General features: G+C 66.6%; 50 protein-coding genes (1 of these 50 running past the window's edge). 26 read left to right on the forward strand and 24 right to left on the reverse strand.

The features are described 5' to 3' along the window. Window positions 1-108 precede the first annotated feature (108 nt). Window positions 109-1,227 carry an LPS export ABC transporter permease LptF gene (gene lptF, locus GVL12_RS05735; protein ID WP_159911771.1) on the reverse strand — a complete coding sequence of 373 codons (1,119 nt, stop codon included), beginning with the start codon at window positions 1,225-1,227 and terminating at the stop codon, window positions 109-111. Between the two features lie 23 nt (window positions 1,228-1,250). Here lptF and GVL12_RS05740 point away from each other — a divergent pair, with 23 nt between their 5' ends. From GVL12_RS05740 to GVL12_RS05750, 3 genes are read left to right on the forward strand one after another with little or no spacing between them, the layout of a single operon-like run. After that, complete coding sequence (locus tag GVL12_RS05740) at window positions 1,251-2,846, forward strand: leucyl aminopeptidase (protein WP_159911773.1); 1,596 nt, start codon at window positions 1,251-1,253, stop codon at window positions 2,844-2,846. Window positions 2,847-2,866: 20 nt separating this feature from the next. After that, window positions 2,867-3,301: a DNA polymerase III subunit chi gene (locus GVL12_RS05745; RefSeq protein ID WP_159911775.1), complete on the forward strand. Its 435-nt coding sequence runs from the start codon at window positions 2,867-2,869 to the stop codon at window positions 3,299-3,301. Further along, entirely contained in the window at window positions 3,301-3,846 is a 546-nt protein-coding gene (locus tag GVL12_RS05750) for a hypothetical protein (protein WP_159911777.1), read from the forward strand. Before GVL12_RS05745 ends, GVL12_RS05750 begins: the two co-directional genes overlap by 1 nt. A gap of 36 nt (window positions 3,847-3,882) precedes the next feature. Here GVL12_RS05750 and GVL12_RS05755 read toward each other — a convergent pair whose 3' ends face one another. The 3 genes from GVL12_RS05755 to GVL12_RS05765 all read right to left on the reverse strand — a co-directional run bounded on the left by GVL12_RS05755 (window position 3,883) and on the right by GVL12_RS05765 (window position 5,845). Next, a complete protein-coding gene (locus GVL12_RS05755; RefSeq protein WP_159911779.1) occupies window positions 3,883-4,890 on the reverse strand; it encodes a D-2-hydroxyacid dehydrogenase family protein in 1,008 nt (335 codons plus the stop codon). A 314-nt stretch (window positions 4,891-5,204) separates the two neighbouring features. Beyond that, window positions 5,205-5,561, reverse strand: coding sequence for a hypothetical protein (locus GVL12_RS05760; protein WP_200843521.1), 357 nt, complete (start codon window positions 5,559-5,561; stop codon window positions 5,205-5,207). 56 nt (window positions 5,562-5,617) lie between these two features. Beyond that, window positions 5,618-5,845 carry a hypothetical protein gene (locus tag GVL12_RS05765; RefSeq protein ID WP_159911781.1) on the reverse strand — a complete coding sequence of 76 codons (228 nt, stop codon included), beginning with the start codon at window positions 5,843-5,845 and terminating at the stop codon, window positions 5,618-5,620. Window positions 5,846-6,239: 394 nt separating this feature from the next. On the opposite strand from GVL12_RS05765, the gene GVL12_RS05770 reads away from it, so the two are divergent. Both GVL12_RS05770 and cyoE read left to right on the forward strand, forming a co-directional pair. Further along, window positions 6,240-7,406: a heme A synthase gene (locus GVL12_RS05770; RefSeq protein WP_159911783.1), complete on the forward strand. Its 1,167-nt coding sequence runs from the start codon at window positions 6,240-6,242 to the stop codon at window positions 7,404-7,406. Then, window positions 7,403-8,299 (forward strand): heme o synthase, encoded by an 897-nt coding sequence (gene cyoE, locus GVL12_RS05775; protein ID WP_159911785.1) that lies wholly within the window; start codon window positions 7,403-7,405, stop codon window positions 8,297-8,299. The genes GVL12_RS05770 and cyoE overlap by 4 nt, the downstream gene beginning before the upstream one ends. 109 nt (window positions 8,300-8,408) lie before the next feature. On the opposite strand, the gene GVL12_RS05780 is transcribed toward cyoE, so the two are convergent. From GVL12_RS05780 to cyoA, 7 genes are all read right to left on the reverse strand, one after another. Further along, the gene (locus tag GVL12_RS05780) at window positions 8,409-8,942 is read right to left on the reverse strand and encodes a response regulator transcription factor (protein ID WP_159911787.1); all 534 of its coding nucleotides are present in this window, start codon (window positions 8,940-8,942) and stop codon (window positions 8,409-8,411) included. Next, on the reverse strand, window positions 8,914-10,245 hold the full coding sequence (locus GVL12_RS05785; protein ID WP_200843522.1) for an ATP-binding protein: 1,332 nt from the start codon (window positions 10,243-10,245) through the stop codon (window positions 8,914-8,916). The genes GVL12_RS05780 and GVL12_RS05785 overlap by 29 nt, the downstream gene beginning before the upstream one ends. A gap of 36 nt (window positions 10,246-10,281) precedes the next feature. Further along, a complete protein-coding gene (locus GVL12_RS05790) occupies window positions 10,282-11,124 on the reverse strand; it encodes an SURF1 family protein (protein ID WP_200843523.1) in 843 nt (280 codons plus the stop codon). Continuing rightward, on the reverse strand, window positions 11,121-11,528 hold the full coding sequence (gene cyoD, locus GVL12_RS05795) for a cytochrome o ubiquinol oxidase subunit IV (protein WP_159911789.1): 408 nt from the start codon (window positions 11,526-11,528) through the stop codon (window positions 11,121-11,123). Before cyoD ends, GVL12_RS05790 begins: the two co-directional genes overlap by 4 nt. Beyond that, window positions 11,528-12,160, reverse strand: coding sequence for a cytochrome o ubiquinol oxidase subunit III (cyoC, locus tag GVL12_RS05800; RefSeq protein WP_159911791.1), 633 nt, complete (start codon window positions 12,158-12,160; stop codon window positions 11,528-11,530). The genes cyoD and cyoC overlap by 1 nt, the downstream gene beginning before the upstream one ends. Beyond that, a complete protein-coding gene (cyoB, locus tag GVL12_RS05805) occupies window positions 12,153-14,120 on the reverse strand; it encodes a cytochrome o ubiquinol oxidase subunit I (RefSeq protein WP_200843546.1) in 1,968 nt (655 codons plus the stop codon). Before cyoB ends, cyoC begins: the two co-directional genes overlap by 8 nt. Window positions 14,121-14,213: 93 nt before the next feature. Further along, entirely contained in the window at window positions 14,214-15,260 is a 1,047-nt protein-coding gene (gene cyoA / locus GVL12_RS05810; protein ID WP_159911795.1) for a ubiquinol oxidase subunit II, read from the reverse strand. 324 nt (window positions 15,261-15,584) lie between these two features. On the opposite strand from cyoA, the gene GVL12_RS05815 reads away from it, so the two are divergent. From GVL12_RS05815 to GVL12_RS05830, 4 genes are all read left to right on the forward strand, one after another. Beyond that, window positions 15,585-16,922, forward strand: coding sequence for an MFS transporter (locus GVL12_RS05815; protein WP_159911797.1), 1,338 nt, complete (start codon window positions 15,585-15,587; stop codon window positions 16,920-16,922). Between the two features lie 306 nt (window positions 16,923-17,228). Continuing rightward, window positions 17,229-19,853, forward strand: coding sequence for an alanine--tRNA ligase (alaS, locus tag GVL12_RS05820; protein ID WP_159911799.1), 2,625 nt, complete (start codon window positions 17,229-17,231; stop codon window positions 19,851-19,853). Between the two features lie 95 nt (window positions 19,854-19,948). Continuing rightward, window positions 19,949-20,854, forward strand: coding sequence for a LysR family transcriptional regulator (locus GVL12_RS05825; RefSeq protein ID WP_159911801.1), 906 nt, complete (start codon window positions 19,949-19,951; stop codon window positions 20,852-20,854). A 205-nt stretch (window positions 20,855-21,059) separates the two neighbouring features. Beyond that, entirely contained in the window at window positions 21,060-22,178 is a 1,119-nt protein-coding gene (locus GVL12_RS05830) for an NADH:flavin oxidoreductase/NADH oxidase (RefSeq protein WP_159911803.1), read from the forward strand. Between the two features lie 107 nt (window positions 22,179-22,285). Here GVL12_RS05830 and trmB read toward each other — a convergent pair whose 3' ends face one another. From trmB to GVL12_RS05850, 4 genes are all read right to left on the reverse strand, one after another. Beyond that, window positions 22,286-22,957: a tRNA (guanosine(46)-N7)-methyltransferase TrmB gene (gene trmB / locus GVL12_RS05835; RefSeq protein ID WP_235033813.1), complete on the reverse strand. Its 672-nt coding sequence runs from the start codon at window positions 22,955-22,957 to the stop codon at window positions 22,286-22,288. 77 nt (window positions 22,958-23,034) lie between these two features. Continuing rightward, window positions 23,035-24,012 carry a tRNA glutamyl-Q(34) synthetase GluQRS gene (gluQRS, locus tag GVL12_RS05840; RefSeq protein WP_159911807.1) on the reverse strand — a complete coding sequence of 326 codons (978 nt, stop codon included), beginning with the start codon at window positions 24,010-24,012 and terminating at the stop codon, window positions 23,035-23,037. Further along, window positions 24,009-25,127 (reverse strand): NAD(P)/FAD-dependent oxidoreductase, encoded by a 1,119-nt coding sequence (locus tag GVL12_RS05845; protein WP_159911809.1) that lies wholly within the window; start codon window positions 25,125-25,127, stop codon window positions 24,009-24,011. Before GVL12_RS05845 ends, gluQRS begins: the two co-directional genes overlap by 4 nt. 95 nt (window positions 25,128-25,222) lie before the next feature. Continuing rightward, complete coding sequence (locus GVL12_RS05850; protein WP_159911811.1) at window positions 25,223-26,161, reverse strand: LysR family transcriptional regulator; 939 nt, start codon at window positions 26,159-26,161, stop codon at window positions 25,223-25,225. Window positions 26,162-26,436: 275 nt separating this feature from the next. On the opposite strand from GVL12_RS05850, the gene GVL12_RS05855 reads away from it, so the two are divergent. Beyond that, window positions 26,437-26,862: a DoxX family protein gene (locus GVL12_RS05855; protein WP_159911813.1), complete on the forward strand. Its 426-nt coding sequence runs from the start codon at window positions 26,437-26,439 to the stop codon at window positions 26,860-26,862. 35 nt (window positions 26,863-26,897) lie between these two features. Here the strand turns inward: GVL12_RS05855 and GVL12_RS05860 are convergent, their stop codons facing one another. From GVL12_RS05860 to GVL12_RS05875, 4 genes are read right to left on the reverse strand one after another with little or no spacing between them, the layout of a single operon-like run. Further along, a complete protein-coding gene (locus tag GVL12_RS05860; RefSeq protein ID WP_159911815.1) occupies window positions 26,898-27,659 on the reverse strand; it encodes a sulfurtransferase in 762 nt (253 codons plus the stop codon). Between the two features lie 40 nt (window positions 27,660-27,699). Then, window positions 27,700-28,548, reverse strand: coding sequence for a MinD/ParA family protein (locus GVL12_RS05865; RefSeq protein WP_159911817.1), 849 nt, complete (start codon window positions 28,546-28,548; stop codon window positions 27,700-27,702). 10 nt (window positions 28,549-28,558) lie between these two features. Next, on the reverse strand, window positions 28,559-29,350 hold the full coding sequence (locus GVL12_RS05870) for a GGDEF domain-containing protein (protein ID WP_159911819.1): 792 nt from the start codon (window positions 29,348-29,350) through the stop codon (window positions 28,559-28,561). Window positions 29,351-29,366: 16 nt separating this feature from the next. Further along, window positions 29,367-31,073 (reverse strand): SulP family inorganic anion transporter, encoded by a 1,707-nt coding sequence (locus tag GVL12_RS05875; RefSeq protein WP_200843524.1) that lies wholly within the window; start codon window positions 31,071-31,073, stop codon window positions 29,367-29,369. Between the two features lie 156 nt (window positions 31,074-31,229). Between GVL12_RS05875 and GVL12_RS05880 the strand changes: the two genes are divergently transcribed. The 4 genes from GVL12_RS05880 to GVL12_RS05895 all read left to right on the forward strand — a co-directional run bounded on the left by GVL12_RS05880 (window position 31,230) and on the right by GVL12_RS05895 (window position 34,229). After that, window positions 31,230-31,703 (forward strand): BON domain-containing protein, encoded by a 474-nt coding sequence (locus GVL12_RS05880; protein WP_159911823.1) that lies wholly within the window; start codon window positions 31,230-31,232, stop codon window positions 31,701-31,703. A 129-nt stretch (window positions 31,704-31,832) separates the two neighbouring features. Continuing rightward, on the forward strand, window positions 31,833-33,062 hold the full coding sequence (locus GVL12_RS05885; RefSeq protein ID WP_159911825.1) for a PLP-dependent transferase: 1,230 nt from the start codon (window positions 31,833-31,835) through the stop codon (window positions 33,060-33,062). Between the two features lie 118 nt (window positions 33,063-33,180). Further along, window positions 33,181-33,981 (forward strand): DUF2189 domain-containing protein, encoded by an 801-nt coding sequence (locus GVL12_RS05890; protein ID WP_200843525.1) that lies wholly within the window; start codon window positions 33,181-33,183, stop codon window positions 33,979-33,981. A 56-nt stretch (window positions 33,982-34,037) separates the two neighbouring features. Next, window positions 34,038-34,229, forward strand: a complete 192-nt coding sequence (locus GVL12_RS05895; RefSeq protein ID WP_159911827.1) for a hypothetical protein — start codon at window positions 34,038-34,040, stop codon at window positions 34,227-34,229. 13 nt (window positions 34,230-34,242) lie between these two features. Here the strand turns inward: GVL12_RS05895 and GVL12_RS05900 are convergent, their stop codons facing one another. Further along, window positions 34,243-34,905: an arylesterase gene (locus GVL12_RS05900; RefSeq protein ID WP_159911829.1), complete on the reverse strand. Its 663-nt coding sequence runs from the start codon at window positions 34,903-34,905 to the stop codon at window positions 34,243-34,245. Between the two features lie 20 nt (window positions 34,906-34,925). On the opposite strand from GVL12_RS05900, the gene GVL12_RS05905 reads away from it, so the two are divergent. The 7 genes from GVL12_RS05905 to GVL12_RS05935 all read left to right on the forward strand — a co-directional run bounded on the left by GVL12_RS05905 (window position 34,926) and on the right by GVL12_RS05935 (window position 46,755). Next, window positions 34,926-35,609 carry an ABC transporter ATP-binding protein gene (locus GVL12_RS05905; RefSeq protein WP_159911831.1) on the forward strand — a complete coding sequence of 228 codons (684 nt, stop codon included), beginning with the start codon at window positions 34,926-34,928 and terminating at the stop codon, window positions 35,607-35,609. 281 nt (window positions 35,610-35,890) lie between these two features. After that, the gene (locus tag GVL12_RS05910; protein ID WP_159911833.1) at window positions 35,891-38,383 is read left to right on the forward strand and encodes a bifunctional diguanylate cyclase/phosphodiesterase; all 2,493 of its coding nucleotides are present in this window, start codon (window positions 35,891-35,893) and stop codon (window positions 38,381-38,383) included. Beyond that, complete coding sequence (locus tag GVL12_RS05915; protein WP_159911835.1) at window positions 38,376-38,708, forward strand: YnfA family protein; 333 nt, start codon at window positions 38,376-38,378, stop codon at window positions 38,706-38,708. Before GVL12_RS05910 ends, GVL12_RS05915 begins: the two co-directional genes overlap by 8 nt. A gap of 59 nt (window positions 38,709-38,767) precedes the next feature. Beyond that, window positions 38,768-42,307 (forward strand): chromosome segregation protein SMC, encoded by a 3,540-nt coding sequence (gene smc / locus GVL12_RS05920; RefSeq protein ID WP_159911837.1) that lies wholly within the window; start codon window positions 38,768-38,770, stop codon window positions 42,305-42,307. 21 nt (window positions 42,308-42,328) lie between these two features. After that, a complete protein-coding gene (locus GVL12_RS05925) occupies window positions 42,329-43,543 on the forward strand; it encodes a cell division protein FtsZ (protein WP_159911839.1) in 1,215 nt (404 codons plus the stop codon). 192 nt (window positions 43,544-43,735) lie between these two features. Further along, window positions 43,736-45,898 (forward strand): NAD-dependent DNA ligase LigA, encoded by a 2,163-nt coding sequence (gene ligA / locus GVL12_RS05930; protein ID WP_159911841.1) that lies wholly within the window; start codon window positions 43,736-43,738, stop codon window positions 45,896-45,898. Between the two features lie 50 nt (window positions 45,899-45,948). Next, the gene (locus tag GVL12_RS05935; RefSeq protein WP_159911843.1) at window positions 45,949-46,755 is read left to right on the forward strand and encodes an SOS response-associated peptidase; all 807 of its coding nucleotides are present in this window, start codon (window positions 45,949-45,951) and stop codon (window positions 46,753-46,755) included. A gap of 59 nt (window positions 46,756-46,814) precedes the next feature. On the opposite strand, the gene GVL12_RS05940 is transcribed toward GVL12_RS05935, so the two are convergent. Further along, window positions 46,815-49,532: a chemotaxis protein CheW gene (locus GVL12_RS05940; protein ID WP_159911845.1), complete on the reverse strand. Its 2,718-nt coding sequence runs from the start codon at window positions 49,530-49,532 to the stop codon at window positions 46,815-46,817. Between the two features lie 604 nt (window positions 49,533-50,136). Here GVL12_RS05940 and GVL12_RS05945 point away from each other — a divergent pair. After that, window positions 50,137-51,477, forward strand: a complete 1,341-nt coding sequence (locus GVL12_RS05945) for an IS110 family transposase (protein WP_159911847.1) — start codon at window positions 50,137-50,139, stop codon at window positions 51,475-51,477. A gap of 289 nt (window positions 51,478-51,766) precedes the next feature. Here the strand turns inward: GVL12_RS05945 and GVL12_RS05950 are convergent, their stop codons facing one another. Together GVL12_RS05950 and GVL12_RS05955 are read right to left on the reverse strand one after the other, a co-directional pair. Next, entirely contained in the window at window positions 51,767-52,318 is a 552-nt protein-coding gene (locus GVL12_RS05950; RefSeq protein WP_159911849.1) for an NUDIX hydrolase, read from the reverse strand. A 106-nt stretch (window positions 52,319-52,424) separates the two neighbouring features. Then, window positions 52,425-53,120, reverse strand: coding sequence for a fumarylacetoacetate hydrolase family protein (locus GVL12_RS05955; protein ID WP_159911851.1), 696 nt, complete (start codon window positions 53,118-53,120; stop codon window positions 52,425-52,427). 393 nt (window positions 53,121-53,513) lie between these two features. Here GVL12_RS05955 and GVL12_RS05960 point away from each other — a divergent pair, with 393 nt between their 5' ends. The 3 genes from GVL12_RS05960 (at window position 53,514) to GVL12_RS05970 (ending at window position 56,615) form a co-directional block, all read left to right on the forward strand. Further along, window positions 53,514-54,701: a Fic family protein gene (locus GVL12_RS05960; RefSeq protein ID WP_200843526.1), complete on the forward strand. Its 1,188-nt coding sequence runs from the start codon at window positions 53,514-53,516 to the stop codon at window positions 54,699-54,701. A gap of 388 nt (window positions 54,702-55,089) precedes the next feature. Continuing rightward, the gene (maiA, locus tag GVL12_RS05965; protein ID WP_159911855.1) at window positions 55,090-55,755 is read left to right on the forward strand and encodes a maleylacetoacetate isomerase; all 666 of its coding nucleotides are present in this window, start codon (window positions 55,090-55,092) and stop codon (window positions 55,753-55,755) included. Continuing rightward, window positions 55,752-56,615 carry a polyphenol oxidase family protein gene (locus GVL12_RS05970; protein WP_159911857.1) on the forward strand — a complete coding sequence of 288 codons (864 nt, stop codon included), beginning with the start codon at window positions 55,752-55,754 and terminating at the stop codon, window positions 56,613-56,615. The genes maiA and GVL12_RS05970 overlap by 4 nt, the downstream gene beginning before the upstream one ends. Here GVL12_RS05970 and GVL12_RS05975 read toward each other — a convergent pair. After that, window positions 56,526-56,873, reverse strand: a complete 348-nt coding sequence (locus GVL12_RS05975) for a hypothetical protein (protein WP_159911859.1) — start codon at window positions 56,871-56,873, stop codon at window positions 56,526-56,528. The genes GVL12_RS05970 and GVL12_RS05975 overlap by 90 nt on opposite strands. A gap of 146 nt (window positions 56,874-57,019) precedes the next feature. On the opposite strand from GVL12_RS05975, the gene GVL12_RS05980 reads away from it, so the two are divergent. Then, a protein-coding gene (locus GVL12_RS05980) for an alpha/beta hydrolase (protein ID WP_159911861.1) crosses the window boundary here: on the forward strand, window positions 57,020-57,131 show its 5' portion. 1,613 nt of this gene lie beyond the right edge of the window; only the first 112 of its 1,725 coding nucleotides appear in the window; its start codon is at window positions 57,020-57,022; its stop codon lies off the right edge, out of view.

Consider the following 57,131-nt stretch of genomic DNA (forward strand, 5'->3'; position numbering starts at 1 on the left):
GGAAGCATTCGCTGGTGCGTCTGAACGACCTGTTATCGACGCAGCGGGTTGGGTACCGCTTTCCCTGGTCAATCTGGCTTGATTCCTTTCAGTTCCAAGCCCCGTCTTTTAGGGCGGGGTAATTGACTGCAGGGCTTTCTTGCGGCGGTTGGCCCACAGCGAGCGTATCGACCAGCGGTGGTGGCGCGCGAGCAGCACGCCCAAAGCGCACGCCAGCGTGCCGCCGTGCAGCATTGCCAGAAAGGCGAGGGCGCCTATGCGGCCCGCGCCGACCCAGCTTTGCCCCAGGGTCATGAGGTTGTAGTAGACGATGAATGCGAACAGCGCAATCATCAGGCTGGAGCTGCTGCCCGCGCGCGGGTTGACGCTGGCCACGGCCAGGCCCAGCACGATGAAGTTCAGCGCCGCCAGCGGCAGTCCGAGGCGCCAGCCCATTTCGGCCTGGTAGGCCGGCAGCGGGCTGCTCCACAGCGCATGGGTGTACTGGCTGCGCGCCGATGCATCTTCCTCGGCGCTTGAAATGCCGTCGCCCAGCAGCAGGCCGTATTCCTTGAATTCGCTGATCTTCACGCCCGGGGTGCTGGTCTGCGTTTCCACGCGCTGGCCGTCGCTCAGGATGACCGTGCGCTGGCCGTTCTCTACGACCAGGCGCGCGCTGCGCGCCGAGGTCACGGACTCGGCATGCGGCTCGTTGGTGACGATGAAGACATTGCTCGCGGCCTGGGCGCCGGGCGTGTCCTTGTCGATGAAGAACACGCGCGAGCCGTCGGACGATTCCTGGAATTCACCGGGCGCGATGCGGTCGATGTCGCTGCGCTGCGAGTACTGCGTCTTGAGCTGCTGCACCTGCTGGTTGGACCAGGGCCAGACCAGCGTGGCCAGCACCGCGATCACGGCCACGACCGGCCAGGCAAAGCGCAGCAGCGGCGGCAGAAAAGACACCAGCCCGCGTCCGCTGGCGAACCAGATGACCATTTCGCTGTCCCGGTACATGCGCGACAGAGACCCCACGACGGACACGAACAGGCTCAGCCCCAGAATGGTGGGCAATTGGCCCAATACCGTGAAGCCCATCACCATGATCACATCGGACGGATTGACATTGCCGCGCGATGCCTGGCCCAACGTGCGAATCAGCATCATGGTCATGACGACAGTGACCAGCACCACCAAGGTGGCGCCAAAGCTGCGGGCCAGCTCCTTGCGTATGGATGAATCGAATAACATTGGCTGAAAGGAAAACGCCGATTATGAACTTTGATCTCAAGGCACTGACCATCGCGGCTGCCGCCAACGAAAAATGTGACCTGCTGGTGCTGCTCGTTGCCGAGCCCACGCCCGCTGCGTCCGACCCCCTGTCCTCGCTCGTGGCCCTGGCCCTCAAGCATGGCGATCTGCAGACCGAGGCCGGCAAATCATTGTCGCTCTACCACCTGCCCGCCATTGCCGCGCGCCGTGTGCTGCTCGTGGGCGCGGGCGATGGCTCGGCCAAGGCGGTGCGCAAGGCCCTGGCCGCCGTCGGCCCGGCATTGAGCGCGCCCGCGCTCAAGCGCGCTGTAGTGTGCTTCAGTTTCGATGTCCCTGCGCAGGCGCTGACTGCTGGCGTGCAGGCGCTGGCCGACGCGACCTATGTGTTCGCCACCACCAAGCCTTCGGCCAAGCCCTGCAGCCTGGAAAAAGTGGTGTTTGGCGTGTCGTCGAAAGCCGCGCTGCAGCCGGCATTCGACTGCGGCGTGGCGCTGGCCCTGGGCCAGGGCACGACGCGCGAATGGGCCAATCGCCCGGCCAACCATGCGACGCCCACGAAGCTCGCCGAGGCTGCCAAGGCGCTGGCCAAGCTGCCCGGCATCGAGTGCAAGATCCACGGCCCGGCCGAAGTCGAAAAACTGGGCATGGGCGCTTTTCTCGCCGTGGCCCAGGGCTCGAACGAGCCTTTGCGCCTGATCGAGCTGCATTACCAGGGCGGCGCCAAGGGCGAGGCTCCCGTGGCGCTGGTCGGCAAGGGCATCACTTTCGACACCGGCGGCATTTCGCTCAAGCCCGCGGCCGAAATGGACGAGATGAAGTTCGACATGGGCGGCGCGGCCAGCGTGCTGGGCGTGTTCCGTGCGCTTGCCGAGCTGCGCCCGGCGATCAATGTCGTGGGCCTGATTCCGGCCTGCGAGAACATGCCTGATGGCCGCGCGGTCAAGCCCGGCGACGTCGTGACCAGCATGAGCGGCCAGACCATCGAAGTGCTCAATACCGACGCCGAAGGCCGTCTGGTGCTGTGCGATGCGCTGACCTATGTCGCGCGCTTCAAGCCACGCGCCGTGGTCGACATCGCGACGCTGACCGGCGCCTGCGTGGTCGCGCTCGGCGGGCTGCGCAGCGGCCTGTTCTCGAACAACGAAGACCTGGCCCAGGCGCTGCAGAACGCGGGCGACGCGGCCCAGGACCTGTGCTGGCGCATGCCGCTCGACGACGAGTACGCCGAAGGCCTCAAGAGCAATTTCGCCGACATGGGCAACGTCGCGGGCCGCGCGGGCGGCGCCGTGACGGCCGCGAAGTTCCTGCAGCGCTTTGTGGGCGACATGGCCTGGGCGCACCTGGACATAGCGGGCACGGCCTGGAAGGGCGGCGCGGCCAAGGGCTCGACCGGCCGGCCCGTGGGCCTGCTGGTGCACTATCTGCTCGAAGCGGCCAGGACTGCCCCGGTGGCCGAGAAGGCGCACAAAGCGGTGAAGGCCGCCAAGCCCGCGAAGGCGGCCAAGGTGCCGGCATCGGCCGACACCACGGCGGCCGTTGCCAAGACGATCGCACCCGCTGCCGGTGCGCCCGATGCCGCGACCGATACGCTGCTTTGAGTGACGGCAGCGCCGCAGCCATGACCGAAGTCGCCTTTCATTTCAACGCGCCGGACAAGCTGGCCTACGTCTGCCGGTTCGTGCGCAAGGCCTTGCGCAACGATGCGCGCGTGGTCGTGACCGGGCCGCCGGCGGTCACGCAGGCGTTGTCGCAGATGCTCTGGAAGCTTTCGCCGCCCGACTTCCTGGCCCACGCCTGCGAAGGCGACGACGCGCAGGTATTTGCAGCGTCGCCCGTGGTGCTGGTCCAGGACGAGCGCTGCGCGCCGCACCAGGACGTGCTGCTCAACCTCTGGGACAGCGTGCCGGCGCACTTTGCGCCATTCGCACGCGTGGTCGAGGTGGTGAGCCTGCATGACGAGCAGGACCGGGCCCAGGCCCGCCTGCGCTGGAAACACTACGCGGGGCTGGGCCTGAACATCGTGCGCCATGATCTGGTGCTCAAGGGAGCGTGATGGACCTGCAGCCCAAGGCGCCGCCGCGCTATGTGCCCACCTTGACCGATGTGGTCCAGGACCCGGCTTCTGATTCTGTGCCGGCATCACCGCCGCAGCCTGAGCAGGCTGCGCCGCCCGAGTCGCTGGAGGTGTGGGCTTCGCCCGCGCCTTTCGGGCCCGCAGTGCCGGAGCCGGAGCTGGCGTCTTCGCCGTCTCCCGCGACCGGGCCGTCGGCCCGGTTTCCGCTTGCCGAGGCGGTGCTGCCCAGCCTGGCCGAGCAGGAGTCTGAACCTGAGCCCGGCATCGCGTTGGACGCTGCCGCCTGGGCCCAGGTTCAGATGCAGGCCGAGGAGCGACTGGTGCAGCGTCTGCTCGAGCGCGTGGAGCGCGTGCTGGACCAGCGCCTGCGCGAGTCCATCGCCCAGGTGGTGCAGGAGCAGACGCGTTCCGTGACGCTGCGCCTGCAGGAGGAGCTCGAATCGGTGGTGCGCCAGACGGTGCAGGAGGCGCTGGCCCAGGAGCGCGAGCCCGAGGGCCGGGCCGGGGCGTTCAGGCCGCGTTAGGGGCGTGCGCAGAGGCCGTGGCCGCTGCGCGCGTGGTCAGCGCCCGACCAGTTGGTAGTCGGGGTTCACGATCTGCGTGGGCGTGCCATGGATGAAGTTCACCACGTTCTCGAAGGCCGCACCGAAGTACAGCTCATAGCTGTCCTGCTCCACATAGCCCAGGTGCGGCGTGCAGATGCAGTTTTCCATGCGCAGCAGCGCATGGCCCTGCAAGATGGGCTCGCTTTCGAACACATCGATCGCGGCCATGCCGGGGCGCCCGCGCTGCAAGGCGGCGACCAGGGCATCGGCTTCGATCAGTTCGGCGCGCGAAGTGTTGACCAGCAGGGCCGTGGGCTTCATCAGCGACAGGTCGTTCAGACCTATCATGTGCTCGGTGGCTTCGTTCAGGCGCAGGTGCAGGCTCAGCACGTCGCACTGCGCGAAGAACTCCTCGCGCGTCGTTGCCGTCTGGTAGCCATCGGCCAGGGCCTCGGCACGCGAAGCGTCGCGCCCCCAGATGCGCACGTTCATGCCGAACGCCCGGCCATAACCGGCGACGATACGGCCCACGCGGCCGTAGCCCCAGATGCCCAGGGTTCTGCCGCGCAGCACATTGCCTAGCCCGAAGTTCGGCGGCATGGATGCGGCCTTGAAGCCCGACTGCTGCCAGGCGCCATGCTTGAGGTTGGCGATGTACTGGGGCAGGCGGCGCATCGCGGCCATGATCAGCGCCCAGGTCAGCTCCGCGGGAGCGACCGGCGAGCTCACGCCTTCGGCGATCGCAATGCCGTGATCGGTGCAGGCCTTGACGTCGATGTGCGCGCCCACCCGGCCGGTCTGGGCGATCAGCTTGAGCCGCGGCAGTTTCTCTATCAGCTGCCGGGTGATCGCGGTGCGGTCGCGTATCAGCACGATGATGTCGGCATCGCGCAGTCGCACGGACAGCTGGCCCAGGCCTTTGACGTTGTTGGTGTAGACCTTGGCGTTGAGCGCGTCCAGGCGCGAAGCGCAATGCAGCTTGCGTACAGCGTCTTGGTAGTCGTCCAAAATGACAATGTTCATGACGGGCTCCCAGCTCATGGGCTTTGGGTAGGTAAATGCAACGCAAGCCTGTGCCTGTGCGTGGCAGGCCTGCCTGGAGCAAAAAAGAGGACTGGAGGAACGTGTTGCCCGCTCGCGCCATGCTCACGGCAGGCAGGCCTCAGAACGTGTTCACGATCTCAGATACACCATTGTCCAGCATGCACAAACGAGGATGAGGCGGCGATGCGCGGCGTACAGCGCGAATACCTGGTTCGTTTGTTACAGACTGCCGTTATATGTATCAAGACGTATGTGATGCAAGGAATATACGCTTCAACGCCCGGTGAATTCCATCAGGGCGCGGTGCCGTACTGGCTGCGGAACGCGGCTTCGAGGTCGGCGCAGTCCTTGGGTGTCAGGTCGGCGCGTTTGCGGTCTTCGGGCGCGCGCGCAACTTCCTTGTTGCAGACCTTGATGGCTTCGCGTGCGACCCACTGGTCGCTGCTTTCGGGTGTGGACAGCAGCGAGCCGACGAGCATCAGCACGGCAAACGCGCCGACGGGCAGACCGATGAGCCAGGGAACCAGCCGGTTGCGTGGCGGGGGCGTGGCGCCGCCGGCAGAGGCCGGGGGTGTTTTTCCGCACTGGGCGCAGGGCGAGGTGCTATCGGTCAGCGTATGACCACAGAAGGGGCATGAAAAGGTGGGCATGGGCCATTATCGGCGGTGGTGGGCGGCACGCGCATCTTGCGGCTGGCGCGCCGCCGTCAGCTGGCCGACTGCGCATTCTTGCGGCGGTTGGTCCAGGAGTCGACGATCAGCCGCTGGCCCATCTCGTTGGCACAGCGCAGGTGCAGCAGGATGCTGCCGCCCTTGCCGTCATAGCGCACGCCCGAAGTGAGCAGCGGCTGGCCGCAGGAGAAGCAGGCAAAGCCGTGTTCGTGGTCTTGCAGGGGAAGGTCGGGGATACAGGTGATGTCAGCGATGAAGGTCATGCGCTGCTTATCGGCCGCGCCAGCGCTTACTGTAGGACAGGCGTGGCCGGAAAGTGTGCGCCCGGGCTGGCATGCCTGCCCGAGGTCTGCTCGCCCGCGCAGTGGCGAGCCCATCATCCATAGGGTCACTTGCCGCCGCGCTGTGCCGCTGCACGGGCGCCGATAGAATTGGCCCGGGACAATGCGCCGCGGTCTGCCCGCCAGACCGGTCTGTCAGCGGCCATCGGGCTTGTACGCGCAAGTTTTCCGGTCCCGGCCCTGGCACCACGCTCGCACCCTTGCAGCGTGGTTTTATCCATTTTGAGTGTTCAGATATTTCAGACAATTTTGAAATTACCATCTCCAGACGGTGGTCCTGCGGGACGCTGTCCGGCGCACACGATAAGAGCGAGTGATGACTAGCCAGCCCCTTTACGATTTGCAACCCCTGCTGCATCTGATGCTGATCGGCGCGGTGATCGCGCTCGCACCCCTGGCGTGGGTCTGGTTTCGCAATCGCCAGCACGGTCCGGCCGAGCGGCTGCTTGCGCTCAGCGTTTTCACGCTGTTCCTGACGTTCGACCTGGTGATGTTCGGTGCGTTCACGCGGCTCACGGACTCGGGCCTGGGCTGCCCCGACTGGCCGGGCTGCTACGGCAACGCGAGCCCGCTGGGCGCGCACCTTGAAATCAGCGCGGCGCAGCTGGCCATGCCCACCGGGCCCGTGACCCATGGCAAGGCCTGGGTGGAAATGATCCACCGCTACCTGGCCACCGGGGTGGGCGTGCTGATCATCGCGCTGGCACTGATGAGCTGGCGTCTGGCGCGCAGTACGCCGCTGTCCGCAGGGCGCAGCCCCTGGTGGCCCACGGCCAGCCTGGTCTGGGTCTGCATCCAGGGCGCGTTCGGCGCGCTGACCGTGACCGAAAAACTGTTTCCCGCGATCGTGACGCTGCATCTGCTGGGCGGCACGGTGCTGCTGGCGCTGCTGTGCGTGCCCGCGGTGGCCCATGGCCTGGCGGTGCAGGGTCGCCAGCCCGAAGCCATCGCGCCCTGGCTGCGCCGGGCGCTGGTCGCGGGCCTGGCGCTGCTGACACTGCAGGTGGCGCTGGGTGGCTGGGTCAGCACCAACTATGCGGTGCTGGCCTGCACGACGTTCCCGACCTGCCAGGGCAGCTGGTGGCCGGCAATGAATTTTGCCCAGGCCTTCGAGATCTGGCGACCGCTGGGCATGCTGAAGGACGGCAACCACCTCGATTTCGAGGCCTTGACTGCCATCCATTACCTGCACCGCCTCGCCGCCTATGTCGTGGTGCTGGCGCTGCTCGCGCTGCTGCTCGCGCTGCGCCGCGCCCAGGCGCTGGCGCGCCAGCGCCGCTGGCTGGGCGGCCTGCTGGCGCTGCAGGTGATGACCGGATTGTCGAACGTTCTTTTTGACTGGCCCCTGATTGCCGCCGTGCTGCACACCGGAGGCGCCGCGGCGCTGGTGGGCGTACTGGTCTGGAGTCTTGCGACCAGCACTTCCCGCGCGGACATGGATCAGCGCCGACCCCCTTCCAAGAAAGCCATCGTTCGCGCATGACCACCGACACCCTGTCCTCCGCTTCACGGATTGCCCAGTTCCATGCCCTGACCAAGCCCCGGGTGGTGCAGCTGATCGTCTTCTGCGCGCTGATCGGCATGGTGCTGGCCGTTCCCGGCTGGCCTTCGGGCGCGCAGTGGCTGCAGATGGCGGTGTCCTGCGCCGGTATCTGGCTGGTCGCTGCCGCGGCCGCGGCTTTCAACTGCCTGGTCGAAAAGCACATCGACGCGCGCATGCAGCGCACGTCGTGGCGGCCCACGGCGCGCGGCGAGCTCTCGAGCATGCAGGCGCTGGTGTTCTCGGCTGCGCTGTGCAGCCTGGGCGCGGCCATCCTGTTCATCGGCACCAATCCGCTGACGATGTGGCTCACGCTCGCGACCTTCGTCGGCTATGCGGTGATCTACACCGTGGTGCTCAAGCCGCGCACGCCGCAGAACATCGTGATCGGCGGCGCCTCGGGCGCGATGCCGCCGGTGCTGGGCTGGGCGGCAATGACCGGCCAGGTCGGGCCCGAAGCGCTGATCCTGTTCCTGATCATCTTCCTGTGGACGCCGCCGCACTTCTGGGCGCTGGCGCTGTACCGCGTCGAGGACTATCGCAAGTCGGGCCTGCCCATGCTGCCCGTGACGCATGGCAGCGAATACACGCGGCTGCAGATCCTGCTCTACACGCTGGTGCTGTTCGTGGCCTGCCTGCTGCCGTTCATCTACGGCATGAGCTCGTGGCTCTACCTGTTCGCGGCCGTGGTGCTGGGCGCGGGCTTTTGCGCCTACGCCTGGCGCCTGCGCCGCGCCTATTCCGATGCGCTGGCCTGGCGCACGTTCAAGTTCTCGCTGGTGCACCTGAGCCTGCTGTTCGCGGCGCTGCTCATTGACCACTACCTGTTTATGTAAGGGCCGCAACAGGCTTCGGTCGTCCACGCGTTCGCTCCACCCGAAGCCCGTAAAACTGGCGCGCCCCAGCCCAGGGGAAGCGGCGTTAGCCGCACAGGGGGTGTTTCTTTTATTTGACCTGCCGCTTCTCCAGCTTGCGCGCCAGCGTGCGTCTGTGCATGCCCAGGCGGCGCGCGGCCTCGGAGATGTTGAAGTCGCTCTCGGCCAGCGTTTCGTGGATATGTTCCCACTCGAGCGTCTTGATCGAGCTGGTCTGCTGGGTCAGCTCGACTTCGGTGTCGCCGGCAATGCGCCCGAACGCGGCTTCGATGTCGTCGGTGTTCGACGGCTTGGCCAGGTAGTGGCAGGCGCCGAGCTTGACGGCTTCCACCGCCGTGGCGATGCTCGCATAGCCCGTGAGCACGACGATCAGCGCCTGCGGGTTGTGCTCGTGCAGCATCTGGATGCAGTTGAGCCCCGACGTATTGCCCGCGAGCTTCAAGTCCATCACCGCATAGCCGGGACGGTGCTCCTGCAGCAGCAGCCTGACTTCATCGGCGCTGGCCGCGCGCAGCACCTGGTAGCCGCGCCGCTCGAACGAGCGCGCGAGGGTGCGCGCGAACGCGGCGTCGTCTTCAACCAGCAGCAGCAGGCGTGTGTCCATGGTCTGTATCTCCTAAGGTGATGGACGAGAGCGGAAACTGGATCCGCACTTCGGCGCCGCCGTCGTCGCGGTTGCGCGCCGACGCCGTGCCCTCGAGCGAGCGCGCGACGTTCGTCACCAGGAACAGGCCCACGCCGCGTCCCGCGCGATCCGTCTTGTTCGATTGCTGGTACTTGCCGAAGTTGCGCAGTATTTCGGGCGCGAAGCCCGTGCCGCGGTCGAGCACCGTGATCACCAGCAGATCGCCCTCGCGGCGCAGGCGCAGCTCGACTTCGTCGGCCGATGCCTCGATGGCGTTGTCGAGCACATTGCAGATCATCTGCTGCAGCGCGGTGTCGGAGATGATCGCCATGTCCTGGGCAATGCCGTTGTGGTAGCGAAAGCGCCCCGGGTGGTGGCTCGACTGCCACTGCGCGATCAGCCGGTCCATGAAGCGAAACAGCGTCGTCGGCTTGGGCGCGTCGGCGCGCGCTTCGCCGGCCGACAGCAGCACGTTGGTGACAATGCTCTTGCAGCGCAGCAGTTGCTGCTGCATTTCATCGAGGTCCTGCAGCAGCTCGGGGTGGCGGGCAATTTCGGGAATGCGCTGCCAGTCGCCGAGAATCACCGACATGGTCGCCAGCGGCGTGCCCAGCTCGTGCGCGGCGCCGGTGGCGAGCAGGCCCATGCGCACGATATGTTCCTCTTCGCTGGCGCGCTGGCGCATGTCGGCCAGGCGCGAGTCGCGCCGGCGCAGGTTGCCGACGATGCGCGTGAGGAAGATTACCAGCAGCACCGTGGTCAGCGCAAAGCAGGTCAGCAGGCCGATCACATAGAGGTTGTTGTCCGGCTGCACGGCCAGGGGCCGCGACGAGCCGGCCAGGTCGATGACGCACAGCGTGGTGATGGCCGCGATGACCCAGGTATAGGCGGGCGACAGCAGCACCGCGCTCAGGATGGCCTGCAGCAGGAACAGGTAGATGAACGGGTTGCTCGCGCCGCCGCTGAGGTATAGCTGCACCGAGAGCGCGGCGACGTCGGCCAGCAGTGCGCAGAACAACCCTAGGCTTGTGACATTGCGCCGGCGCCATTTGAACCAGTAGAGGTAGCCGAGGTTGGTGACGATCAGCGCCATCAGCACGGCCGTCATTTCGGGCAGCGGCAGCGGAATGCCCAGGCCGTAGTGCACGACGGCGATGGTGATCACCTGGCCCATCACGGCAAGCCAGCGCAGCTGTATCAACAGCTGCATGTTCTTGCGTTCGGTGGTGAGGTCGACCTGGGACAGCGGGTCCGGGGAGCGAGGGCGAAGGGAGCGATTCACCGCAGCGATTTTGCAGCAAGCGGCGAATCGGCCGGCCTACAAGGTCTTGTGCGCGGGCGCGGCCTGGCGCTTTTCCCAGCGCACCACGACGATGGCGGCGACCAGCACCATCAAGGCCATGCCATACCAGGTCAGGGCATAGACCAGGTGGCTGTTGTGGAAGGCGATCACCGTCATGCCCGGGCGCGGCCAGGTCGAATGGGCGACAGGGATCCCGGGGCTGTCCATGCCGGCGCTGTCCCTGGCACGGGCGAGGTCGGGGCGGCCTTCGTCGATGAAGTAGGGCGCTGCCTTGTCCAGGCCCTGGGCCGCGGCGATGGCCGCGACGTCGCGCGAATACCAGCGTTGCTGCCGGGCATCGTTGTCGCGCAGAAAGCCGCCGCCGGGCTCGGTCATGCGCAGCAGGCCGGTGATGGTCTGCTGCGCCGATTCGGACGCCGGCGCGCCGCTTTCAGGCAGCCAGGTCTGACGCTCGCTCGTGGGCACGAAGCCGCGGTTGATCAGCGTCTGGCTGCCATCGGCGGCCTGCAGCGGCGTGAGCACCCAGAAGCCCGAGCCCAGTTCCGTCGCGGCCTGTGCCAGCACGGTCTTGTGCTGCAGAAAGCGTCCGGACACCGTGACCGGCAGGTATTCATGCTGCTGTGCGTTGACCTGCGGCCATTGCGCGGGCGTGGGCACCGCCACGGGGGCGGCACGCACGCGCTCGGTGACGCGTTCGATCAGCGCGAGCTTCCAGGCGCGGCGCTGCAGCTGCCAGCTGCCCAGGCCGAGGAAGGCAACGAACAAGGCCATGCCCAGCAGTGCGAGCATGGCCTTGAGCAGTACCGAACGCGGGCGTGCTGGCCCGGCGTTCGACGCGTGGGGACGGGCAGAGGTCAAGACTGCGGAGCGCTGATGGCCAGCGGCTCGTCGTGGTGCGGCATCATGTTGGCGTTCATGTGGTACATGACCCAGAGCGTTCCCGACAGCGCGATCACGACGAAGATCACGGTGAAGATCGTCGACAGCAGGGTCCAGCCGGCCTCGACCTTGCTGTTCATGTGCAGGAAGTAGTACATGTGGACCAGGATCTGGATGATCGCGAACGCGCCCAGCACCATCACGGCGGGGGTGCGGCCTTCGATGACCTTGGCCATGATCAGCCAGAACGGAATCGCCGTCAGGATGACCGACAGCACGAAGCCCGTCATGTAGCCGGAGAAGGTGCTGTGCGGGCCCGCGTCATGGTGGTGGTCATCATGCGCGTCGTGCGCGTGGCCGGCGTGGATGTCGTGTGCGCTCATTACAGCACTCCCATCAGGTAGACAAAGGTGAAGACGCCGATCCAGACCACGTCCAGAAAGTGCCAGAACATCGACAGGCACATCAGGCGGCGGTTGTTCTCGTGCGTCAGGCCGTGCTTGTTGATCTGCAGCATCAGCACGACCAGCCAGATCAGGCCGAAGGTCACGTGCAGGCCGTGCGTGCCCACCAGCGTGAAGAACGACGACAGGAAGGCGCTGCGGCCCGGGCCCGCGCCCTGGTGCAGCAGGTGCGAGAACTCATAGAGTTCCAGCGCCAGGAAGCACAGGCCGAGCACGCCGGTGATGGCCAGCCAGCCCAGCGTGGCCTGGATCTTGCCCTGCTGCTTCTTGAGCATGGCGAAGCCGAAGGTGATCGACGACAGCAGCAGGAAGGCCGTGTTCATCGCCACCAGCGGCAGGTCGAACAGATCGGCGCCGGTCGGGCCGGCGGCGTAGTTGCGGCCCAGCACGCCATAGGTGGCGAACAGTGCAGCGAAGATGAGGCAATCGCTCATCAGGTAGAGCCAGAAGCCCAGGGCCGTGCCATTGGCCGGGTGGGGTTCCTCGGCCAGATGGTAGTCGCGCGGTTCAATGGCGCCTGCGGCGCCGGCGTTCATGCGGAGTTCAGACATTGCGAGCAAGCAGTTCGGTGCGGGCGTCTTCAGTCGCAGCAACTTCGGATGCTGGAATGTAGAAGTCGCGCTTGTAGTTGAAGGTATGGATGATGGAGATCAGCACCACGGCGGCAAACGACAGGCCTGCCACCAGCCACATGTGCCAGATCATCGCGAAGCCGAACAGCGTCGCGACCATGGCGATCACAAAGCCGGCGCCGGTGTTCTTGGGCATGTGCAGGGCCTTGAAGCCCGCGAGCGGACGCTGGTAGCCGTGCTTCTTCATGTCCCACCAGGCGTCGATTTCGTAGACCTTGGGCGTCATCGCGAAGTTGTAGTCAGGTGTCGGCGAAGCCGTCGACCATTCCAGCGTACGGCCATCCCATGGGTCGCCGGTCAGGTCGCGCAGGGCCACGCGGTCGCGGAAGCTGACCCACAGTTGCATCAGGAAGGCGGCAATGCCCGCGGCGACGATCAGCACGCCGACGAACGAGATGTACAGCCAGATGTTGTAGGAGGCGTCCTCGAACACGTTGACGCGGCGCGTCGCGCCCATCAGGCCCAGCACGTACAGCGGCGTGAAGGTGACCCAGAAGCCGACCAGCCAGCACCAGAAGCAGACCTTGCCCCAGAACTCATCGAGCGTGAAGCCGAATGCCTTGGGGAACCAGTAGTTGATCGCGGCGAACAGGCCGAACACCACGCCGCCGATGATCACGTTGTGGAAGTGGGCGATCAGGAACAGGCTGTTGTGCAGCACGAAGTCGGCAGGGGGCACGGCCAGCAGCACGCCGGTCATGCCGCCGACGGCGAAGGTGGCCATGAAGCCCACGGTCCACATCATGGGCACGGTGAAGCGGATGCGGCCCTTGTACATGGTGAACAGCCAGTTGAAGATCTTCGCCCCGGTAGGGATGGAGATGATCATCGTGGTGATGCCGAAGAACGAGTTCACGCTCGCGCCCGAGCCCATGGTGAAGAAGTGGTGCAGCCAGACCAGGTAGGACAGGATGGTGATCGCGACCGTGGCATACACCATCGAGGTGTAGCCGAACAGGCGCTTGCGGCTGAACGTGGCGGTGATTTCCGAGAACACGCCGAAGGCCGGCAGGATCAGGATGTACACCTCGGGGTGGCCCCAGATCCAGATCAGGTTCACGTACAGCATGGCGTTGCCGCCCATGTCGTTGGTGAAGAAGTGCGTGCCCGCGTAGCGGTCCAGCGACAGCAGCAGCAGCGTGGCCGTGAGCACGGGGAACGAGGCCACGATCAGCGCGTTGGTGCACAGCGACGTCCAGACGAACACCGGCATCTTCATCAGCGTCATGCCAGGCGCGCGCATCTTGATGATGGTCACCAGCAGGTTGATGCCGGACAGCGTGGTGCCGACCCCGGCGATCTGCAGCGACCAGATGTAGTAGTCCAGTCCCACGCCCTCGGGGTTGTGGCCGAGGTTGGACAGCGCCAGCCAGCCCGACGTCGAGAACTCGCCGATGAACAGCGACACCATCACCAGGATGGCACCGGCGGTGGTCATCCAGAAGCTGAAGTTGTTCAGGAACGGGAAGGCCACGTCGCGCGCGCCGATCTGCAGCGGCACGATGTAGTTCATCAGGCCCGTGACCAATGCCATGGCCACGAAGAAGATCATGATGGTGCCGTGGGCCGTGAAGATCTGGTCGTAGTGGTGCGGCGGCAGGAAGCCCAGGCCGTCGACCGTGGCCATGGCCTGTTGCGCGCGCATCATCAGCGCATCGGCGAAGCCGCGCAGCAGCATCACGATGCCCAGGATCATGTACATGATCCCGATCTTCTTGTGGTCGATGCTGCAGATCCAGTCGCGCCACAGCGGACCCCAGAGCTTGAAGCGGGTCAACAGGGCGAGCACCGCGAGGCCGCCGAGCACCACGGCCACGAAGGTGGCGAGAAGAATCGGATCGTGCAGCGGTATCGATTCCCAGCTCAACCGTCCGAAGATCAGTTGGGCTGCATCAAATTGGTCAGACATAAAGGGTCTCTTGTGAGGCGGACAGCAGGCCAGGCGGGGCCGGCCTGCTGTCCGCCGAATTGCTTATTGCTGGATAACGGCTTCGGAGGCCACGCCGGCTTCCAGGGCGGCCGTGATTTTCGCGGCGTCTTCGGTCGTGCAGATGTCGCCCGACAGGTTCAGGCCCTTGGCGCGCATATACGACTCGCCGCCGGCCTTGTCGATGGCCATCATGGTGTGCATGCACATCTGGCCTTCCTCGACGCAGCGGTTCAGGACCGTGTGGTAGAGCTTGGGGTCGACATTGCCGAAGCGTTCGACCGGGTTGCGCTCGCTGGGCTTGACCAGTTCGAGGTAGCTTGCGCGGTCCAGCGTCTGGCCTTCGGTCTTGGCCTTGGCGATCCACTCGGCGAAGCCTTCGTCGCTCAGGCCGTGGAACTTGAACGTCATGCCCGAGAAGCCCGCGCCGCTGTAGTGCGAGGACATGCCCTTGTAGACGCCTTCCTTGTTGATCACCGCATTGAGTTCGGTCTGCATGCCGGGCATGGCATAGATCATGCCGGCCAGGTCAGGCACGTAGAACGCGTTCATCGTGGTGGTCGACGTCAGCTTGAAGTGGATGGGACGGTCCACGGGCGCGGCGAGTTCGTTGACCGTGGCAATGCCTTGCTCGGGGTAGAAGAACAGCCATTTCCAGTCCATGGCCACGACTTCCACGGTCAGCGGCGTGACGTTCTCCGCCAGCGGGCGCTGGGCATCGATGCGGTCGAGGGGACGGTAGGGGTCGAGCTTGTGGGTGCTGATCCAGGTGATCGCACCAAGGATGATCACGATGATCAGTGGCGCCGTCCAGATCACCAGTTCGAGCTTGGTCGAATGGTGGAAGTCGGGATCGTACTCGGCTTCGGTATTCGACTGGCGGTACTTCCAGGCGAAGAAGAACGTCAGCAGAATCACCGGGACGATGATGATCAGCATCAGCAAGGTGGCCAGCATGACCAGATCACCTTGCTGCGCGGCGATATCGCCTGCGGGGTTGAGAACTACGGCATTGCTGCAGCCGCTCAGGGCGGCGACGAGCGCAGTAGCTGTGAGCCACGCAGGCCCACGGATTTCCTTGGATTGAAGCATGTCATGGGCGCGCCAGAAGCGCGCTTAGGTGTAAACGTGAGATTGGAACCAGCGTAAATGTAATAAAAAGGAGCGAAATGTCGATTGGACATTTTGTCCCACGTCACTGCGTGGGTGTATTGCGCCATTCTTGGTAGATCAGCGGATTTCGATGTAGGCGGGTAGGCCGAACCGATGTCGGTCGGCGGCAGACCCTCCCGGGAGAGAGGGCTGGCAGCAGTCGGGTTGTAGTTATTGGCTGACGCGCGCAGGCGCCGAAGCCGTACCGGGCCAGGCTGTTGACCAGCGTAGAAAGAGCGAGTCAATTGAATGGGAGGCATCTCTATGAGCGCAACCGGTTACACAGCATTGTCCGCAGGAGGGCGAGAAAGCCCTCAAGCACTGTCCCGTGCGGATACGGACGAGGAGGTCAGCCCTGGTGATATCGCGGTGGGCGTGATCATTGGCCGGTCTTCGGAATATTTCGATTTCTTTGTGTTCGGCATCGCCTGCGTGCTGGTCTTCCCCGCATTGCTGTTTCCCTCCTATACGCGCCTTGACGGCACGCTGGCGTCGTTCGCGATCTTTTCGCTGGCCTTCATCGCACGGCCGTTCGGCACGGCCATCTCCATGGCGGTGCAGCGGCGCTGGGGGCGCGCAACCAAGCTGACCCTGGCGCTGTTCCTGCTCGGCACCTGCACCGTGGGCATGGCCTTCCTGCCCGGCTACCAGAGCCTGGGTGTCTGGGCCATCGTGCTGTTTGCCGCGCTGCGCATAGGCCAGGGGCTGGCGCTTGGCGGTTCCTGGGACGGTCTGCCGTCGCTGCTGGCGATTTCCGCGCCGCGCGAGCGCCGGGGCTGGTTCTCCATGCTCGGCCAGCTTGGCGCGCCCGTGGGCTTCTTCATGGCCGCGGGCCTGTTCGCCTATGTCTACGACCATACGACCTCGGAAGAATTCCTGGCCTGGGGTTGGCGCTATCCGTTCTTCGTCGCCTTCGCGATCAACGTCGTGGCGCTGTTCGCGCGCCTGCGGCTGGTCGTGGGGCAGTCGTTCTCGCACCTGCTGCACCAGAACGAACTCGAGCCGGTCAAGGCCTCGGAAGTGGTCGGCACCGAAGGCCGCAACGTGGTCATCGGCGCGTTCGCGGCGCTGGCCAGCTTCGCGCTGTTCCACCTCGTGACCATCTTCCCGCTGTCCTATATCGAGCTGTATTCCGATCAGCCCGTGGGCGACGTGCTGCGGGTGCAGATGCTGGGCGCGGCCGCCGCGTGCGTGGCGATGGTGGCTTCGGGCTGGCTCGCGGACCGGTTCGGGCGGCGCAACACGCTGGGTACGATGGCCGCGCTGATCTGCGTGTTCAGCTTTGTCGGCCCCTGGATGCTGGGCAATGGCCAGAGCGGCAACAACGGCTTCCTGATCATCGGCTTCATCCTGCTGGGCCTGTCCTACGGCCAGGCTTCGGGCACGGTCACGGCGAACTTCACGCCGCGCTACCGCTACACGGGCGCGGCGCTGTCGGCCGACATGGCCTGGCTGGTCGGCGCGGCCTTCGCGCCGCTGGTCGCGCTCGCGGTGTCGGCAAGCTTCGGCCTGTTCGGCCTGGGCATCTACCTGCTGTCGGGCGGCATCTGCACGCTGGCGGCGCTGGCCATCAATCGGGCGATTGAAGCCCGAGACAGCTAAAGCACCCCCTGAGGCGCTTCGCGCCTTCCCCTCTCAACCTTCGGTGGAGGGGGGCGCCCGGCCAGGGGTGCCCGGCGAGGGGCGCCCGGCTAGGGACAGCAGCCTCGCTGCGGGGCGGCCCTTGCTCGCTGCTCCTGAGCTGGTGCACGCCAGTATCTAGGAGGGCGACAGGGCTCTTTTTGGCGCTACCTGGGGCTGCCGCCAAAACCACGCCGCACAAATCTATAATGGAAGATTGTCCCGCTGTACGGCGGCGCGCCTTTTCATGCGAGCGTGCAGGCGCTGCGCACTTCCAAACCATACGCCATGAGCCAACCCACTTTTTCCGTTGCCGAAATCAGGAAGTCGTTCCTGGACTTCTTCGCCTCCAAGGGCCACACCATCGTGCCGTCGAGCTCGCTGGTGCCGGGCAACGACCCGACGCTGATGTTCACCAATTCGGGCATGGTGCAGTTCAAGGACGTGTTCCTGGGCACGGACAAGCGCCCCTACACGCGCGCCACCTCGGTGCAGGCCTGCCTGCGCGCCGGCGGCAAGCACAATGACCTCGAGAACGTGGGCTATACGGCCCGCCACCACACCTTCTTCGAGATGCTGGGCAACTGGTCGTTCGGCGACTACTTCAAGCGCGAATCGCTCAAGTGGGCCTGGGAGCTGCTGACCGAAGTCTACAAGCTGCCCAAGGAGCGCCTGCTCGCGACCGTGTATGCCGAGGACGACGAGGCCTACGACATCTGGACCCAGGAAATCGGCCTGCCGCCCGAGCGCGTGATCCGCATCGGCGACAACAAGGGCGGCCGCTACAAGTCCGACAATTTCTGGATGATGGCCGACACCGGCCCCTGCGGCCCCTGCTCGGAAATCTTCTACGACCACGGCGACCACATTGCCGGCGGCCCTCCGGGCAGCCCCGATGAAGACGGCGACCGTTTCATCGAAATCTGGAACAACGTGTTCATGCAGTTCGACATGGACGAGCAGGGCCGCGTGACCCCGCTGCCCGCGCCCTGCGTGGACACCGGCATGGGCCTGGAGCGCCTGGCCGCCATCTTGCAGCATGTGCACAGCAACTACGAGATCGACCTGTTCGCGGCGCTGATCAAGGCCGCGGGCCGTGAAACCCACATCACCGACCTGAGCACGCCTTCGCTCAAGGTGATCGCCGACCATATCCGCGCCACCTCCTTCCTGGTCAGCGATGGCGTGATTCCGTCGAACGAAGGCCGCGGCTACGTGCAGCGGCGCATCGTGCGCCGCGCGATCCGCCACGGCTACAAGCTGGGCCAGAAGACGCCGTTCTTCCACAAGCTGGTCAAGGACCTGGTGGCCGTGATGGGCGACGCCTATCCCCAGCTGCGCGAACAGGAAGTGCGCATCACCGAAGTACTCAAGGCCGAGGAAGAGCGCTTCTTCGAGACCCTGGCCAACGGCATGGAAATTCTCGACAGCGCCCTGGCAGGCGACGTCAAGGTGCTGCCCGGCGACGTGGCGTTCAAGCTGCACGACACCTATGGCTTCCCGCTCGACCTGTCGAACGACGTGGCGCGCGAGCGCGGCCTGAGCGTCGATGAAGCCGGTTTCCGCGCGGCAATGGAAGAGCAGAAGAACAAGGCGCGCGCCGCCGGCAAGTTCAAGATGGACCGCGCGCTCGAATACGCCGGCGCAGCCAATGCCTTCACCGGCTACGCCCAGCTCGCGGCCCCGGCCAAGGTGCTGGCGCTGTACGCCGACGGCACCAGCGTGCAGTCCCTCGCGGCCGGCCAGAATGGCGTGGTGGTGCTGGACAGCACGCCGTTCTATGCCGAGTCGGGCGGCCAGGTCGGTGACGAAGGCGTGATCCGCGCCGACGGCGTGCGCTTTGCGGTGCAGGACACCCTCAAGATCAAGGCCGATGTGTTCGGCCACCACGGCACGCTGGAAACCGGCAGCCTCAAGGTGGGCGATGCGGTGTCGGCCGAAGTCAATACCGAAGTGCGCGCCGCGACCATGCGCAACCACTCGGTCACGCACATCATGCACAAGGCCTTGCACGAAGTGCTCGGCGACCATGTGCAGCAAAAGGGTAGTCTGGTCAACGCCGACCGCACGCGCTTTGACTTCACGCACAACGCGCCGGTCACCGACGCGCAGATCCGCGAGATCGAGCGCCGCGTGAACGCCGAAATCCTGGCCAACAGCGACACCCAGGCCCGGGTGATGGACATCGAAAGCGCGCAGAAGACCGGCGCGACCATGCTGTTCGGCGAGAAGTATGGCGAGACCGTGCGCGTGCTGGACATCGGCAGCAGCCGGGAACTGTGCGGCGGCACGCATGTGCAGCGCACCGGCGACATCGGCCTGTTCAAGGTCGTGGGCGAAAGCGGCGTGGCCGCGGGCGTGCGCCGCATCGAGGCCGTGACGGGTGCCAATGCGCTGGCCTATCTGCAGTCGCTCGAAGACACCGTGGGCCAGGCCGCAGCCGCGTTCAAGGCCCCGGCCACCGAGCTCAACGGCCGCATAGTCCAGGCGCTCGAGCAGATCAAGGCGCTGGAAAAGGAAATCGCCGCGCTCAAGGGCAAGCTGGCGTCGAGCCAGGGCGACGAACTGCTGGCCCAGGCCGTCGACATCAAGGGCGTGAAGCTGCTTGCGGCGCGCCTCGAAGGCGCCGATGCCAAGACCTTGCGCGAGACCATGGACAAGCTCAAGGACAAGCTGGGCAGCGCGGTGATCGTGCTGGCCGCGGTCGACGGCGACAAGGTGCAACTGGCCGCTGGCGTGACCAAGGACTGCACGGCGAAGCTCAAGGCGGGCGAGCTGGTCAACCATGTGGCGCTGCAGGTCGGCGGCAAGGGCGGCGGCAAGCCCGACATGGCCATGGCCGGTGGCACGGACGCCGCGGCGCTGCCCGCGGCGCTCGCTTCGGTCCAGGCCTGGGTGAGCGAACGTCTTTGATGGTGTCTGGCCGGATGGCTCCGGCCAGCCTGGCGGCGCTCCTGTCGATGACTGCGATATAAACCAAGCTGGTTTGTTTCGAGGTGGCGACAGGAATGAAAGATATCAGGAGCATGGACCTCAACCTGCTCAAGGCGTTCGACGCCTTGCTGGACGAGTGCAACGTGACCCGGGCTGCCGCGCGCCTGGGGCTGACCCAGCCGGCGATGAGCGGCATGCTCACCCGCCTGCGCGAGAGCTTTGGCGACCCGCTGTTCGCGCGTGCCCAGCGCGGCATGGTGCCCACGCAGCGCGCGCTGGACCTGGGCCTGCCCATCAAGCAGGTGCTGGCCGGGATCGACGCGCTGCTGCAGCCACCGGTGTTCGACCCCACCACGGCGCGGCTGACCTTCACCATCGCCGCGACGGACTACGCATTGCGCGCGATCGCCGTGCCGTTTCTGGCAGCGCTCAAGCCGCTGGCGCCGCACATCCGCGTGGCGCTGGTCCCGGTCAGGAACGGGCAGGTGCAGACCCAGCTTGAACGTGGCCAGATCGGCCTGGCCTTGCTGAGCCCGGAAAACACGCCGCCGGACCTGCATGCGCGCGAGCTGTTCAAGGAGCGCTACGTCTGCGTGCTGCGCGAAGGCCATCCCGCGGCGACGGGCCGAAAACTGACGCTCAAGCAGTTCTGCGCGCTGGACCATGCACTGGCATCCTACGACGGCGGCGGCTTTCACGGCGTGACCGATGAAGCGCTGGAGAAGCTGGGCAGGCAGCGCCAGGTCACGGTGTCGGTCAAGTCCTTTCTGATCCTGCCGGACATTCTGCGCGCCAGCGACATGGTGGCCATCCTGCCCAGCCGCCTGGTCAAGGGCATGCAGGGACTGGTCATTTCCGAGCCTCCGCTCGAGGTGCCGGGATTCACCAAGACCGCCGTCTGGCACGAGCGCACCCACCACGACCCCGCGCACCGCTGGCTGCGCGAGCTGCTGGTCAAGTCCTGCGCCGCCACGCACTGACTGCCGCACCATCGCCGCTGATATAGCGCCAGGTGATGCAGATCATAAATTTATAGAATTTGATTTATTTCAGGGTGCCACCATTTTTTGCAGTGGCCACGGAGCGTTTGTCGTTTCTGCGGCCGTTTGCGTCGCCACGCCCCGCTGCGGATTTTCCGCGGCGCGGGCCTGTCCCTTTGTCTTTTTCGCTTCCCAGAAGATCAGCATGTCCGCATTGTTCTCCCCATTCACCCTCAAGGATGTCACGCTGCGCAACCGCATTGCCGTGCCGCCCATGTGCCAGTACAGCGCCGTCGATGGTTTCACCACTGACTGGCACCAGACGCATTACGCGTCGATCGCGCGCGGCGGCGCAGGGCTGGTGATCGTCGAGGCCACGGGCGTGTCACCCGAAGGCCGCATCACCCCGGACTGCCTGGGCCTGTGGAACGACGCCCAGGCCGAAGGCCTGGCGCGCATCGCGGCCTCGATCAAGTCCGCGGGCGCCGTGCCCGGTATCCAGATCGCTCATGCGGGCCGCAAGGCCGGCGCCAACCGGCCCTGGGATGGCGACGACCACATCGCCGCAGGCGATGCCCGCGCCTGGCAGCCTGTCGCGCCGTCGGCCATCGCTTTCGGTGGCGGCCTGTCGCGCGTGCCGGCGGAAATGACGCTGGCCGACATCGTGCGCGTCAAGGCCGATTTCGTGGCCGCCGCGCGCCGTGCGCGCGACGCGGGCTTCGAGTGGCTGGAGCTGCACTTTGCCCACGGCTACCTCGCGCAGAGCTTCTTTTCGGCGCATTCGAACCAGCGCACCGACGCCTACGGCGGCAGCTTCGACAACCGCGCGCGCTTTGTGCTCGAGACGCTCGCGGCGGTGCGCGAAGTCTGGCCGCAGAACCTGCCGCTCACGGCGCGTTTCGGCGTGATCGAGTACGACGGCAAGGACGAGCAAACGCTGGCCGAGTCGATAGCGCTGGTCAAGAAGATGCGCGCAGGTGGCCTGGACCTGCTCAACGTCAGCGTCAACTTCGTGATTCCCGACGTGCAGATTCCCTGGGGCACGCCGGCCTTTCTGGCGCCCATCGCCCAGCGCGTGAGCCGTGAAGCCGGCCTGCCGGTCGCCTCGAGCTGGGGCATCGACGACGCGCAGATCGCCGAGCGCGCGGTTGCCGAGCAGCAAATGGCGCTGGTGATGATTGGCCGCGCTATGCTGGCCAATCCCCACTATCCCTATGTGCTGGCACAGGCGCTCAAGCAGGAGCGCCCTGACTGGACGCTGCCCGCGCCGTATGCGCATTGGCTGGAGCGCTATCGCGGCGCGGGTAAGAAGTCCGTGCAGTGAGGATGCGCATGCCGGGCTGAAAGCCGCGGTGCGCAGGTAGCCTGCTGCAGGCGCACCTGGCCAGATAGCGCCTGCTTCGCCCAGGCGGCGAAGCCGCTCAGGGGCGCTTATTTCCGGCGAAAGACCAGGTCCCAGACGCCATGGCCCAGCTTGATGCCGCGGTTCTCGAACTTGGTCAGCGGTCGGTAGTCGGGCTGGGGCGCATAGCCTTGGGCCGTGTTGGCCAGCATGGGCTCGGCCGACAGCACTTCAAGCATCTGCACGGCATAGGGCTCCCAGTCGGTCGCGCAGTGCAGGTAGCCGCCGGGCTTGAGGCGCGCGGCGAGCTTGGCGATCAGCGGAGCCTGGACCAGCCGGCGCTTGTTGTGCTTCTTCTTGTGCCAGGGGTCGGGAAAGAAGATGTGCACGCCGTCGATGCTGGCTTCGGGCAGCATGTTGTCTATGACTTCCACGGCGTCATGCCGCAGGATGCGGATGTTCTTGATGTCCTGCTCGCTGATGCGCTTGAGCAGCGCGCCCACGCCGGGTTCGTGCACTTCGCAGCACAGGAAGTTGTCATCGGGGCGCACGCGCGCAATGTGGGCCGTGGCCTCGCCCATGCCGAAGCCGATTTCGAGAATCAGCGGTGCCGTGCGGCCATAGGCGGCGGGCGCGTCCAGCGGCGCGGCCTGGTAGTCCAGCAGGAACTGCGGCCCGACTTCGGCAAAGGCCTTGGCCTGGCCGGTCGTCGTGCGGCCGGCGCGCAGCACATAGCTTTTGATGGTTTTGGGATAGGCCACGCCGGCGGGGGTATTGCCGGGCGTAGCGTCTTGGGGGGCGTCGGGGCCGGGAGCGGCCGCATGGGTTTGGTGTTCAGTCACAGGGCGTGATTGTAATTAGCTCGCCAGGCTTGAACCCACAGGGCCAATGCATCGGCCAGGGATTTGTGGGTGCAATCGGCCACGGGCAGGCCCAGCGCGGCCGCGGCGGCGGCCAGGGCGGCGCGGCAGGCCTGGGGCGTGGACGTGTCGATGGAGCGCGCGCCATGCTGCTTGGACAGCTTCTCGCCATCGGCGCGGCGCACCAGCGGGGTGTGCAGATACACGGGCGTGGCCAGGCCCAGCGCCTGCTGCAGCAGCATCTGGCGCGGCGTGTTGTCGGTCAGGTCTTCACCGCGCACGACATGGCTGATCTGCTGCAGGCCGTCATCGACGACCACGGCCAGCTGGTAGGCCCAGAGGCCATCGGCGCGGCGCAGCACGAAGTCGCCCACGCTGTGAACGAGGTCCTGGGACTGCGCGCCGAGCCGGCGGTCCTGCCACAGCAGGCTGCCATCGGCCGCGTCCCAGGCGGGCGCTGCCTGGCCGTCGAAGGGCAGCGCCTGGCGCGCCGCTTTTTCGGTGGCAAAGCGCCAGGCGCGCGCCGGCCGGCCCTGCAGGCCCGCGCGGCAGGTGCCGGGGTAGGGCCGTTCGACATGCCGCTGGCGTTCCATGCCCAGCCGTTCCCAGGCCATTTCGATGTCGCGCCGCGTACAGGCACAGGCATAGGCGAGCCGGCGGGCCAGCAACTGCTGCAAGGCCTGCTCATAGAAGCTGCAGCGCCGGGATTGCCAGACCGGCGTTTCGTCGGGCCGCAGGCCGCAGGCGGCGAGCTGCTGCAGGATCAGGTCGTCGGCGCCGGCCATGCAGCGCGGCGGGTCGATGTCTTCGATGCGCACCAGCCAGCGCCCCTGGTGCGCGCGCGCGTCTAGCCAGCTGGCCAGCGCCGCAACCAGCGAGCCCGCATGCAGCGGGCCCGTGGGAGAGGGCGCAAAGCGCCCTGCATAAGAAGAAGTCGGAGTCTGCAGACGCGTCATGCCACTTTCAACGCCAGCTCCAGGCCGGAGACGAACGCGTCTTCCACGCGCGCGCCCAGGCACCAGTCGCCGCAGACGCCGAGGCTGGTCTTGCGGTTCCAGAGGAAGGGGTGGCCCAGCGTGCTCATGGTCTGCGCATGCGGCCAGAAGCGGCTGCTGACGTGGCTGGGCGTGGCATGGATGCCGGTGATTTCGGCGAAGGCTTTTTGCAGCTTGGCCTGGATGCGCGGGCCGTCATCGTTGCGGTGTTCCTGCGACCAGGCGGGGCTGGCCTGCACGGTCCAGCGCTCCATTGAGGAGCGCCCCGGCTTGGAGGATTCGCGCGCGAGCCAGGCGACGCGGTGGTGGGTGCTGCGCGCCGCATTCCAGTGGGGGCCCAGCGTGGTCAGCCCGGGCTGCTGCGCCTGGGCAAAAGTCAGGTGCAGCGTCCAGCAGGGCGCGATGTCGATTTCGCCCAGCGCCTGGCAATGCAGGTCGGCCAGGCCCGTGGGCTCGAGCAGGGCGCGCGCCAGGGGCGCGGGCAGGGCCAGCAGCACGGTGTCGAAGCCCGCATGCACGGTCTGTTCGGTCGCGTCGAGCGCATTCTCGGTCTGCAGCTGCCAGCGCGTGGGGTCGAGCCGGTCGCGTTCGAGCGCGGTGACGCGGCACTGCGTGAGCAACTGGCCCGCATCGGCGAGCGGCTGGGCCCAGGCGGCGGGCAGGCTTTGCATATGGGGCGTGGCGACCCAGTGGGACTCGCGCGGCGGCGGCACGGCGGTGGCGATGCGCCCGGCGCTGTCGAGCACGCGTATGGTGGTGGCGCTCCAGGGGCGGCACAGCTTGGGGGACAGCGCCAGCACCTGTTCGAAGCGCGGATCGCGCACGGTGAAATACTGGGCGCCGGAGTCGAAGCTGCCATGCGATGTCGAATGAACGGCCATGCGGCCGCCGACTTGCGAGCCCTGCTCGAATACCTTGACCTGATGACCGGCCTGCACCAGCGTGCGGGCGCAGGCCAGGCCCGCGATGCCCGCGCCGATCACGGCGATGACCTGCGGTCGGTGGCGGGCGCGGCGCGGGTGCTGCGCGGCGGTGGGGACGGGGGCTGGGGTGCGGAGCGTGCGCGTAGCAGTCATGTCAAGCCTTTCGGAAAACAGGGAGGCGAATTCTGCGGTCTCGCTGAGCCTCCACCGTGGACTGACTCTACACCCTTCGCGGGGGGGCGCAGGGCTCAAAGTTCCTGATGGTTTTCCAGCAAAGCCGCGCGTGTGGTCGGGTGGGCCAGCTTTTCAAGCCACCACTGGAGTGCGCGCCCGGGGCTCGCATGGCCCGACGTGGTCCAGGCATAGTGGGCGCGCAGCGTGCGCGCGGGACGCACGACGGAGCGCACCACCAGCCGCCCGCTGGCCGCATGTTCATGGACCATGCCCTGGGGCAGGAAGCCGTAGCCCAGGCCGCGCAGCATGGCTTCGACCTTGGCGGCCATGCTGTCCACGGTGAGCACCTGCTGGCCGCCGAGCAGGCCTATGCTGGTCGTGTCGCGCAAGGCGGAGTCGGCGACGGCGACCACGCGGTGCTGCAGCAGCGTGTCGTCGCTGATCGGCTCGGTCATCTGCGCCAGCGGGTGGTGGGGCGCGACGGCCAGGCAGAAGACCAGCTCGCCGAGTTCCTGCAGCTGTATGCCCGCGACATTGCTCGCGTTCACGGCAACGCCTATGGCCAGGTCGGCGCGTCCCGAACTCAGCACTTCGAGCGTTCCGCTCAATATGCCGTCACGCAGCTTGAGCCGCGTGGGTGGAGCAAGCGCATAGAAGGCCTCGACCAGATCGAACAGCGGCCCGCGCGCGAGCGCGCCGTCGGCCACGATGGTCAGCTGCGGCTCCCAGCCCGTGGCCACGCGGCGCACGCGGTGCGCGACGCTGTCGATGTCCTGCAGCAGGCGCGCGCCTTCGCGCAGCAGCTCCAGGCCTGCCTCGGTCGGTTGCGCCTGGCGCGAGCGCCGGTCGAACAGCAGCACGTCGAGCGCCTCTTCGATGTGGCGCACGCGGTAGGTGAGCGCGCTGGGCACCAGGCCCAGCGAACGCGCGGCGGCGGCGAAGCTGCCGGTGTCGGCAATCACCTGCAGCATTGCCAGGCTGTCGGGAGTCAGTGCGTCGCGGGGATTGGACATGGAGGGGCCGGGGTGTTCAAAGAATTTGAATGATGCCATCAATCCGGCTGCACCAGCGTCCAAGCCTGCGAGGCCCCGGGGAAAAGAGTGCGGCCCGCGGCGCGCGAGCTATCAATGGAACAAAGCTGACAGGCGCCGACGCGGCGCGTCACGACAATGAGGTCCATCGGATACGCGCGGCGGGCGATCGCGCCCCAGCGCCGCTGTCCGAATCGCGCGGCATGCAGCGGAATCCTCCGCTTCGACGCACACCGGGTGTTCTAGGAGGTATCGCTATGTGGACTTCGCTGCAAAATCCGCTGGCCCTCGCAGGTCGTATCCTGCTGGCCCTGCTGTTCATTCCCGCTGGCGTGGGCAAGCTCACGGGCTTTGCGGGGACCGTGGCCTACACTGCATCCGCGGGCCTGCCCATGCCGCAGGTCGCGGTGGCGCTGGCCCTGCTGGTGGAGATCGTCGCCGGCCTGGCGCTGCTGCTGGGCTGGCAGACGCGCTGGGCGGCGCTGGCCCTGGCCCTGTTCACGCTGGCCGCAAGCTTCTTTTTTCACAATTTCTGGAGCATGCCCGCGGAGCAGGCCGGGATGCAGCAGATGCTGTTCTACAAGAACCTCGCGGTGATGGGGGGCTTGCTGGCATTCGCGGCGTTTGGCGCGGGCGGGCTGAGCATAGACGCGCGCCGCTCCCTTTCACCCGCAGTACGCTAGAGCGGCCGAGCCGGCCAGGCGATGCGCTGGGGTTGCTATCCCGCCGAAGGGGGCAGCTCGCTGGTCGGCACGGTGTCCAGCGCCGGGTCGAGCACGCGGCGCTCGTCGAATACAAAGCAGCCGCCGCGGTAATGCGCGCCGTCGGTCTCCTCGAAATATTTGAGGATGCCGCCCTCGAGCTGGTAGACATGCTCGAGGCCTTGTTCGCGCATCAGGATCGCGGCTTTTTCGCAGCGTATGCCGCCCGTGCAGTAGCTGACCACGGTCTTGCCTTCGAGCTCGGCCTGGTGGGACTGCAATGCGGCGGGAAACTCCGTGAACTTGGCGATGCGCCAGTCAATGGCCGACTCGAACGCGCCGGCGTCGACCTCGAAGTCGTTGCGGGTGTCTAGCGTGACCACGGGCCGGCCTGCGTCGTCATGGCCTTGTTCAAGCCACTGGCGCAGCCGTGCGGGGCTGACCGAAGGCGCGCGGCCATGGGCCGGCTTGATGGCAGGATGGTCCATGCGGATGATCTCGCGCTTGACCTTGACCAGCATCTTGCGAAACGGCACATCGCTGGACCAGCTTTCCTTGGGCGCGAGGTCGGCGAAGCGTTCATCGGCGCGCAGCGCATCGACGAAGCCGTGCACTTGCGCGGGCGGGCCGGCGAGAAAGAAATTGATGCCTTCCTCGGCCAGCAGGATGGTGCCCTTGAGTTCGGCGGCCAGTGCGCGCGCCAGCAAGGTCTCGCGCAGCGCCTGCGCGTCGGGCAATGCCACGAACTTGTAGCAGGAAATATTGAGAATGTCAGTCACGGTAAACGCCTGGAATCAGGCCGTTGCGATGCGCGGTCGTTCAGACCGTCAGCATCGATTTGATCTTGTTGGCCAATTGTGCAACGGACAGCGCAGCCGCACAGCCCGGAGTGGCTTGCAGCAGCAACTGCCGGCGCATGACCGAGTCGCGCACCGCCGGGTCGGCGGGAATGTCGCCCATGTGGATCAGCCGCAGGGGCTGGCCTTCGGCCGTGGTCACGAAGCGGTTGAGCACCTGCTGCAATTGCCCGGTGATCGCGCGGCCATCGCCGGCGCGCACCGCCTGGTTGATGATCAGGCGCATGTGCTGGCGCTTTTGCTGGGTGGCGAGCACCTTGATCGCCGCATAGGCGTCGGTCAGCGAAGTCGGTTCGGGCGTGGCGACGATCATCACTTCGTCGGCCATGGAGACGGAAAACAGCACCACGTCGGAAATGCCCGCGCCGGTATCGAGCAGCACGATGTCGAAGCGCGGCGCCATGGCCTCGACGACCTGCAGGAACTTGGCGCGGATTTCGGGCGTGAGGTGCGAGTATTCGACCATGCCCGAGCCGGCGAGCAGCACCGAGAAGCCGCCGGGGCCGGCGAGCAGCGCATCTTCGAGCGCGGCCTTGCCGGTGAACACGTCATGCAGCGTGATCTTGGGAAACAGGTTCAGCACCACGTCGAGGTTGGCCAGCCCCAGGTCGGCGTCGAGCACCAGGACCCTGAGGCCGTGGCGCGTCAATGCGGCCGCCAGATTGGCCGAGACAAAAGTCTTGCCTACACCGCCCTTGCCGCTGGTGATGGCAATGATCTTGGCCCGATGCTGCGGGCGCGTGCGCACCGCTTCGCCCATCGGCGTGGTCGTGGGAATGGCGGGGTGGGAGGGCAGCACGGCTTCGCTCATCGCACTGCTTTCAACGGCCTGCGTCCGGCGTGTCCGTGGGGTCGGCCTGGATCACGTTCGATTGATCTGCTTCATTCGCATGAAGATACATGGACAGGGGGCCAAACAACATGCTTTTTTCTTCTGCACTCACGGTGCTGTCGGGTTGCTCTTCGATGCAGATACGGTTTCGGCCAGCGGATTTTGCCTGATAGAGCTGGTTGTCCGCGCGTTCGATCCACAGTTGCGTGGTGCTGCGGATCCATTGCAGGGCATAGGCGCCGCCAATGCTCACGGAGACATTCAGGTCCAGGGCCGGCGAGACGCGGATCGTGGTCGACTCGACCGCTTCGCGTATGCGCTCGGCGATGGAGCGGCCAAATGCTGCCTGGCACGAGGGCAGCACGATGGCGAATTCCTCGCCGCCGTAGCGCGCCAGGGTGTCCATGGGGCGCACGCAGCCGAGCAGCGTGCGGGCCACGGATTGCAGGACGATGTCGCCCGCGATGTGGCCATGGGTGTCGTTGATTTTCTTGAAATGGTCGATGTCGAGCATGAGCAGCAGTGCGGCTTCGCCCGACCGGGCCATGCGGTCGATTTCGCGCTCGAGCACGGTGCGAAAGTGACGGCGGTTGGCCAGGCCCGTCAGTGGATCGCGCAAGGAAAGGTCGCACAGACCATCAATCACTGCCTGAAGGTAGCGAGTGGGCGTCTCGTTGGGCAGCACCAGACTCGGCGCACCAGCCTGGGTTACCAGGCTGTGGGCCGTAGACAGGCGCAGGTCGCGCAGGAAGACAGATTGATAGGTCGCAGAACCAGTCACAAATTGCAAATCAGTGTTACGAGAGTGTATCAGCCCGCAGTGGTGTCTGCGGGGTTCGGAGATTGTGCAGCGCAGTCAACGCGAGCAGTGCTTCGGCGTCGGTGCGGTACAGCGCCAGATCGGTGCCGGCCTCCAGCGCACCGGCGCGCCGCAGGCTGTTTTCCACCGGCAGCTTGAGTCCACTGACGTGCAGTGTGCCACCACGCAGGCGCAGCAGTCCACGGATTCGCCGGAAAGTCTCTATCCCCGTGATGTCGATGCGGTTGATGGGCTGGGCCAGCAGGCACAGATGGCGCAGTTCCGGGTGGGCGCCCAGGTGATCGACGGTGCGCTGCTCCAGCGCGCGGGCCGACGCGAAATCGAGCTCGGCATCCATGCGCAGCACGAACACGCCCGGGGCCAGCGCGGGCAGCTGCCACAGGTGGCGGTCGCGCAGGCTGCCGTCGGCGTGCAGGCCCACTTCGATGATGCGCGGATGCAGGCGCTGGTAGAGGAAGTGGCACAGGCCCATCACGATGCCGGCGAGCACGCCCCAGTACAGGCGCGGCGCGGTGGCCAGCGTGAGCGCGCAGGTGGCCAGGCCTATGCTCGCTTCGGTGCGCGAAATGCGCCACAGGCGGAACATGGTCCGGGGCTTGATCAGGTTGAGCACGGCCGTGACGACGATCGCGGCCAGCGCCGACTGCGGCACATGGTAGAGCACCGGCGTGAGCCACAGCAGCACGATGAACACGAAGCCGATCGCAAACACCGTGGCCCAGCCGGTGCGCGCGCCGGCCATCAGGTTCACGGCCGAACGCGAGAAGGAGGCGCTGGTCGCGAAGCTGCCACACAGCCCGGCGCTGATCTTGGCCATGCCCTGGGCCAGCAGGTCCTGGTTTTCATTCCAGCGCGTGCCCGCGTTCTGGTGCTCGGCCTGGGCGCTCGAAGCCGTCTCGAGAAAGCTCACCAGGGAAATCACCAGCACCGGCATGATCAGCGCCGCGAACTCGCTGCTGTCGAGCCACTGCGGCCAATGCAGCGAGGGCAGGCCCGCGGGCAGCGTGCCGACCACGGCGCCGCCGCTGTCGGCAAAACCCAGGGCCCAGCTCAGCACGCCCGCGAGGCCGGCGACGACCATGGCCGCAGGAAAGCCCGCGCGCCAGCGCTTGAGCACCAGCAGCAGCACCACGCCGCCCAGGCCTATGGCCGCGGCGCGCAGATCGAAATGGTGCAGCGAGGGGCTGTAGAAAAATGCATTCCAGGTCGTGCGCAAACCGAGCAGCGCGGGCAGCTGGGACGCCAGGATCAGCAGCCCCGCGGCCTGGGTGAATCCATTGAGCACGGGCGAAGTCACGAGATTGAGCAGCCAGCCCGCGCGCAAGGCGCCGAGCGCGCATTGCAGCAGGCCGGACAGCAGCGCGATCCAGACCGCCAGGTTGACCCAGTGGGCACTGCCCGGCTCGGCCATCCCTAGCAGCGAAGCCCCGATGAGCAGGCTGGTCAGCGCGGTCGGGCCCACGCCCAGGCGCGGCGACGCGCTCCACAGCACGGCGATCAGCGCGGGAATCAGCGAGGCATAGATTCCGGTCACCAGCGGCATGCCCGCGAGTGCCGCATAGGCGACGCCCTGGGGCAGCAGCATCAGACCGACGGTCAGGCCGGCCCAGAATTCTCCGAGCAGCAACGCGGACGTGGGGCGGGGCCAGGCGAGAAACGGGAACCAGCGGGCAAGTTGAAGCATGACCCGCATTGTGCGACAGCGCGATGGCTGGTGCGGGCTAGGGAGGCTGTCCTACGCCTGCGTCGGCTGCTTCCCACGGGGCGGCATGCGCTGCCCGGTTTACATTTTCCTCACGAACAACACGCAGGGCATGCCTTGCCACAAGGGGAAACCAATATGATCCAGCCACACCAACGCATTCTTTCGATTCTGGCAGTCAGCGCTCTGGCGCTGGGCTTGGCCGCCTGCGGCAAGAAAGATGACCAGACCGCGGGCCAGCAACTCGACTCCGCGGTGGCCCGCACCGAGCAAGCCGCGAGCGACGCGCAGCTGCGTGCCGAAGAAGCGGCGAAGTCGGCCGGCACCCGGATTGAAGAAGGCGCGGCCAGGATGGGCGAGGCGGCCAGCAACGCTGCAAGCAGTGCGCTGGACGTCGCCGGCGACGCCACCACCACCGCCGAAATCAAGGCCGAACTGGTCAAGGACTCGGAACTGAGCGCGCTGCAGATCAATGTCGACACCCAGGGCGGCACCGTCACGCTCAACGGCACGGCGCCCAGCGACACCGCCAAGGCCCGCGCCGAGGACATCGCCAAGGCCGTCAAGGGCGTGGTCGCGGTCAACAACCTGCTGACCGTACAGCCCCAGTAAGTCACTGTACCGGGCGCGGCCAAGCCGTGCCCCGGCACGCGGGCATTCGGACCCTGTCCGTGGTTGCCACCGCCGAGCCGGTGGCTTTCTTGCGTTGGAAACCTGTTGGCGGGGCGCTACCATTGCCCCATGAACCAAGCCGCATACGATCTGACGACCGAACTGGTCCACCATTCCTATCAGCCGCCGGCCGACTTCGTGTCGTTGCTGCCCGCAGTGCACAAGGCTTCGACGGTGGTGTTCCCCAACGTCGCCGCCATGCGCGAACGCCGCTGGCTCGACAAGAGCAGCTATACCTATGGCCTGCACGGCACGCCCACGACCTACCAGCTCGAAGAGCGGCTGTGCACGCTCGAAGGCGGCAAGCAATGCCTGCTCGTGCCCAGCGGTCTCGCGGCGATTGCCTGTGTCTCGCTGTCGCTGCTCAAGGCCGGCGATGAAGTGCTGATTCCCGACAACGCCTACGGCCCGAACAAGTCGCTGGCCGAGGCCGAGCTGGTGCAATGGGGCATCACCCACGCGTATTACGACCCCATGAATCTGACCGATCTGGCGGCGCGCATCACCGAGCGCACGCGCCTGGTCTGGCTCGAAGCGCCGGGCTCGGTGAGCATGGAGTTTCCCGACCTGGCCGCGATGGTCGCGCTGTGCCGCGAGCGCGGCGTGATCTCGGCACTGGACAACACCTGGGGCGCGGGCCTGGCTTTCAGGCCTTTCGATCTCGACGGCGACGGCAGCCAGCGGCTGGGCGTCGATGTGTCCGTGCATGCGCTGACCAAGTACCCCAGCGGCGGCGGCGACGTGCTGATGGGCAGCGTGATGACCGTCAACCAGGCCCTGCACCTGCGCCTGAAGCTCACGCATATGCGGCTCGGTTTCGGCGTCTCGGGCAACGACAGCGAAACCGTGCTGCGCGCGCTGCCCAGCATCGCGCTGCGCTACCGCGCCCACGATGAAAGCGCGCGCGAACTCGCGCGCTGGCTGCAGCAGCAACCAGCGGTGGCGCAGGTGCTGCATCCGGCGCTGCCCGATTCGCCGGGCCATGCGCATTGGCGCAAATTGTGCGGCGCGGCCCATGCCGGCCAGGGCGCGGCAGCAGGCCTGTTCAGCGTGGTCATCGACCCGCGCCACAGCCAGGCGCAGGTCGATGTGCTGTGCGACAGCCTGCGGCTGTTCAAGCTCGGCTACAGCTGGGGCGGCCCGACCAGCCTGGTCGTGCCCTACGAGATCGGGACCATGCGCGCGCGGCCCTTGCCGCAACTGCAGCCGGGCACCGTGGTGCGCTTCAACATCGGGCTCGAAGCGCTCGAGGATTTGCGCGCCGATCTGGCGCAGGCGCTGGCCAAGGCATTCGGCTGATGCGTCCCTGTCATCTTGGTGATTGTCTGGATGGCAGGCGCGCGCCGGCGCGCTAAGGTGGTGCCGGTGCGCGCCGCGGTCCGCCGGGCCGGGCGTGCCTGCCGAAGGACGCATTGCCGTGGACATTTCGCCCGTACCGGTTCCCGCCGTGGCTTCAGGCCCCGAGCTTCGCCCGCTGCGCTGGGGTGATCCCTTTCGCTGGCTGGCGCTGGGCTGGCGGGATGTGCGCGCCGCGCCCGGCATTGCCTTGTTCTACGGCAGCTGCTTCTGGGCCATGGCGCTGCTCATGGGCTGGCTGTTTCGCTCGCGCCCCGAATATGTGATGTCGCTGGCCAGCGGCTGCCTGCTGCTCGGGCCGTTTCTGGCCATGGGCCTGTATGACGCCAGCCGCCGTCTGGAGGCGGGGCAAAGGCCTGCGCTGGGGGCTTCGGTCATGGCCTGGGACGCGCATATTCCCAGCATGGCGATGCTGGTGCTGGTGCTGGTCGTGCTCGAACTGCTCTGGGGCCGCGCGTCGATGGTGGTGTTCGCGGTGTTCTTCAATACCGGCATGCCCACGAGCGCCGGCGTGGTGCAGGCGGTGTTCAGTCTCGGGAACTGGGAGTTCCTGGCCGCGTACCTGCTGGTGGGAGGGGCATTTGCGACCATAGCGTTTGCGGGCATGGTCGTGGCGTTGCCGATGATCCTGGACCGCGACACCGACGCGCTGACGGCCTGCATCACCAGCGTGCGCGTGGTCGCCGCCCACACCGGCGTGCTGCTGCTCTGGGGCGTGCTGATCACGCTGCTGGTGGGCCTGAGTCTTTGGTGGACCTGGGGAGCGGGCCTGATGCTGATAGGGCCTTTGCTGGGCTGCGCGAGCTGGCACGCCTATCGGCACGCCGTGGCGCCCGTGCCGTCAACGCCACCCCAAGCCTGAACCGCAGCCCGATGGCTGGTACAGTAGGCGCAGCTTCAAATCAACGAAAGAGAACATTGGCAACACCCAACTACGGATACGAAAAACGGCAACGCGAGCTCGCCAAAAAGCAAAAGAAGCAGGAAAAAGAGCGCTCCAAGGAACAACGCAAGAGCGATGTGCCCGAGCATTCGGGCGCGACCTATGTCGCTCCCGGCAATGATCCTGCGCCGGCCGCGGATGTGCCGCCGCCCAGCGCTGGCAACTGATCCGCGCGGCCGCTCAGCGCAGCAAGGGCTGCAGGTGCGGCCAGACGTTCTCCAGCATGCGCGGATGCGCGGCGGCTGTGGGATGGATGCGGTCGGCCTGGAACCAGTTGACCGCGTCGGGCGCATCGGCAATGCCCGCGAGCAGGAACGGCAGCAAGGCCGCCTTGTTCTGCCTGGCGACGTCTGGGAACACGGCCGCGAAATCGCGGCCATAGGCGCTGCCATAGTTGGGCGGCACCTGCATGCCCAGTAGCAGCACCTTGGCGCCGCCTGCCTGGCTGGCGCGCGTCATGGCCTGCAGGTTGTCGCGCGTGCCGGACAAGGGCAGGCCGCGCAGTGCATCGTTGGCGCCGAGCTCGATCACCACCACCGTCGGCCGGTGTTGCTGCAGCAGACTGCCAAGCCGGGCGCGGCCACCCGCGCTGGTGTCGCCGCTGACGCTGGCATTCACCACGCGCACCTGCGGCATGCTTTTCGCCAGTCTTTGCTGCAGCAGCGCCACCCACCCCTGGCCCCGGGCCAGGCCGTATTCGGCGCTCAACGAGTCACCGACCACCAGGACCACAGGTTGTGGGGCGGGCGTGGCGGGCGCCGCGATGCCCGTGGCGCAGGCCGCCACAGCCAGCGCCGTCAACAGCCAGCGCCGCGAGGCGCTGGTGGATGGTTTCAATTTCATGGTATCCATTTCAGTTTGATATGCCCGCATCTCTTGTACCCCCTCTGCTCGAAATCGAACACCTTTCCAAGTCGGTCACGGATTCCACGGGGTCACTCGACATTCTGCGGGATATTCATGCGCGCTTCGAGCGTGCGGAAACCGTGGCCATTGTCGGCGCGTCGGGCTCGGGCAAAAGCACGCTGCTGTCGATTCTGGCAGGGCTCGATACCCCGACGTCAGGCACGGTCCGCCTCGAAGGCCAGGACCTGTTCGCCCTGAACGAAGACGACCGTGCGGCGCTGCGCGCGCAAAAGCTCGGTTTCGTGTTCCAGAGCTTCCAGCTGCTGGGCAATCTGACGGCGCTGGAAAACGTGATGCTGCCGCTCGAGCTGGCGGGACACGGCGATGCGCGCCAGCGCGCGCGGGAAATGCTCGAGCGCGTGGGCCTGGGCCAGCGCCAGGGGCATTACCCGCGGCTGCTGTCGGGCGGAGAGCAGCAGCGCGTGGCGCTGGCGCGGGCCTTCGTCGTGCAGCCGGCCGTGCTGCTCGCCGACGAACCCACGGGCAGCCTGGACTTCGCGACCGGCGAAACCATCATGCAGCTGATGTTCGATCTGAACCGGGAGCGCGGCACCACGCTGGTGCTGGTCACGCATGACCGCGCGATTGCCGCGCGCTGCGACCGCTGCCTGACCGTGGAGGCCGGCCGTCTGCTGGCCTAGCCCGTTCTGCGCCTGCCGACCGGCGGGCGACCATGTAACAGCAGCGGGCAAGCCCGGCGTCTGACTTGGAGCATGCCAAAAAACAGCTATGCTCGACGAGCTATCGGATTCATAGCTTCCCCGGAGCGGATTCCTGGATGGCTCAAGGCTTCAACATGATGTCAGCGCTTCTTCATCCGTTCGCCCTGAGCCTGTCTGAGGGCCTCTCTGGAGATTTGAAATTTACCCTAATCGTTTGACGTTGTGAGCCCTCGGGATTCCCACGGCGCGCTTATGTCCTCATGACCCTTCACGTTCCAGGCCTGTCGAAAAAGCATCGCATTTTTGTGCCGGGCTTGGCGGTGTTCGTCTTGGGAGCGTCGCTCAGCGGCTGGCTCGGCGTTGCCTTGATGCGCGCGCCGCACGAGGCCGCAGCCGTCAGCGCGGCCACGCCGGGGGCGGGGCTGGCGCCCAGGAATGAAGACCTGCGTACCGCGCCCGTGCTGGCGCCCGGCGCGTCGACGGACGCCGTGGTGCTGCGGGCCGCGGCAACGCCGGTGCGGCACCTGTTGCCCTGGCTGGTGATACTGGGCGGTGCGCTGGTGTCGCTGCTGCTCGCGGTCGCGACCGTCTGGCATATGCGCCGCCGGCGCTATGCCTGGGCGCAGGAGCGTGCGCTGGCCACCGCGCGCCACAGCGACCAGCGTATCCAGGCGCTGTTCAACCAGGCCGCCGTGGGCGTGGTCCAGATCGACGCGGAGACCGGCGCGTTCGAGCAGGTCAACGAACGCTACGCGAGCATCCTGGGCCTGCCCATCGAGGCCTTGCAGGAGCGCAAGTTCAGCGAGTTCATCCATCCCAGCGACCGCGCCCAGCATTTTTCGCTGATGCAGCGGCTGGGCCGCGGAGAAATACAGGAATACCAGTTCGAGCTGCGGCTGATCCGCAGCAACGCAGCCATCATCTGGGTCGAGGAAACCGCTTCCTCGATAGGCCGGGGCATGCGCGGCCAGTTGCTGAACCTCGGGGTGGTGCAGGATGTGACCGAGCGCCGCCGCCTCGAGCAGCACCACCGCGAAAATGAAGAGCGCCTGCGCGCGGTCCTGCAGCGCCTGCCCGTGGGCCTGGCCATCGTCAACGAAGCCGATGAAATCGTCTACCGCAACGACCGTTTCGTGTTCACCTGCGGCTACACCGAGCAGGACGCGGTGACCGTCGACGACTGGTGGGCCCTGGCCTATCCCGATGCCGACCTGCGCGCCAAGGCCTGCGAGCAATTGCGCGTGGCCAAGATGCGGGCCCGCGCGCTTGACGGCAGCATTGTGCACTCCGAATACCACATCGTCTGCCGCGACGGCACGACGCGCACGGTGGAAATCGGCGGGGTCGCGATGGACGGGCAGTACCTGATCACGCTCGAAGACCTGAGCCAGCGCAAGGCCGCCGAGGAGGAGATCCGCTACCTCGCGTTCTATGACCTGCTGACCCAGCTGCCCAACCGCCGGCTGCTGCTCGACCGGCTGCAGCAGGCGCTGGGCGCGGGCGCGCGCCGCCAGCGCTCGGGAGCGCTGCTGATGCTCGACGTCGACAATTTCAAGACCTTGAACGAAACCCGTGGCCACGACCAGGGCGATGCGCTGCTGCGCCAGGTCGCGACCCGGCTGCGCGAGACCGTCGACGTGACGCATACCGTCGGGCGCCAGGGCGGCGACGAATTCGTCGTGGTGCTCGAAGACCTGGGCGAGGACCCGGTGCAGGCGGCGGCCGTGGCGCAGGAAGTCGGCCAGGCCATCCTGCAGGCCTTGCGCCAGCCCTATGTGCTCGACGACGGCGAGGAGTGCCACGCGACCGTGAGCATGGGGGCGACGATTTTCCAGGGCCTGAACGACACCGTCGACGAACTGCTGCGCCGCGCCGACCTGGCCATGTACCAGGCCAAGAAGGCCGGTCGCGACACCCTGCAGTTCTTTGACCCGCGCATGCAGCAGGTGGTGCGCGAGCGCGCCACGCTCGAGCAGGACCTGCGCACCGGCCTGGCCCAGCAGCAGTTCGAGCTGTTCTACCAGCCGCAGGTCGAAGACGGGCGCGTCATCGGCGCCGAAGGGCTGCTGCGCTGGCGCCATCCGGGGCAGGGCTTCGTCTCGCCCGCGAACTTCATTCCGCTCGCGGAAGAAAGCGGACTGATCGTGCCGCTGGGCGAGTGGGTGCTCAACACCGCCTGCGCGCAGCTGGCCCGCTGGTCGCACGACCCGGCAATGGCCTCGCTGGTGGTGGCGGTCAATGTCAGCCCGCGCCAGTTCCACCAGGCGCAGTTCGTCGACCAGGTGCTCGCCGCGCTGGCGATCAACGGCGCGCCGCCGTCGCGCCTCAAGCTCGAACTTACCGAGGGGCTGCTGCTGACCGACATCGATGACACCATCGACAAGATGGTGCAGCTCAAGCAGCATGGCGTGGGCTTCTCGCTCGATGACTTCGGCACCGGCTACTCTTCGCTGGCCTATCTCAAGCGCCTGCCGCTGGACCAGCTCAAGATCGACCAGAGCTTCGTGCGCGACGTGCTCACCGACCCGAACGACGCGGCCATCGCCAAGACCATCGTCGCGCTGGGCACGAGCCTGGGCCTGCGCGTCATTGCCGAGGGCGTGGAAACCGAAGCCCAGCGCCTGTTCCTGCTCGACCACGGCTGCCACGCCTGGCAGGGCTACCTGCTGAGCCCGCCCGTACCGGTGGGTGCGTTCGAGACGCTGGTGCATGCCCAGCAGGCGCTCAGCGCCGCCCTGGGTCCAGATGCCTGAAATCAAGACTTTCCTACTGTTTGCAGCGACTGCCGTTGCCGAGATCGTGGGCTGCTACCTGCCGTGGCTGTGGCTGCGCCAGGGCCACAGCGCCTGGCTGCTGCTGCCCGCGGCCGCGAGCCTGGCCGTTTTTGTCTGGCTGCTGTCGCTGCATCCCGACGCTTCGGGCCGGGTCTACGCGGCCTATGGCGGCGTCTATGTGGCGATGGCGCTGGCCTGGCTCTGGCTCGTGGACGGCGTCGAGCCCACGCGCTGGGACCTGGTTGGCGCGGGCGTTGCGCTGGCCGGCATGGCGATCATCGCCTTCGCGCCGCGCGCGGGCTGAAGTCCCGGGCGCGCGCGGTATCATGCGGGCCTGTTCCACGAAGATGCAGCTACACGCCCGTGCGCCTTAATTCGATCAAGCTTTCAGGCTTCAAGTCCTTCGCCGAGCCCACCAACTTCCTGCTGCCCGGGCAGCTGGTCGGGGTGGTCGGGCCGAACGGCTGCGGCAAATCGAACATCATGGATGCGGTGCGCTGGGTGCTGGGAGAAAGCAAGGCCAGCGAATTGCGCGGCGAGTCCATGCAGGACGTGATCTTCAACGGCACCACGCACCGCAAGCCCGCGAGCCGCGCCAGCGTCGAGCTGGTGTTCGACAACAGCGACCACCGCGCGGGCGGCCAGTGGGGCCAGTACGGCGAGATTGCGGTCAAGCGCGTGCTCACGCGCGACGGCAGCAGCAGCTACTTCATCAACAACCAGCCCGTGCGCCGGCGCGACGTGCAGGACGTGTTCCTCGGCACGGGCCTGGGCCCGCGCGCCTACGCCATCATCGGCCAGGGCACGATCAGCCGCATCATCGAGTCGCGCCCCGAAGAGCTGCGGCTGTTCCTCGAGGAAGCCGCGGGCGTGTCCAAGTACAAGGAACGCCGGCGCGAGACCGAAAACCGGCTGTCCGACACGCGCGAGAACCTCACGCGCGTCGAGGACATCCTGCGCGAGCTCAACGCCAACCTCGAGAAGCTCGAGAAGCAGGCCGAAGTCGCGGCCCAGTACAACAAGCTGCAGGCCAGCGTCACGCTCAAGCAGCAGCAGATGTGGTTTCTCAAGCGCGCCGAGTCCGAGGCCGAGCAGGACAAGGTGCGCATCGAAGGCCTGCAGGCGGTCAACGACCTCGAGGCGCGCATGGCCGAGCTGCGCCACATCGAAGCCGAGCTCGAGACCATTCGCCAGGCGCATTACACCGCGGGCGACGCCGTCAACCAGGCCCAGGGCCAGCTGTATGAGGCCACGGCCGAAGTCGGCAAGCTCGAAGCCGAGATCCGCTATGTGGTCGAAGGCCGCCAGCGCGTGCAGCAGCGCCTGGCGCAGCTGGCCGAGCAGATCGCCGACTGGGCGCGCCGCAGGGAAGACGCCGAGATCGAGATCGAGAACCTCGAAGGCGCGGGCATGAACGCCGAAGAGCAGGCCGAAATGCTTGCCGCCCAGCTCGAGGAGCAGTCGCAGCGCCTGCCCGATCTGGAAGACGCATTGCGCCAGGCGCAAAAGAACGACAGCGAGCAGCGCGCCCAGGTGGTCCAGGTGCAGCAGCAGATCCAGGTGCTGGCCGCCGAGCAGCGCAGCCTCAGCGAGCAGGAACGCCAGTTCCAGGCGCGCGACGAACGCCTGCGCGCCGACCGCAACGCGCTCACGGTGCCCGACGAGGTGCGGCTCGCCGATCTGCGCGGCCAGCTCGAGCTCGCGCAGGAAACCGCCGAGATTGCCGAAGCGCAGCTGCAGGAACTGCAGGACAGCGTACCCCAGCTCGACGAGGAGCGCCGCGCGCGCCAGCAGGCCGTGAACACCGAAGGCGCGCGCCAGGCCGAACTCGCGGCGCGCATGGAAGCCCTCAAGGCCTTGCAGGAAAAGGTCAAGACCGACGGAAAGCTCCAGCCCTGGCTGGCCAAGCACGGCCTGGACGGCATGCAGGGCCTGTGGACCCGCCTGGGCGTGGAGCCCGGCTGGGAAAACGCGCTCGAAGCCGCGCTGCGCGAGCGCATGGGCGCGCTGGCTGTGGGCCGGCTCGACATGGTGCGCGGCTTTCTGGGCGCGGGTGCGCAGGATGCGCCGCCCGCCCGGCTGGCGTTCTACAGCACGGCCGATGCCAAGCCTGGTGCGACGCCCCAGGCAAGCAGCACGGGCCTGGCGCCGCTGTCTTCGCTGCTGCGCGTGAGCGATACCGGCCTGCAGGCCGTGCTGACCGACTGGCTGCAGGGCTGCTATACCGCGCCCACGCTCGACGCCGCGCTGGACCGGCGCGCGGCGCTGCAGCCCGGCGACGTGGTCTACGCGCCCAGCGGCCACGCGGTCACGGCGCACAGCGTGGGCTTCTACGCCCAGGATTCCGAGCAATCCGGGCTGCTGGCGCGCGCCCAGGAAATCGAACATCTTGAGAAGGAAACGCGTGCCCAGGCGCTGATCAGCGACGAGTCGCGCACCGCGCTGGTGCGCGCTGAAACCGCCTATGCCGACGCTTCGCAGCGGCTGATCGCCGCGCGCCGCGACGCGGGCGAGGCCAAGAATGCGGCCCACAGCCTGCAGGTCGAAGTGCTGCGCCTGGGCCAGCTCGCCGAGCAGGCGCGCGCGCGCAATGCGCAGATCACCGCCGACCTGGACGAAGTCCAGGCCCAGCTCGGCGATATCGAAGAGCGCCGCATGTCGGCCGAAGCCCGCTTCGAGGAGCTCGACATGCAGCTCGCCGACAGCCAGGAGCGCCATGCCCAGTTCGGCGACCGGGTGCTCGAAGCCGAACGCCGCCTCAACGAGTCCCGCGAGCAGTTGCGCGCGCTCGAGCGCCAGGCCCAGGAAGCGACGTTCTCGCAGCGCAGCCTGCAGGCGCGGCGCGCCGAACTCAGCCGCAGCATAGACACCGCGGCGCAGCAGGTGCGCTCGCTGGGCGACGAACAGCAGCGCGCGCAGGAAGAGCAGGCGCGCCTGAACGACGCCGCGGCCCAGGGCGGGCTGCAGGACGCGCTGGCGCTGAAGATGGAGCGCGAAAAAGCCGTGGGCGAGCGCCGCAGCGAATACGACGAGCTCACCAACCGCCTGCGCGGCAGCGACGAACGCCGCCAGCAGCTCGAAAAGGCGATGGAGCCGCTGCGCCAGCGCATCACCGAATTCCAGCTCAAGGAACAGGCCGCGCGCCTGGGCCTGGAGCAGTACAACAGCCTGCTGACCGATGCCCAGGCCGATCTGGCAGCGATCGCGCAGTCGATCGCCGAAGGCAATGTGCGCATCCATGGCATGCAGGGCGAGATCGACCGGCTGCACCGCGACATCGCGGCGCTGGGCGCCGTCAACCTCGCGGCGCTGGATGAATTGAATGCCGCGAGCGAGCGCAAGCTGTTCCTCGATGCGCAGATGGAAGATCTGACGGCGGCCATGAATACGCTCGAAGACGCGATCCGCAAGATCGACGCCGAGACGCGCGACCTGCTGTCGGGCACCTTCGACACCGTCAACCGGCACTTCGGCACCATGTTCCCCGAACTGTTCGGCGGCGGCCAGGCCAAGCTGGTGATCACCGGCGACGAAATTCTCGACTCGGGCGTGCAGGTGATCGCCCAGCCGCCGGGCAAGAAGAACCAGACGATTCACCTGCTGTCGGGTGGCGAGAAGGCGCTGACGGCGATTGCGCTGGTGTTCGCCATTTTCCAGCTCAACCCCGCGCCGTTCTGTCTGCTCGACGAGGTGGACGCGCCGCTCGACGACGCCAACACCGAACGCTATGCCAAGCTGGTGTCGAGCATGAGCCGCGGAACCCAATTCCTGTTCATCAGTCACAACAAGATCGCCATGGAGATGGCCCAGCAGCTGATTGGCGTGACAATGCAGGAGCAGGGCGTGTCGCGCATCGTGGCCGTGGACATGGAGTCCGCCCTGCACATGGCCGAGGCGGTTTAGATTTTTCCTTGACGGATTCACATGAGTACCTTGCAAATCAGTTTGGCCATTCTGGGTGTCGTGGTGTTGGCACTGATCGTCGCGTACAACACCTGGGCGGCGCGGCGCAATGCGCCCAAACGTGCCCAACCCGAGGAAGACGAGACCGGCCAGCCGGGGCACCACCAACCGTATAACCTGACCGAGCGCCACGAGCCCGCGCTCGACCTGTCGCATGGCGGCCACCAGCCCGAGCCCGTGGGGCCGCAGACCATGCCCATGGCGCAGGCCCAGGACCATGTGCATGACGTGCCGCCCGCACCGGAAGCGCAGCGGCGCGAACCGGCGCTGGGCGAGGCCGCGCCCGCAGGCGCGAGCGCGGCGTTCACCGAACCCACATTTGCCGCGCCCGAGTCCCACCCCATTCCCGTCGAGCGCCGCCCCAACCTCGACTCGCTGATCGACGCCATTGCGCCCATCCAGCCCGAGCATGTGATTCCCGGCGAGGGCGCGCTGCAGGTGCAGCCCACCACGCGGCGCGCGGGCAGCAAGCCGTTTCGCATCGAAGGCCTGAACCAGGCCTCGCGCCAGTGGGAGCCCTTGCAGGCCGGCTCGCGCTACACCGCCTTCCAGGCCGGCGTGCAGCTTGCCAACCGCGTAGGCGCGCTCAATGAAATCGAGTTTTCCGAATTCGTCTCCAAGGTCCAGGCATTTGCCGACGCCGTGAGCGCGTCCGTCGACCTGCCCGACATGCTGCAGGAAGTGGCGCGTGCACGCGAGCTCGACCAGTTCGCCAGCGAGCACGACGCCCAGCTGACCTTCATGCTGCGCGCCCGCCAGGCCGCCTGGAGCCCGGGCTACGTGATGCAGAACGCCGCGCGCCTGGGCTTTGTTCCGCTGTCCATGCCCGGCCGCATGGCCTTGCCCTCGGCCGCGGGCGGCCAGCCCTTGCTGGTGCTGACCTATGACGCCCAGGCCGCGATGGCCGAAGACCTGGACCAGTCGGCGATCCGCGAACTGCTGCTGAGCCTCGACGTGCCCCAGGTGCATCGCAGCGAGCAGCCGTTCGCGCGCCTGCGCGAAGTCGCCGACGGCCTGTGCCATGCGATGGAAGGCGTGCTGTGCGACCAGAATGGTCACCCGCTGCCGGTCTCCGTGGTCGAGCCTATCGCCGCCGACCTCGAACACCTTTACGACCAGCTCGACAGCCGTGAACTGTCGGCCGGCTCCATGCTCGCGCGGCGCTTGTTCAGTTAAGGCGTTTCGGCTTTTTTGCCCTTCGATCCTTCGACGGGTTCAGGACTCAGGGCGAACGCGTTCCTACCGTTCGCCCTGAGCCTGTCGAAGGGCCTTCCAGAGCGTTGAAATCCGCTCCAGGTGATCCCGTCCAAGGGTGTGTCAGGGCAGCTCGCTTCCAGCGAAACTGCTCCAGTGTTGTTCAAAGAGTGCATGCAAGAGAATCTGGATTTATTCGGGCAGCCGCAAGAGCCGGCCGCCGACCCCGCCGTTGAAATCGACGCCCTGCGCGCGCAGTTGCGTGTCTGGGCGCACCAGTACTATGTGCTCGACGCGCCCAGCGTGCCCGACGCCGAGTACGACAAGGTCTACCAGCAACTGCAGGCGCTCGAGGCCCTGCACCCCGAACTCGTCACGCCCGACTCGCCGACGCAGCGCGTGATCGGCGCCGTCATGGCCGGACTGTCGTCGGTGCGCCATGTCGTGCCCATGCTCAGCATACGCACCGAAACCGATACCGAAGCCAGTGGCGCGCAGGCGTTCGACGCGCGCATTCGCCGTGAACTGGGCCTGGACGACAGCGATGCGGCCATCGAGTACGTGGTCGAGCCCAAGTTCGACGGCCTGGCCATGAGCCTGCGCTACGAAGCCGGCCGGCTGGTCCAGGCCGCGACGCGCGGCGACGGCAGCGTGGGCGAGGACGTGACGCACAACATCCGCACCATCCGCAAGATTGCGCAGGTGCTGCCCGCAGATGTGCCGCCGGTGCTCGAAGTGCGCGGCGAAGTCTATATGGGCCGCGCCGATTTCGAGGCGCTCAACGAGCGCCAGCGCGCCGAAGGCGGCAAGACCTTCGTCAACCCGCGCAACGCGGCCGCGGGCGCGGTGCGCCAGCTCGACTCGTCCATCACGGCCCAGCGGCCGCTGTCGTTCTTCGCCTATGGCCTGGGCGACATCACGCCGCAGGAGCAGGGCGGGCCGGCGTTCGGCACCCATTACGCAATGCTGCAGCAGCTCAAGGCCTGGGGCTTCCCGGTTGCCGAGCAGGTGAGCCTGGCGCAGGGTGCCGAGGAACTCGTGGCGTTTCATGCGCGCATAGGCGCGGCGCGCGACAGCCTGCCCTACGACATCGACGGCGTGGTCTACAAGGTGAACTCGCTGGCCTTGCAGCGGGAGCTGGGCTTCGTCACGCGCGAGCCGCGCTGGGCCGTGGCCCACAAGTACCCGGCCCAGGAGATGGTCACGCGCGTCGAGGCCATCGACGTGCAGGTCGGGCGCACCGGCAAGATCACGCCCGTGGCACGGCTCGCTCCGGTATTCGTCGGCGGCGTCACGGTGACCAATGCCACGCTGCACAACCTGTTCGAGCTGCGCCGCAAGCGCGTGCGCGTGGGCGACGAAGTCATCGTGCGCCGCGCGGGCGATGTGATTCCCGAAGTCGTCGGCGTGGTGCCGCCGCGGGCCGCGGTCGCGGTCGGCGCCGAAGCCAGCGACGCGCTGCTCGACGCCGCGGCCCAGCCGCCCGCGCAGCTGCCGCGCACGCCCTATATCGCAAACTTCCACATGCCGCGCGCGTGCCCGGTGTGCGGCAGCGATGTGCTGCGCGAAAAAGGCCAGGTCAACCACCGCTGCACGGGCGGGCTGTTCTGCGCGGCCCAGCGCAAGGAAGCGCTGCTGCACTTTGCCCACCGCCGGGCGATGGACATCGAAGGCCTGGGCGACAAGCTTGTCGACCAGCTCGTCGAAGCGCAACTGGTGCGCACGCTGCCCGACCTGTACCGGCTCACGCTCGAGCAGCTCGCCGGGCTGGAGCGCATGGCCGAGAAGTCGGCGCTCAACCTGCTCGCGGCACTGGAGAAATCCAAGTCCACGACGCTGGCGCGCTTCCTGTTCGGCCTGGGCATTCGCCAGATCGGCGAAGCCACGGCCAAGGACCTGGCCAAGCACTTCGGCACCTTGGGCGCCATCATCGCCGCGACCGAAGAGCAGTTGCTCGAAGTCAACGACGTAGGGCCCATCGTCGCGCGCAGCATACGCACGTTTCTGGACCAGCCGCACAACCTCGAGGTGCTGGCCCAGCTGCGCGAGGAATGCGGCATCCACTGGCCCGAAGGCCCGCCGGCCGAAAGGCCGCCCCAGCTGCTCGCGGGCAAGACCGTGGTGCTGACCGGCACCCTGCCGACCATGGGCCGCGACCAGGCCAAGGACCTGCTCGAGGCCGCAGGCGCGAAAGTCGCGGGTTCGGTCAGCAAGAAGACCAGCTATGTCGTCGCCGGCGCGGACGCGGGCAGCAAGCTCGCCAAGGCCGAGGAGCTCGGCGTGACTGTGCTCGATGAAGCCGGGCTGCTGGCGCTGCTCGCGGGCTCGGGCACGTAAACTGCGTCCCTTTTGCCGCGCGGGTGGCCGCGCTGCTTTACCATCCGCGCATGAGTTCCCATTACGAAACGCTGCAAAAGGCAGACGCCTACCGCGAATTTTTCAAAGTAGCCCCTCCCGAGGATCTGGGAGAGCGCATGCTGCGCGCCCGCCGTCCGGGCTTCATGATCCGCGCGGTGGCGCAGCCCGAAGCCGCGAGCGATGTGCCGCCGGCGCCCGCACCGGCCCCTGAAACCGCGCCAGTGCCCGAAGCGGACGCAGCGCCCCAGGTAGTGGACGCCGCGCCCAAGGCACGCAAGCCGGCCCCGCCCGTGGTGCGCGAACTGGTCGCGGCCCAGTGGGGGTTGGTGCCGCACTGGGTCAAGACCGCGTCGGACGCGCGCCTGCGCGCCATCAAGCTGCTGCACGCGCGCAATGAAACCGCGTCCACGGCCCAGGCCTTTCGCGACGCCTGGCTCAACAACCAGCGCTGCATCATCCCCATCATGGCGTTCTTCGAGGACGACCACCGCAGCGGCAAGGCCGTGTCGACGCGCATCTCGCGCATCGACGGCCAGCCCATGGGTCTCGCCGGCCTGTGGGCCCATTGGAAGGGCCCCGAAGGCGAGGAGATCCTGAGCTTTGCGGCGCTCAACATCAACGCCAATACGCATGGCCTGCTGCACCGCTACCAGCCGCCGGGCAACGAGCGGCGCATGCCCGCCATTCTCAGCGAAGGCGCCTACGACGCCTGGCTCAGCGTGCGCCAGGACAAGGCGCGCGAGTTCATGCGCCAGTACGCGGCCAACTGGCTCACAGCCAACCCGGTGGAAAACAAGAAGGACAAGATTCCCAAGGATTGGCGCGTCGCGCAGTAACTGCGCCGCGCCTCGCCGGCCGCACCTGGCCGGCCGCACCTCGCCGGCCGCGCCGCGGTTCAGGCGAACACCCCCTCGGTTTCGGGCGTGCCGTACTGCTGCAGCTGCAATGCTTCGGCCGCCTGGCGCTGGTTTGCGGCGCTGGTCTGCAGCAGATGCATCAGCGCCGTGACATCAAGGCATTGCACCAGCAGGCCCGTGCCATCGGCTTGCTGCGCCTGGATGATTTCGCCCACGATCGCCGGCGCACTGCCGTGCATCCGGGGCGCGGGCGCAAAGCGCCGCGCCGCAAAGTGCTGCACGCCCAGCAGGTCGCTGACCAGCAGGCCTATGCGCCGCCCGCCTTCCTCGATCACGATCACCTGGCTTTGCGCGGTGATGGGCGAAGGCGTGCCGCGCAGCACATGGCCCAGATCGAACACCCAGGCATAGCCCGTGACCTGGCCTTGCGCGCGCCGCGCGAGCGTGCCAAGGCAGTACGGCAGGCGCCCCGCGGAGACCGCGGTGATCGCGCCGGCCGGCAGCGCTTCGAGCACGCAGGCCGCATCCACAGCGAAAGGCCGGGCATCGATGAAGAAGGTCGCCATTTCGCGGCCCGCGTCCAGCTCCCCGGCCTGGTTCCTGGTCTGGCTCCTGGTACTGCCGGCGCTGTCGCCAAGCACATGGGTGGTGCGGCGCAGCACCGCGGCTTCGGCATCGGCGAGCACGGCGCCAAACGATGTGAACGACAGCGCGAGCACGGCGTGCGGTGCATCGCTGTTGGCGCGAAACTCGCGGTAGCCCTGGGTCACCGAGCAGCCGACGATGCAGTAGTGGCCCGCATGCACCATGGCGCGCGACTCGCTTTGCCCGGGCGCGAGCTGCAGCATGCGCGCCGGCAGCGCCAGGCGGCTGCCGACGGCAATCTGCAGCCCGGCGCGCGCGGTTTGTGCGGCTTGGGCGCTGCTGCTGGCCAGCACCAGGCCCGTGCGATCGACAAACACCGTGCAGTTGCGCTGGCCGCCTTGACCCGCACCGGCGAGCATTGCCGTCAGTTCCTCGGCGGAATTGAAGACGATGCCTATGCCGCCCACGGTCTGCGCGCCGTCGGGTGCGCGAATCGCCGCGTGGAAGACATAGGTCGGCGCGTCGTCGCTCAGCGCGCTCGCGCGCCACGGGCTCACGTGGTAGGCCTGGGCGCCGCGCAGCGCAAGCACCGCGCCCAGGGCCTGCGCGTCGACATGCTGGCCTATGGCGCTGCTGCCATTGGCCAGCCGCTCATGGCTGGCGGCGATGATGCGCCCGCTGGTGTCATACACCACCAGCCGTGAATAGACGGTGTACAGGCCGTTGATCTGGCCGAGAACGGCGTTGGCGCGCGCCACGTCGGCGTCGCCGGCAATGCCCAGCTTCACATCGGCGAGCAGGTTGCGCAGCTCGGGCGTCAGCGCCCACCAGCGGCAATCGTTGGCGCGCTCGTAGAGGTTGCGGTCGAGCAGGTCGACCAGCAACTGGCTGAGGAATTCGCTGTCGCGCAGCGCCGCGCTGAGCACGGTGTTGTAGAGGTCGCGTATCGAGTGGCTGAACACCTCGTTGGTGCGCGCGCCGGTCTCGCCTATCTGCTCGAGCACCGCTGCCAGGCGCTGCGCGCCTTCGCGCTGGCCGGCCGTCATGACCTGGCCATTCCAGACCACGCGCCGTATGGTGTCGGCCGCCGTCACGATGTCGTGCAGCGGTGGGCAGAAGTCGCGCGCATGGCCGAGCAGGCCCTGGATGATGGCCGGCGGCAGGTTGTCGACGCCGCGCCGCGCCTCACCATGCCGGGCACGCGACTGGAATGCCAGCTCGATGGGCACCATGACCTGGCCTTTCCAGCCCGGTGGGCCGGGATAGCCCTGGTAGCCCGCGGCGGCCATTGTCTGCACCAGATAGGTGCGTCCTGAATGGGTCCACAGGCACGGTGCACCAGAAAGGTTCTCGGGCACCTTGACGCCCACCTCCAGCCACAGCGGGTCGCTGCTGGCGAGCACCTGCTGGTTGGCGTCGACCAGCAGCGCGAGACTGCGGCCTTCCTGCGCACCGCGTGCATGAAAAATGCCCTGCAGCTCGTCATCGAACGCAAAGCTCAGGCACAGCACACCCACGACCTCGCCCGTGGCCGGGTGCAGCAGCCGCTGGGAATAGATCAGCGCATGGCGTTTGCCCGGGCGCAGGTCGCTGGCGCGAAACGTCTCGACATGGCGCGGGCTGTGCAGCGTCTGCTCGATCAGCGCGTCCTGGCTTTGCTCCAGCGGCGTGGCGTCGGCGATGCGCGCGAGCACCCGGCCCTGGGTGTCGAGCACCAGGATGTCGTCGTAGACCGTGTACTTGCTGCGGTACTGGCGCAGGCGCGTGCGCACGGCCTGGGCATCTTCGTCCAGGCCCGCGGCCAGCCGGCACAGCACCGGGTCGGTCGCGAGAAAGCCCACATCGGCCGTGCGCTCGTAGAGATTGCGCACCAGGATGTCGATCACATGGCGCGCCTGGGTGCCGATTTCGCGCATCACTTCGCCCAGCGACTCGGCGACCAGCGACTGCACGAGATCGGCTTCGAGCCGCTGGAAGCCTTCGCGCGTGGCGGCCATCATCGGCAGGATGCTGTGCGCCTCCTCGGGGCAGTTCATCTTTGCCGACGACTCGATCAAGCGCCACATCAGCCGCAGCTCACGCAGCGAATCCTCGCAGCGCGCCACCTTGCGCATGAAGGGGATGAAACTGTCCGTATCGATCTCGTGACCCACTTCGTCTGTGCTTGGCATGGCGCTCCCTGGTTGTCGTACTTCTTGTCCTCATGCGTCGTTGCATGGGCGATTTGTGACAAGATGCAAGCAAGAGATGGGCCAGTTTGGCGCCAGGACGCGACCGCCGACACCTAAGTTTCACGGGGTTGATAACGTTATCAACAAGCCGCGTTTAAATGACATCGGTTTGTTGAACAACATGGCTTCGATCCTTCAACGGGCTGTGCCCTAACCGCGAACGCAGTGGTTCGCCATGCTCTCAACCCCGTTCGCCCTGAGCGGGAGCGAGACGAAGTTTCGCAATGCGTAATAAAAAAACAGCGGGCGTCAAAATCCGTTCGTCCTGAGCAAGGTAAGCGAGACGAAGTCTCGCAATGCGTTAACAAGAAACAGCGTGGCCAAGCGGGTGGAGTAGCGTACGGGGTGAACGCCCGTGGAGTCAAAGACCGATAGAGCAATGGTGCTCAATAGCCCGAGACTGAGTATGGTCCTGGCATCGTCGGCGACTGTGGTGAGCATTTGCCTTGCGAAAGCGAAGCGAATGCATCCCGATTGAGAGACTGAGCTATCCGACATGCCAATAGCTCCACAGGCGTTCGCCTTTAATTGTGGAGTAAAAGCCATGTCACAACAAACGCATGAGAGTCGCTGGGCGATTGCCCATCCGAACGCCGCAGGCATTGATGTCGGCTCCAAGAGCCATTACGTGGCGGTGCCGCCCGAGCGAGCGTTGGAGGCGGTGCAGGAGTTTGGCTGCCACACCGCTGATCTGCTTGATATGGCCGATTGGCTCAAGAGCTGTGAAGTGGACACCGTAGCGCTGGAGTCTACGGGCGTGTACTGGATCCCTTTGTACGAAGTGCTCGAGGCCAGCGGCATCGAAGTTTGGCTGGTCAACGCCAAGAGCGTGCGCCATGTGAGCGGTCGCAAGTCCGACGTGCTGGACTGCCAGTGGCTGCAGCAGTTGCACACGTTCGGGCTGCTGCGTCGTGCGATGCGCCCCGAAGCCCGCGTGTGCGAGATACGCGAAGTCGTGCGATTGCGTGAAGTACTGCTGCAGGAGCGTGCGCGCCACGTGCAGCGCATGCAAAAGGCGCTCACGCAGATGAACGTTCAGCTGACCAGCGTGCTCAGTGACGTCGTGGGTGAGACGGGTTTGGCGATCATCCGGGCCATCGTGGCCGGAGAGCGCGATCCACAGCGCCTGGCGCAGTTGCGCAACTACCGTGTGCATGCCAGCGAGCAGGAGATCGCGAGCAGTCTGCAAGGCACTTGGAAAGACGAGCACCTGTTCTGTCTGGAGCACGATCTCAGTTGCTACGACTTCCACAGCCGGCGCCTGCAAGTCGTGGACGCGAAAATCGACATGCTGCTGCGGGGGTTGGCCCAATACGACAAGACCCCGGCACGCAATGCCAGCAAGGGCCGGGCCAAGAATGCGGCCAGCTTTGATCTGCGCGGTGCGCTGCTCAACTGGAGTGGCGTAGACCTGACGAGCGTTCCGGGCATTGATGTGACAACGGCGTTGAAGGTGCTTGCTGAACTGGGCCCCACGCTGCATCACTTCGAGACAGGTAAACGCTTTTGTTCGTGGCTGGGGCTATGCCCCGGAACGCGTATCACCGGAGGCAAGCGCATCAGCGGGAAAAGCAAGCAACTGCCCAACCAGGTCAGTCGCGCGCTCAAGCTGGCTGCCATGGGGTTGAGCAGAACCCATGGGGCCATGGGGGCGTACTACAGGCAATTGGTCGTGCGAATGGGCTCGGGCAAGGCGATCACTGCGGTCGCCCACAAGCTCGCTCGCGTGATCTACGCGATGCTCACGGGCCGCAACGAATACGTCGAGCAAGTGCAAGACCGCCAGGAGCAACGCTATCGGGAGAAGGCGATCAAGAATATTAAACGACGCGCTGCTGAGATGGGCTTCGAACTGGTCCCAAGGCAGCCGCAAGCCCTAGCGTAAAACCGCTGTTTGCTCAAATGTGGTCGCCACTAAGTTGTTGATTCATATGGCAAAAAAAGCTGTTTCTTGAGAGCCTGTCGAAGGATGAACGGCCTGCGCTCAAGTTACGAGGACAGGCCGTTCATGGTGCGACGCGGCCGGCTAGGCAAGCTCATCACGAACGGGTTCACTGTTTTGCCGCCGTTTACCCAAACCGACCAGCTTCTATTGATTTATTTGACAAAAAAGCTGTTTCTTGAGAGCCTGTAGAAAGGCACGCGAACAGCGGGTCAATTGCCGTCGCGAAACCTCAGTTGAGATCAATACAGTGCATGCCGAAACTCCCGCGTGCGCGGTCGGCATAGTAGTGCTGCAGCGTTTCCTTGACGGTGCGAAACGCGAGCTCCTCCCAGGGGATGTCCTGCGGCGCGAACAGCTGCACTTCCATGGTCTCGGGGCCGGGATAGCATTTCTCGTCGCGCAGCCGGGCGCGGTAGAACAGGTGGACCTGGCCGACGCGCGGCACGCTGATCAGCGTGTACAGCGCGCCCATCTCGATATCGGCGCCGGCCTCTTCGTCGGTTTCACGCTCTGCGCCCTGGGCCGTGGTCTCGCCCAGCTCCATGAAGCCCGCGGGCAGGGTCCACAGTCCGCGGCGCGGCTCGATATTGCGCTTGCACAGCAGCACGCGGCCGTCGTCCATCACCGGAATGGTGCCCACGACATTCAGTGGGTTCTCGTAGTGGATGGTGTGGCAGTGGGGGCAGACGGCCCGCTCCCGGGTGTCGCCGTCGTCGGGAATGCGGTAAACCACGGCGGTGCCGCAGGCGCGGCAGAACTGGATGGGGCTGCGAAAAATCATTGCCTGAATATAAGCAATAAACCAGCCGGGCGTCGGTGGCCGGCGCGAGGAATGCCGACGAAATGCAGCGCCTGCGTGCCCCGCGCGCGCGGCGCGGGGCAGGTCATCAGGAGATGCGAACGGACAGGGGCGTCAGGCCGTCGAGCGTGCCTTCGAGCAGGTCGCCACGCACCACGGCGCCCACGCCTTCGGGCGTGCCGGTCATGATCAGGTCGCCGGGTTGCAGCTCCCATGCGGCCGACAGGTGCTCTATGGTTTCGGCGATGTTCCAGATCAGCTGCGAGACCGTGCTGCGCTGGCGGTCGACGCCGTTGACCTGCAGCGCGATCGCGGCTTGCTCCACGTTGCCGGCCTGGGCCACGGGCGTGACCGGGCCGATGGGCGCCGAGTGCTCGAAGCCCTTGCCTATGCACCAGGGGCGGCCCTGCTTCTTCATCTCGTTTTGCAGGTCGCGGCGCGTCATGTCCAGGCCCAGCGCGTAGCCGTAGATGTACTCGGCGGCGTCGGCGGCGCGGATGTTCTTGCCGGCCTTGCCTATGGCCACGACCAGCTCGATCTCATGGTGCAGGTTGCTGGTCAGCGAGGGGTAGGGCATTTCACCCGTGGTGCCGGCTTCGACGGGCAGCAGCGCATCGGCCGGCTTGAGGAAGAAGAACGGCGGCTCGCGGCCGGTAAAGCCCATTTCCTTGGCGTGCTCTTCGTAGTTGCGGCCTACGCAATAGATGCGGTGCACGGGGAAACGTTCGGTGCTGCCCACCACGGGCAGGCTGGCGACGTCTGCGGGTGTGAATACATAGCGCATGGGAATCTTTCACGAAAGAAGGTAAATGCCAAGCCGCGTCCGGCGCGGGCCTGAGCGCAGCAGTGTGCCATGCGCGCGGGCCGATTCTTATATAGGAATGAACTACATCCACCCGATGCAAGGCAAAGGATGGCGTTTCACGGGTGTCTTTCCTGCGTGCCCGTATGGGGCACGCCCGACGGCAAGCGCTCCACACCACAGTCATAGTGCCGCTGGCACGGATTTCGTGCGCGCAGGCGTGCAGTCGACGTCAAGAAAATTTCTCGCATGTAATCTCGCATAAATTCATGAAAAAAAATCCATTTTCAGAGGTAAAAGACGTCGTTTAAAATCTCGCACATGAGCTCGCAAATAATACCGTCCTACGATCACCCGGATCACTTTTCTCCCTTGATGCCCACGGAGATGGCCCTGGGCCCGTTGCTGGAGCGCGCCAGCGATCTCATACGCGCTGCGACTGCCTTGGGCGTGAGCGCCGGTTACACCTCGCAGTCGGAGATCGGTGGTTTGCTGCGCAGCATGAACAGCTACTACAGCAACCGCATCGAAGGGGAGCACACCCGTCCCAGCGACATCGAGCGCGCGCTGCAGCAGGATTTCTCCGCCAACGCCGATCTGGCGCGCAAGCAGCGCCTGGCGGTGGCCCATATCCACACCGAGCAGCACTGCGAGCAGGATCTGTCGCAGCGTCTGCGCATGGCAGGGGACGACGGTGCGCGCTGGCTCTATTCGACCGAAGCCCTGAAGCAGCTGCACCTTCGCCTTTTCCAGGAACTGCCCGAAGAAGACCTTCGGCTGGTGGATGGCTCCCTCATGGTGCCCGGCGAACTGCGCTCGCGCCAGGTCGCTGTCGGCAGGCACGAGGCACCTACTGCCGAGGCGCTGCCCCGCTTCATCGAGCGCTGGGCGCAGGTCTACGGCCGGCAGCGCCGCGGCGAGGCTTCGGTCGTCGCACTTGCGGCGGCGCACCATCGCCTGGCCTGGATGCACCCCTTCCTCGATGGCAATGGTCGGGTGGCGCGCTTGCACACCCATCTGCTGCTGCACGCTGGCGGGTACACGAAAGGGATATGGTCGCCGCTGCGCGGTTTTGCGCGCACAGAGACACGCTACAAGGCCCTGCTGCAGGCGGCTGACGAACACCGCCGCAGTGATCTGGACGGGCGCGGCAACCTGTCGCAAGCCGCATTGATCGACTGGGTCAACTACACCCTCGACGTCTGCATCGACCAGGTTGAGTTCATGGCCGGCATGCTCGATATCCAGGGCATGCGCGGCCGCATTGAAGCTGCGCTGGCGTTCGAATCCGGCGCTCTCAAGTCCGGCGTGCGCCCCGAGGCGCTCAACGCACTGCATTACTTGTTTGCCACCCAGCTCTCCATGCCGCGGGCCGATTTCAAGGCCATGCTGGGCCTGGGAGATCGGGTGGCATCTTCGACCGTCTCGGCGCTGTTGAGCCGTGGATTCCTGGCGACCGACTCCGCCTATGGCGCACTGCGCTTTGCCGTGCCGCACCACGCCCTGCGCTTTTATTTTCCTGCCTTGTGGCCCGAGGCCGAGCAGGATGCAGCTGCAGTCTGATCGATAGGGCGTTTTTGGCCGTACATCTGGAAAATCGGTCATTTTGCTTGCATGGCCGGTGTGAGAACGTGTTCACGATCTCTTCGGGCCGCGACAGCGCCTTGGCGGGATGGGATGCTAGGCGCAGTACCGCAGCAATAGCCCTGCTATTGCGAGGATCTGCAACGACGCAGACCGCCCGCCAAGGCACTGTCCCGAAGGGTTGGGACGAAATCGGGCGATTTCTTCGCGCTGCAGCTTGCTTGCACCCCGGTGCAAGCTGCGCCCCAGCGCTTCGAACTCATCCCGATTGCGTCCCAACGCGACGCGTTGAGATCATGAACACGTTCTTAGGGACTGCGCGCTTGCGCCATGGGCAAGAGCCGTTGGTGGCGGTATGCTGGGCGGCATGAAGCTGCATTCCTATTTCCGCTCCTCTGCCGCCTACCGCGTGCGCATCGCACTGCATCTCAAGGGCCTGTCGTTTGATTATGTGCCCGTGCACCTGCTGCGCGGCGACCACCGTGCGGCGGAGTACGCCGACCGCGTGGGCGATGCGCTGGTGCCGGCGCTCGAGCTTGACCAAGGGCAATTGCTGACCCAGTCGATGGCCATCATCGAATACCTCGACGAAACCCAGCCCGCGGTGGCGCTGCTGCCCGCCGACGCGCTGGGCCGCGCCCATGTGCGCGCGCTCGCGCAGATGGTGGCCTGCGAAATCCACCCGCTCAACAACCTGCGCGTGCTCAAGTATCTGGTGCGCACGCTGGAAGTCTCCGAAGAGGAAAAGACCGCGTGGTACCGCCACTGGGCCGGCGCGGGGCTTGCGGCCGTGGAGCGCCAGCTCGGCCTGCTGGCCGAAGAACGCCGCGCCGCGGGCCTGGCCGAATCCCTTTACTGCTGGGGCGACACGCCGGGGCTGGCCGATTGCTGCCTCATTCCCCAGGTCTTCAACGCCCAGCGCTTCGGCCTGACGCTCGACGAACTGCCGCGCATCGCGGCCATCGTCGCGCGCTGCCTGGCATTGCCGGCCTTTGCGCTGGCCCATCCCGACGCCTGCCCGGACCACCAATGACCGCCGCCCCCGCCTTCGATGACTGGCTGCTGCCCGACTGGCCTGCGCCGCCCGGGGTGCATGCGCTGTGCACCACGCGCGCGGGCGGCGTCAGCGTCGCGCCCTGGGATTCGCTGAACCTCGGCGACCATGTGGGCGATGCCGCATACGCCGTGCACGAGAACCGCACGCGGCTGCAGGCCGCGCTGCGCGCGCGCACGCCCGGCGCCCGCGCGGTGTTCCTGCGCCAGGTGCATGGCAGCGACGTGCTGGCGCTGGGCGCCGGCACGGCCCAGGGCCTGGCCGCCGATGCGAGCCTGACGGCTGCGCCGGGCGTGGCCTGCACCATCATGGTCGCCGACTGCCTGCCGGTGCTGTTCACCGATCGCCACGGCAGCGTGGTGGCCGCGGCCCATGCGGGCTGGCGCGGTCTCGCGGGCACGGTGCGTGCGGGCGGCTGCCCGCAAGGCGTGCTTGAAAGCGTATTCGCGCAGTTTGCGCAGCAGGTGGTGCGCGCGGGCGGCGCAGCAGACCAGGGCCAGGTGGCGGGCCGGACGCTGGCCTGGCTGGGCCCGTGCATAGGGCCCGACGCTTTCGAGGTCGGCGAAGAAGTGCGTGCCGCGCTGTGCCAGGGCCGCCCCGAGGCCGCGAGGCATTTCCGGCCAGGGCAGGCACCGGGCAAGTGGCTTGCCGATCTTGCCGGGCTCGCGCGCCAGCGCCTTCAATCGCTGGGCATCACCGCGGTCTATGGCAACGACGGCAGCGCGCGCTGGTGCACCGTGGGCAACCCCTCAGCGTTCTTCTCGCACCGGCGGGACGCAGCCCGCCTGGGCAGCAGCGGGCGTTTCGCCGCCTGCATCTGGCGCGACGGCGCCGCCTGAACGCGTGCCGGCCGCCTGGGCCCGGGCCTGGGCCTGGGCCTGGGCATCATCCCAGGCCTGCTGCTCGGCCTGCTCCCGCAGCCGCAGCCGGCGCTTGCGCCCGGGCGTTCCCAGGATGTAGACCAGGATGCTCAATGGCAGCAGCCCGTAGATCAGGAACGTCACGATGGCGCCGAGCACGCTGCCCACGGGGCTCGTGGCTTCGGCAATGGCCATCATCAAGGTGACATACAGCCAGGCTATAACGACAAGGTACATGGGGGGCCATTGAGCAGGAAGAGGCCTGAAAGGGCCGGGGTAGAGAAAAGCGGCAAGCGCCGCCAAAGTCCATTGCCAGGGGGCGGATGCTGGACAACAATGGTGCCACCTGGTCGCATCGTTATTCCGCCTATCTTGGACGCAGCATGAATTCTGACCCACTCCGTGGCTTCGCCCCGCAAATTCCGCAGATCTTCAGTCAGCAATGGGGCCAGATACTGGCACTGTTGCAGCCCGCCACTGCCGCCGCTGATTCCG

It is taken from the genome of Pantoea sp. 18069 (assembly GCF_902706035.1).
GTDB lineage: Bacteria > Pseudomonadota > Gammaproteobacteria > Burkholderiales > Burkholderiaceae_C > Comamonas.

Coding starts and splice junctions, on each gene's coding strand:
- GVL12_RS05875 (WP_200843524.1), bottom strand. CDS start 31,073: ATGCTTCAACTTGCCCGCTGGTTCCCGTTTCTCGCCTGGCCCCGCCCC.
- GVL12_RS05770 (WP_159911783.1), top strand. CDS start 6,240: ATGACTAGCCAGCCCCTTTACGATTTGCAACCCCTGCTGCATCTGATG.
- GVL12_RS05865 (WP_159911817.1), bottom strand. CDS start 28,548: ATGAGCGAAGCCGTGCTGCCCTCCCACCCCGCCATTCCCACGACCACG.
- GVL12_RS05915 (WP_159911835.1), top strand. CDS start 38,376: ATGCCTGAAATCAAGACTTTCCTACTGTTTGCAGCGACTGCCGTTGCC.
- GVL12_RS05960 (WP_200843526.1), top strand. CDS start 53,514: ATGCCCACGGAGATGGCCCTGGGCCCGTTGCTGGAGCGCGCCAGCGAT.
- cyoD (WP_159911789.1), bottom strand. CDS start 11,528: ATGAGCGCACACGACATCCACGCCGGCCACGCGCACGACGCGCATGAT.
- GVL12_RS05780 (WP_159911787.1), bottom strand. CDS start 8,942: ATGGACACACGCCTGCTGCTGCTGGTTGAAGACGACGCCGCGTTCGCG.
- GVL12_RS05935 (WP_159911843.1), top strand. CDS start 45,949: ATGAGTTCCCATTACGAAACGCTGCAAAAGGCAGACGCCTACCGCGAA.
- GVL12_RS05740 (WP_159911773.1), top strand. CDS start 1,251: ATGAACTTTGATCTCAAGGCACTGACCATCGCGGCTGCCGCCAACGAA.
- GVL12_RS05970 (WP_159911857.1), top strand. CDS start 55,752: ATGACCGCCGCCCCCGCCTTCGATGACTGGCTGCTGCCCGACTGGCCT.
- lptF (WP_159911771.1), bottom strand. CDS start 1,227: ATGTTATTCGATTCATCCATACGCAAGGAGCTGGCCCGCAGCTTTGGC.
- GVL12_RS05880 (WP_159911823.1), top strand. CDS start 31,230: ATGATCCAGCCACACCAACGCATTCTTTCGATTCTGGCAGTCAGCGCT.
- GVL12_RS05885 (WP_159911825.1), top strand. CDS start 31,833: ATGAACCAAGCCGCATACGATCTGACGACCGAACTGGTCCACCATTCC.
- cyoC (WP_159911791.1), bottom strand. CDS start 12,160: ATGTCTGAACTCCGCATGAACGCCGGCGCCGCAGGCGCCATTGAACCG.
- GVL12_RS05940 (WP_159911845.1), bottom strand. CDS start 49,532: ATGCCAAGCACAGACGAAGTGGGTCACGAGATCGATACGGACAGTTTC.
- GVL12_RS05830 (WP_159911803.1), top strand. CDS start 21,060: ATGTCCGCATTGTTCTCCCCATTCACCCTCAAGGATGTCACGCTGCGC.
- GVL12_RS05925 (WP_159911839.1), top strand. CDS start 42,329: ATGAGTACCTTGCAAATCAGTTTGGCCATTCTGGGTGTCGTGGTGTTG.
- GVL12_RS05755 (WP_159911779.1), bottom strand. CDS start 4,890: ATGAACATTGTCATTTTGGACGACTACCAAGACGCTGTACGCAAGCTG.
- GVL12_RS05745 (WP_159911775.1), top strand. CDS start 2,867: ATGACCGAAGTCGCCTTTCATTTCAACGCGCCGGACAAGCTGGCCTAC.
- GVL12_RS05765 (WP_159911781.1), bottom strand. CDS start 5,845: ATGACCTTCATCGCTGACATCACCTGTATCCCCGACCTTCCCCTGCAA.
- GVL12_RS05905 (WP_159911831.1), top strand. CDS start 34,926: ATGCCCGCATCTCTTGTACCCCCTCTGCTCGAAATCGAACACCTTTCC.
- GVL12_RS05825 (WP_159911801.1), top strand. CDS start 19,949: ATGAAAGATATCAGGAGCATGGACCTCAACCTGCTCAAGGCGTTCGAC.
- GVL12_RS05945 (WP_159911847.1), top strand. CDS start 50,137: ATGTCACAACAAACGCATGAGAGTCGCTGGGCGATTGCCCATCCGAAC.
- GVL12_RS05910 (WP_159911833.1), top strand. CDS start 35,891: ATGACCCTTCACGTTCCAGGCCTGTCGAAAAAGCATCGCATTTTTGTG.
- GVL12_RS05850 (WP_159911811.1), bottom strand. CDS start 26,161: ATGTCCAATCCCCGCGACGCACTGACTCCCGACAGCCTGGCAATGCTG.
- GVL12_RS05900 (WP_159911829.1), bottom strand. CDS start 34,905: ATGAAATTGAAACCATCCACCAGCGCCTCGCGGCGCTGGCTGTTGACG.
- GVL12_RS05975 (WP_159911859.1), bottom strand. CDS start 56,873: ATGTACCTTGTCGTTATAGCCTGGCTGTATGTCACCTTGATGATGGCC.
- GVL12_RS05760 (WP_200843521.1), bottom strand. CDS start 5,561: ATGCCCACCTTTTCATGCCCCTTCTGTGGTCATACGCTGACCGATAGC.
- ligA (WP_159911841.1), top strand. CDS start 43,736: ATGCAAGAGAATCTGGATTTATTCGGGCAGCCGCAAGAGCCGGCCGCC.
- alaS (WP_159911799.1), top strand. CDS start 17,229: ATGAGCCAACCCACTTTTTCCGTTGCCGAAATCAGGAAGTCGTTCCTG.
- maiA (WP_159911855.1), top strand. CDS start 55,090: ATGAAGCTGCATTCCTATTTCCGCTCCTCTGCCGCCTACCGCGTGCGC.
- GVL12_RS05955 (WP_159911851.1), bottom strand. CDS start 53,120: ATGCGCTATGTATTCACACCCGCAGACGTCGCCAGCCTGCCCGTGGTG.
- GVL12_RS05750 (WP_159911777.1), top strand. CDS start 3,301: ATGGACCTGCAGCCCAAGGCGCCGCCGCGCTATGTGCCCACCTTGACC.
- GVL12_RS05950 (WP_159911849.1), bottom strand. CDS start 52,318: ATGATTTTTCGCAGCCCCATCCAGTTCTGCCGCGCCTGCGGCACCGCC.
- cyoA (WP_159911795.1), bottom strand. CDS start 15,260: ATGCTTCAATCCAAGGAAATCCGTGGGCCTGCGTGGCTCACAGCTACT.
- cyoE (WP_159911785.1), top strand. CDS start 7,403: ATGACCACCGACACCCTGTCCTCCGCTTCACGGATTGCCCAGTTCCAT.
- GVL12_RS05815 (WP_159911797.1), top strand. CDS start 15,585: ATGAGCGCAACCGGTTACACAGCATTGTCCGCAGGAGGGCGAGAAAGC.
- GVL12_RS05845 (WP_159911809.1), bottom strand. CDS start 25,127: ATGACTGCTACGCGCACGCTCCGCACCCCAGCCCCCGTCCCCACCGCC.
- GVL12_RS05855 (WP_159911813.1), top strand. CDS start 26,437: ATGTGGACTTCGCTGCAAAATCCGCTGGCCCTCGCAGGTCGTATCCTG.
- gluQRS (WP_159911807.1), bottom strand. CDS start 24,012: ATGACGCGTCTGCAGACTCCGACTTCTTCTTATGCAGGGCGCTTTGCG.